54 protein-coding genes (2 of these 54 cut by a window edge) are annotated in these 57,125 nt (G+C 58.4%); 23 read left to right on the forward strand and 31 right to left on the reverse strand.

Going from position 1 to position 57,125, the window contains the following annotated elements; genetic code table 11:
* From OHL16_RS18835 to OHL16_RS18855, 5 genes are all read right to left on the reverse strand, one after another.
* Window positions 1–203 carry the start of an NAD+ synthase gene (locus tag OHL16_RS18835; protein ID WP_263368751.1) on the reverse strand. 1,465 nt of this gene lie to the left of the window's left edge, so 203 of the gene's 1,668 nt are visible here — the first part of the coding sequence; it begins with the start codon at window positions 201–203; its stop codon lies beyond the left edge, outside the window.
* 15 nt (window positions 204–218) lie between these two features.
* Entirely contained in the window at window positions 219–1,730 is a 1,512-nt protein-coding gene (locus OHL16_RS18840) for a sugar transferase (protein ID WP_263368752.1), read from the reverse strand.
* A gap of 323 nt (window positions 1,731–2,053) precedes the next feature.
* Complete coding sequence (locus OHL16_RS18845) at window positions 2,054–2,866, reverse strand: ABC transporter ATP-binding protein (RefSeq protein WP_263368805.1); 813 nt, start codon at window positions 2,864–2,866, stop codon at window positions 2,054–2,056.
* Window positions 2,867–3,103: 237 nt separating this feature from the next.
* Window positions 3,104–3,829 (reverse strand): molybdenum cofactor guanylyltransferase, encoded by a 726-nt coding sequence (gene mobA / locus OHL16_RS18850; protein WP_263368753.1) that lies wholly within the window; start codon window positions 3,827–3,829, stop codon window positions 3,104–3,106.
* Entirely contained in the window at window positions 3,829–5,229 is a 1,401-nt protein-coding gene (locus OHL16_RS18855) for a dipeptidase (protein ID WP_263368754.1), read from the reverse strand. The genes mobA and OHL16_RS18855 overlap by 1 nt, the downstream gene beginning before the upstream one ends.
* Window positions 5,230–5,392: 163 nt before the next feature.
* Here OHL16_RS18855 and OHL16_RS18860 point away from each other — a divergent pair, with 163 nt between their 5' ends.
* From OHL16_RS18860 to OHL16_RS18875, 4 genes are all read left to right on the forward strand, one after another.
* A complete protein-coding gene (locus tag OHL16_RS18860; RefSeq protein WP_263368755.1) occupies window positions 5,393–5,797 on the forward strand; it encodes a cupin domain-containing protein in 405 nt (134 codons plus the stop codon).
* An 18-nt stretch (window positions 5,798–5,815) separates the two neighbouring features.
* Entirely contained in the window at window positions 5,816–6,160 is a 345-nt protein-coding gene (locus OHL16_RS18865; protein ID WP_263368756.1) for a DUF488 domain-containing protein, read from the forward strand.
* A gap of 75 nt (window positions 6,161–6,235) precedes the next feature.
* A complete protein-coding gene (locus OHL16_RS18870) occupies window positions 6,236–7,033 on the forward strand; it encodes a class I SAM-dependent methyltransferase (RefSeq protein ID WP_263368757.1) in 798 nt (265 codons plus the stop codon).
* Between the two features lie 177 nt (window positions 7,034–7,210).
* Window positions 7,211–8,026: a hypothetical protein gene (locus tag OHL16_RS18875; protein WP_263368758.1), complete on the forward strand. Its 816-nt coding sequence runs from the start codon at window positions 7,211–7,213 to the stop codon at window positions 8,024–8,026.
* Here the strand turns inward: OHL16_RS18875 and OHL16_RS18880 are convergent, their stop codons facing one another.
* Window positions 8,027–8,497: a MarR family winged helix-turn-helix transcriptional regulator gene (locus OHL16_RS18880; protein ID WP_263368759.1), complete on the reverse strand. Its 471-nt coding sequence runs from the start codon at window positions 8,495–8,497 to the stop codon at window positions 8,027–8,029. It lies immediately after the preceding gene.
* Window positions 8,498–8,538: 41 nt separating this feature from the next.
* Between OHL16_RS18880 and OHL16_RS18885 the strand changes: the two genes are divergently transcribed.
* Window positions 8,539–10,149 (forward strand): DHA2 family efflux MFS transporter permease subunit, encoded by a 1,611-nt coding sequence (locus OHL16_RS18885; RefSeq protein WP_263368760.1) that lies wholly within the window; start codon window positions 8,539–8,541, stop codon window positions 10,147–10,149.
* Between the two features lie 33 nt (window positions 10,150–10,182).
* Here OHL16_RS18885 and OHL16_RS18890 read toward each other — a convergent pair whose 3' ends face one another.
* On the reverse strand, window positions 10,183–11,556 hold the full coding sequence (locus OHL16_RS18890) for an APC family permease (protein WP_263368761.1): 1,374 nt from the start codon (window positions 11,554–11,556) through the stop codon (window positions 10,183–10,185).
* Between the two features lie 225 nt (window positions 11,557–11,781).
* Between OHL16_RS18890 and secA the strand changes: the two genes are divergently transcribed.
* Window positions 11,782–14,781 carry a preprotein translocase subunit SecA gene (gene secA, locus OHL16_RS18895; protein ID WP_263368762.1) on the forward strand — a complete coding sequence of 1,000 codons (3,000 nt, stop codon included), beginning with the start codon at window positions 11,782–11,784 and terminating at the stop codon, window positions 14,779–14,781.
* A gap of 43 nt (window positions 14,782–14,824) precedes the next feature.
* On the opposite strand, the gene OHL16_RS18900 is transcribed toward secA, so the two are convergent.
* Genes OHL16_RS18900 through OHL16_RS18910 form a run of 3 tightly spaced genes read right to left on the reverse strand, consistent with a single transcriptional unit; the run spans window position 14,825 to window position 18,797 of the window.
* Window positions 14,825–15,373: a hypothetical protein gene (locus OHL16_RS18900; RefSeq protein ID WP_263368763.1), complete on the reverse strand. Its 549-nt coding sequence runs from the start codon at window positions 15,371–15,373 to the stop codon at window positions 14,825–14,827.
* A 17-nt stretch (window positions 15,374–15,390) separates the two neighbouring features.
* Entirely contained in the window at window positions 15,391–17,334 is a 1,944-nt protein-coding gene (locus OHL16_RS18905; RefSeq protein WP_263368764.1) for a sensor histidine kinase, read from the reverse strand.
* Between the two features lie 2 nt (window positions 17,335–17,336).
* Complete coding sequence (locus OHL16_RS18910; RefSeq protein WP_263368765.1) at window positions 17,337–18,797, reverse strand: sigma-54-dependent transcriptional regulator; 1,461 nt, start codon at window positions 18,795–18,797, stop codon at window positions 17,337–17,339.
* A gap of 227 nt (window positions 18,798–19,024) precedes the next feature.
* Here OHL16_RS18910 and OHL16_RS18915 point away from each other — a divergent pair, with 227 nt between their 5' ends.
* The 3 genes from OHL16_RS18915 to OHL16_RS18925 all read left to right on the forward strand — a co-directional run bounded on the left by OHL16_RS18915 (window position 19,025) and on the right by OHL16_RS18925 (window position 21,955).
* The gene (locus OHL16_RS18915; RefSeq protein ID WP_263368766.1) at window positions 19,025–19,351 is read left to right on the forward strand and encodes a rhodanese-like domain-containing protein; all 327 of its coding nucleotides are present in this window, start codon (window positions 19,025–19,027) and stop codon (window positions 19,349–19,351) included.
* A gap of 259 nt (window positions 19,352–19,610) precedes the next feature.
* Window positions 19,611–20,249 (forward strand): TetR/AcrR family transcriptional regulator, encoded by a 639-nt coding sequence (locus OHL16_RS18920; RefSeq protein WP_263368767.1) that lies wholly within the window; start codon window positions 19,611–19,613, stop codon window positions 20,247–20,249.
* A 71-nt stretch (window positions 20,250–20,320) separates the two neighbouring features.
* Window positions 20,321–21,955: a DHA2 family efflux MFS transporter permease subunit gene (locus OHL16_RS18925; RefSeq protein WP_263368768.1), complete on the forward strand. Its 1,635-nt coding sequence runs from the start codon at window positions 20,321–20,323 to the stop codon at window positions 21,953–21,955.
* 132 nt (window positions 21,956–22,087) lie between these two features.
* Here the strand turns inward: OHL16_RS18925 and OHL16_RS18930 are convergent, their stop codons facing one another.
* Both OHL16_RS18930 and OHL16_RS18935 read right to left on the reverse strand, forming a co-directional pair.
* A complete protein-coding gene (locus OHL16_RS18930) occupies window positions 22,088–23,083 on the reverse strand; it encodes a tyrosine-type recombinase/integrase (protein ID WP_263368769.1) in 996 nt (331 codons plus the stop codon).
* Between the two features lie 9 nt (window positions 23,084–23,092).
* The gene (locus OHL16_RS18935; RefSeq protein ID WP_263368770.1) at window positions 23,093–24,028 is read right to left on the reverse strand and encodes a site-specific tyrosine recombinase; all 936 of its coding nucleotides are present in this window, start codon (window positions 24,026–24,028) and stop codon (window positions 23,093–23,095) included.
* A gap of 155 nt (window positions 24,029–24,183) precedes the next feature.
* On the opposite strand from OHL16_RS18935, the gene OHL16_RS18940 reads away from it, so the two are divergent.
* Window positions 24,184–25,446 carry a POTRA domain-containing protein gene (locus OHL16_RS18940; protein WP_263368771.1) on the forward strand — a complete coding sequence of 421 codons (1,263 nt, stop codon included), beginning with the start codon at window positions 24,184–24,186 and terminating at the stop codon, window positions 25,444–25,446.
* Window positions 25,447–25,551: 105 nt separating this feature from the next.
* A complete protein-coding gene (gene ffh, locus OHL16_RS18945) occupies window positions 25,552–26,937 on the forward strand; it encodes a signal recognition particle protein (RefSeq protein WP_263368772.1) in 1,386 nt (461 codons plus the stop codon).
* Between the two features lie 132 nt (window positions 26,938–27,069).
* Here the strand turns inward: ffh and OHL16_RS18950 are convergent, their stop codons facing one another.
* Entirely contained in the window at window positions 27,070–27,594 is a 525-nt protein-coding gene (locus OHL16_RS18950) for a GIY-YIG nuclease family protein (protein ID WP_263368773.1), read from the reverse strand.
* Between the two features lie 224 nt (window positions 27,595–27,818).
* Here OHL16_RS18950 and OHL16_RS18955 point away from each other — a divergent pair, with 224 nt between their 5' ends.
* From OHL16_RS18955 to OHL16_RS18965, 3 genes are all read left to right on the forward strand, one after another.
* Window positions 27,819–28,418, forward strand: coding sequence for a PH domain-containing protein (locus OHL16_RS18955; RefSeq protein WP_263368774.1), 600 nt, complete (start codon window positions 27,819–27,821; stop codon window positions 28,416–28,418).
* 152 nt (window positions 28,419–28,570) lie between these two features.
* Complete coding sequence (locus tag OHL16_RS18960; protein ID WP_263368775.1) at window positions 28,571–29,017, forward strand: restriction endonuclease; 447 nt, start codon at window positions 28,571–28,573, stop codon at window positions 29,015–29,017.
* A gap of 20 nt (window positions 29,018–29,037) precedes the next feature.
* Window positions 29,038–29,298, forward strand: coding sequence for a hypothetical protein (locus tag OHL16_RS18965; protein WP_263368776.1), 261 nt, complete (start codon window positions 29,038–29,040; stop codon window positions 29,296–29,298).
* Between the two features lie 157 nt (window positions 29,299–29,455).
* Here OHL16_RS18965 and OHL16_RS18970 read toward each other — a convergent pair whose 3' ends face one another.
* The 8 genes from OHL16_RS18970 to OHL16_RS19005 all read right to left on the reverse strand — a co-directional run bounded on the left by OHL16_RS18970 (window position 29,456) and on the right by OHL16_RS19005 (window position 37,263).
* Entirely contained in the window at window positions 29,456–30,028 is a 573-nt protein-coding gene (locus tag OHL16_RS18970; protein ID WP_263368777.1) for a dihydrofolate reductase family protein, read from the reverse strand.
* 220 nt (window positions 30,029–30,248) lie between these two features.
* Window positions 30,249–30,716: a carboxypeptidase regulatory-like domain-containing protein gene (locus OHL16_RS18975; RefSeq protein WP_263368778.1), complete on the reverse strand. Its 468-nt coding sequence runs from the start codon at window positions 30,714–30,716 to the stop codon at window positions 30,249–30,251.
* 193 nt (window positions 30,717–30,909) lie between these two features.
* Window positions 30,910–31,668 carry a hypothetical protein gene (locus tag OHL16_RS18980; RefSeq protein ID WP_263368779.1) on the reverse strand — a complete coding sequence of 253 codons (759 nt, stop codon included), beginning with the start codon at window positions 31,666–31,668 and terminating at the stop codon, window positions 30,910–30,912.
* A gap of 236 nt (window positions 31,669–31,904) precedes the next feature.
* The gene (locus OHL16_RS18985) at window positions 31,905–33,263 is read right to left on the reverse strand and encodes a DUF7482 domain-containing protein (protein ID WP_263368780.1); all 1,359 of its coding nucleotides are present in this window, start codon (window positions 33,261–33,263) and stop codon (window positions 31,905–31,907) included.
* Window positions 33,264–34,547: 1,284 nt separating this feature from the next.
* Window positions 34,548–35,621 carry an IS5 family transposase gene (locus OHL16_RS18990; protein ID WP_263368781.1) on the reverse strand — a complete coding sequence of 358 codons (1,074 nt, stop codon included), beginning with the start codon at window positions 35,619–35,621 and terminating at the stop codon, window positions 34,548–34,550.
* A 294-nt stretch (window positions 35,622–35,915) separates the two neighbouring features.
* Window positions 35,916–36,209, reverse strand: a complete 294-nt coding sequence (locus OHL16_RS18995; protein ID WP_263368782.1) for a hypothetical protein — start codon at window positions 36,207–36,209, stop codon at window positions 35,916–35,918.
* Between the two features lie 74 nt (window positions 36,210–36,283).
* A complete protein-coding gene (locus tag OHL16_RS19000) occupies window positions 36,284–36,544 on the reverse strand; it encodes a hypothetical protein (RefSeq protein WP_263368783.1) in 261 nt (86 codons plus the stop codon).
* An 8-nt stretch (window positions 36,545–36,552) separates the two neighbouring features.
* Window positions 36,553–37,263 carry a hypothetical protein gene (locus OHL16_RS19005; RefSeq protein WP_263368784.1) on the reverse strand — a complete coding sequence of 237 codons (711 nt, stop codon included), beginning with the start codon at window positions 37,261–37,263 and terminating at the stop codon, window positions 36,553–36,555.
* Window positions 37,264–37,818: 555 nt separating this feature from the next.
* On the opposite strand from OHL16_RS19005, the gene OHL16_RS19010 reads away from it, so the two are divergent.
* Window positions 37,819–38,196 (forward strand): hypothetical protein, encoded by a 378-nt coding sequence (locus OHL16_RS19010; protein ID WP_263368785.1) that lies wholly within the window; start codon window positions 37,819–37,821, stop codon window positions 38,194–38,196.
* Window positions 38,197–38,406: 210 nt separating this feature from the next.
* Here the strand turns inward: OHL16_RS19010 and OHL16_RS19015 are convergent, their stop codons facing one another.
* Window positions 38,407–39,300, reverse strand: coding sequence for an OmpA family protein (locus OHL16_RS19015; protein ID WP_263368806.1), 894 nt, complete (start codon window positions 39,298–39,300; stop codon window positions 38,407–38,409).
* Window positions 39,301–39,709: 409 nt separating this feature from the next.
* Between OHL16_RS19015 and OHL16_RS19020 the strand changes: the two genes are divergently transcribed.
* Both OHL16_RS19020 and OHL16_RS20425 read left to right on the forward strand, forming a co-directional pair.
* Complete coding sequence (locus tag OHL16_RS19020) at window positions 39,710–40,129, forward strand: group III truncated hemoglobin (protein WP_263368786.1); 420 nt, start codon at window positions 39,710–39,712, stop codon at window positions 40,127–40,129.
* An 83-nt stretch (window positions 40,130–40,212) separates the two neighbouring features.
* Window positions 40,213–40,827: a J domain-containing protein gene (locus OHL16_RS20425; RefSeq protein WP_396127227.1), complete on the forward strand. Its 615-nt coding sequence runs from the start codon at window positions 40,213–40,215 to the stop codon at window positions 40,825–40,827.
* 60 nt (window positions 40,828–40,887) lie between these two features.
* Here OHL16_RS20425 and OHL16_RS19025 read toward each other — a convergent pair whose 3' ends face one another.
* The gene (locus OHL16_RS19025; protein ID WP_263368787.1) at window positions 40,888–43,239 is read right to left on the reverse strand and encodes a putative bifunctional diguanylate cyclase/phosphodiesterase; all 2,352 of its coding nucleotides are present in this window, start codon (window positions 43,237–43,239) and stop codon (window positions 40,888–40,890) included.
* A 428-nt stretch (window positions 43,240–43,667) separates the two neighbouring features.
* On the opposite strand from OHL16_RS19025, the gene OHL16_RS19030 reads away from it, so the two are divergent.
* Window positions 43,668–44,351 carry a PEP-CTERM sorting domain-containing protein gene (locus OHL16_RS19030; protein WP_263368788.1) on the forward strand — a complete coding sequence of 228 codons (684 nt, stop codon included), beginning with the start codon at window positions 43,668–43,670 and terminating at the stop codon, window positions 44,349–44,351.
* 25 nt (window positions 44,352–44,376) lie between these two features.
* Here the strand turns inward: OHL16_RS19030 and OHL16_RS19035 are convergent, their stop codons facing one another.
* The gene (locus OHL16_RS19035) at window positions 44,377–44,769 is read right to left on the reverse strand and encodes a GNAT family N-acetyltransferase (RefSeq protein WP_263368807.1); all 393 of its coding nucleotides are present in this window, start codon (window positions 44,767–44,769) and stop codon (window positions 44,377–44,379) included.
* On the opposite strand from OHL16_RS19035, the gene OHL16_RS19040 reads away from it, so the two are divergent.
* From OHL16_RS19040 to OHL16_RS19050, 3 genes are all read left to right on the forward strand, one after another.
* Complete coding sequence (locus OHL16_RS19040) at window positions 44,768–45,577, forward strand: dienelactone hydrolase family protein (protein ID WP_263368789.1); 810 nt, start codon at window positions 44,768–44,770, stop codon at window positions 45,575–45,577. The genes OHL16_RS19035 and OHL16_RS19040 overlap by 2 nt on opposite strands.
* A 27-nt stretch (window positions 45,578–45,604) precedes the next feature.
* Window positions 45,605–46,282, forward strand: coding sequence for a peroxiredoxin-like family protein (locus OHL16_RS19045; RefSeq protein WP_263368790.1), 678 nt, complete (start codon window positions 45,605–45,607; stop codon window positions 46,280–46,282).
* 424 nt (window positions 46,283–46,706) lie between these two features.
* On the forward strand, window positions 46,707–46,892 hold the full coding sequence (locus OHL16_RS19050; protein WP_263368791.1) for a hypothetical protein: 186 nt from the start codon (window positions 46,707–46,709) through the stop codon (window positions 46,890–46,892).
* A gap of 483 nt (window positions 46,893–47,375) precedes the next feature.
* On the opposite strand, the gene OHL16_RS19055 is transcribed toward OHL16_RS19050, so the two are convergent.
* The 7 genes from OHL16_RS19055 to OHL16_RS19085 all read right to left on the reverse strand — a co-directional run bounded on the left by OHL16_RS19055 (window position 47,376) and on the right by OHL16_RS19085 (window position 53,448).
* Complete coding sequence (locus tag OHL16_RS19055; RefSeq protein WP_263368792.1) at window positions 47,376–47,597, reverse strand: P-loop NTPase family protein; 222 nt, start codon at window positions 47,595–47,597, stop codon at window positions 47,376–47,378.
* Between the two features lie 10 nt (window positions 47,598–47,607).
* Window positions 47,608–48,450, reverse strand: coding sequence for a tyrosine-protein kinase domain-containing protein (locus OHL16_RS19060; RefSeq protein WP_263368793.1), 843 nt, complete (start codon window positions 48,448–48,450; stop codon window positions 47,608–47,610).
* 39 nt (window positions 48,451–48,489) lie between these two features.
* Window positions 48,490–48,864, reverse strand: a complete 375-nt coding sequence (locus OHL16_RS19065) for a hypothetical protein (RefSeq protein WP_263368794.1) — start codon at window positions 48,862–48,864, stop codon at window positions 48,490–48,492.
* Window positions 48,865–48,893: 29 nt separating this feature from the next.
* On the reverse strand, window positions 48,894–49,631 hold the full coding sequence (locus OHL16_RS19070) for a Wzz/FepE/Etk N-terminal domain-containing protein (RefSeq protein WP_317891100.1): 738 nt from the start codon (window positions 49,629–49,631) through the stop codon (window positions 48,894–48,896).
* Window positions 49,622–50,197 (reverse strand): transcription termination/antitermination protein NusG, encoded by a 576-nt coding sequence (gene nusG, locus OHL16_RS19075; RefSeq protein WP_263368796.1) that lies wholly within the window; start codon window positions 50,195–50,197, stop codon window positions 49,622–49,624. Before nusG ends, OHL16_RS19070 begins: the two co-directional genes overlap by 10 nt.
* A gap of 1,201 nt (window positions 50,198–51,398) precedes the next feature.
* Entirely contained in the window at window positions 51,399–52,064 is a 666-nt protein-coding gene (locus OHL16_RS19080; RefSeq protein WP_263368797.1) for a response regulator, read from the reverse strand.
* The gene (locus OHL16_RS19085; RefSeq protein WP_263368798.1) at window positions 52,054–53,448 is read right to left on the reverse strand and encodes an ATP-binding protein; all 1,395 of its coding nucleotides are present in this window, start codon (window positions 53,446–53,448) and stop codon (window positions 52,054–52,056) included. The genes OHL16_RS19080 and OHL16_RS19085 overlap by 11 nt, the downstream gene beginning before the upstream one ends.
* A 448-nt stretch (window positions 53,449–53,896) precedes the next feature.
* On the opposite strand from OHL16_RS19085, the gene OHL16_RS19090 reads away from it, so the two are divergent.
* Both OHL16_RS19090 and OHL16_RS19095 read left to right on the forward strand, forming a co-directional pair.
* On the forward strand, window positions 53,897–54,868 hold the full coding sequence (locus tag OHL16_RS19090) for an efflux RND transporter periplasmic adaptor subunit (protein WP_263368799.1): 972 nt from the start codon (window positions 53,897–53,899) through the stop codon (window positions 54,866–54,868).
* Window positions 54,865–57,125, forward strand: partial view of an efflux RND transporter permease subunit gene (locus OHL16_RS19095; protein ID WP_263368800.1) — the 5' portion only. 877 nt of this gene lie beyond the right edge of the window; only the first 2,261 of its 3,138 coding nucleotides appear in the window; it begins with the start codon at window positions 54,865–54,867; the stop codon falls past the right edge of the window. Before OHL16_RS19090 ends, OHL16_RS19095 begins: the two co-directional genes overlap by 4 nt.

Genomic DNA, 57,125 nt, shown 5'->3' on the forward strand with positions numbered 1-57,125 from the left:
TCGGCCACCGTGTGCCCAGCCTTGGCGACAAATGTGCTCTTTTCGAGAAAGTCTGCGGGAGGATATCCGCAAACTGCGAGCTCAGGAAACACGACGAGGTCGGCTCCCAGCTCAGCCCCACGAGCGGCGTATTCAAGAATCCTGTCTCTATTTCCGGCGAAGTCCCCCACCGTCGGGTTGATCTGCGCTAGCGCTATCTTCACCCACCTAGTCTATCGCTAGGTGCCTGTGCCGCCCAACACCACACTCACTGTCCGGGCCAGAATCTTCATGTCGAGCCACAGGCTCCAGTTATCCACATAAGCCGTATCGAGCGAGATGTAGCTGTCGAACGAGGGATCCTGCCGCGCCTCAACCTGCCACAGCCCCGTAATCCCCGGCAGCACATCTAACCGGCGAAGGTGGGAGAGATCGTACTGCTCAACTTCGTTGGCCATCGGAGGGCGCGGCCCAACCAGGCTCATATCTCCCAGCAGCACGTTGTAAAACTGCGGCAGCTCGTCCAGAGAGTACTTGCGAAGCAGGCGCCCGATACGGGTAATCCTTGGATCGTTGGCAATCTTGAACAGGACGCCGTCGCGCTCGTTCATATGCTCCAGTTGCGACTTCAAAACGTCGGCGTTCTGCACCATCGTCCGGAACTTGAAGCAGCAGAAGGTCCTGCCTTTGCGCCCGATGCGCTGGGCACGATAGAAGATCGGCCCCTTCGATTCCAGACGGATCACAGTCGCAATGGCCAGCATCACAGGCGACAGAATGATCAGAGCCAGGGTCGAGAACGTGATGTCGAGAGCACGCTTGACCAAAAACGAACCGATGGGAAATTCACGGCGATGAAGCGGAATCGTCGGGAACTGCCCGATGTATTCGACCGGCGCATTCCACGCCAGACCGTCGTAGAGGTCTGGTACGACTCGCACGTCGATGCCCGCCGTGCGCGCCTCCTCCACCATACCGATGACGAGCTTCTTGTCACCCGGAACCGAGAAGAATATCTCATCGACAAATAGCGACCTTGCCAACGAAAGGCAGTTGCGCACATCGCCGATCACGTCCGCATCGCCCGACTCGGCTTCCCGCTCCGTCAACGCAACGAACCCTTTGAAGCGGAATCCAAGATGGTGCAGTGAGTCCAGATGATTGCGCAGAGCTTGCGCGACACGTCCCGCCCCAACAATGAGGACATTGCGTGTCTCGATGCCCGCACGGCAGCGGCGATAGTAGGTGGCTCGCCATACGCCTCTGCGAACGCACAGCAGCACCGTCGAAAATACAACCATCAACGCAACGACAGCACGTGAGATATCTGTGCCATTTGACAGATACAACGTCCCGCAGAGCAGTAAGCCCGCCGTAAGCGACGCCTGGATCGTCATCCGCTGCTCGTGGAGTCCGCCGCGATTCTGTATGGGACCATACAACCCATAGGAACGCGTGAAGAAGCACACACACACGGCAAACCATGCAAAGTAGAACATCAGGAGGTGAGGTGACGTGTGGATCAGGTGCGGAACAGCATAGAGAGCAGGGACCGCGCCCGGCATCATCTCATGGAGCCAGAGAGCCAGAATACCTGCTACCAACACCGTGAGCATGTCCAGCGACGCCCACACCAGGCTAGTCACCGAGGGGCGTCTAAAGATGCCAAAACGAGTTGAGTAGGTGCGGGTCTGGGCCGCCCGCCTTCTGCCAGAGATTATGACCTGCTGTAGATAGTCCGGTGTCGCCATCGCGAACGCCTCTCAACCAATTTTTCCCAGGGACTCAATGATTAGTACGATGCATGCAACCTGCTCAGCAGTCGCTCCCAATCAAAAGAAAACAGCTACAGCAGTGAAAACAGGGGCTATCAATCGAATTCTTATCGCTTTATTCCCGAAAGGCATGGCCCGAGGTTCCAATTGCAGAATACGTGCCCGAGCACGGCATGACAACCATTCAACTCACAAATTCACCTAAGAGGAAGCTAATTGATCCACTACGGCACATGCCTGTGAATTTGCAACGAATTCGATACAACTTTGGTGGCATCAACAGCACTGTTTCCGCCAAATCAGGCTGGCATCACGAGTTCGTCAAGTGCGAGAAACTCCTGCAGGACAGGGTCGACGCTCTTCTCCATCTCTTCCATCGTCCCGAAGAAATGTGCCCTTCCCTGGTGCAGAAACACAACCCTGTCCGCGAGCTTCTTGGCTAACCGCATATCGTGGGTTACGACAATGCTGGTGAGGTGGAGTTGCCGCTTCAACCGCTCAATCAGGTCTCCTAACAGGTGCGCCATCAAGGGATCGACCATGGTCGTGGGCTCATCGTAAAGCACGGCCTCCGGCTGAGCCGCCAGGGCCCGGGCAATGGCCACTGAGCGCTTCATCCCTGTCGATAAATCCGACGGCAGTAGGTCCTCCATCCCGGCAACGCCAACCATCTCAAGGAGCCCCTTGACCACTTGCAGGATCTGGTCTTCGGCCAGTTCCCCACGTTCGCGAAGGGGAAAGGCCACGTTCTCACCCACCGTGATCGAGTCAAACAGCGCACCATTCTGGAAAACCATCGTCACCTTGCGCCGAACGGCCTGCATCTCCCGATCGCTGAAACCGCAGATGTCCTCACCGGCTACCCGGATTCTTCCTTTATCCGCTCTCAGAAAACCCATGAGCATCTGCAGCGAGACAGACTTGCCAACGCCGCTTCGTCCCAAAATGCACAGCGTCTCCCCGGGCAGAACACAGAAGCTCACATCTTCGAGCACCACAACCCGGCCAAACGACTTATAAACGTGCTCAAAGGAAATATAGGGCCCGGGCCTGTTCCTAACGTCCGGCACGGCTTCGGCGGCGGCCTCATTCTGCTGGGCCGCCTGATCCATAAACTCCCCAACCGCGGGCGCGACATCGGCCGACACATCCGCAGTCAGCAGCGTATTTGCATCGCCGGCACCATTGGCGGGGCGCGTCGCGTCGACTTTCTCCGCGACATCAGGCTTTCTGTTTTGGTGCGGATCCTGGGGTTCTTTAGCCGCTTGGTTTGGCTCGGCCATCTTCGGTCCTCGTCATTACCTATTTTCCGTCTATTCTCACAAGACATCGCAAACAAGCGCAACGCGCTAAGTATCCAGTGCATCCAAACGTTGCTTCGCTTCCGCAAACTCCTCCGGCGTATTCAGGTTCGCAAACCAGAGATGCTTCGCCGCCTGCTGAACCTCTGTCGGAGTCCACCACGATTCGCGCTCGCCTGCTCCTGGTGTGATCGAAAACATCCCTCGCTCACCCCACGGCAGATTGAGCAGTACCCTGCCCAGAGGAACTCCCTGTTGCCCGGCCAACTCTTTGGCTGCCCCCTCAAGCACAGGTAACAACGTGTACTTTCTTTCCTCAGCGGCACGGTATACGTAAGGACCAACCTCCCGGTGCAGCAGGCATAGGGCAGGCTGCGGCACGTCATCTACGGTAAACATAGCTACCCGCGCACCTCTGCTAGCATCGGCAACGACCATTCTCACCCACTGATCAAGGAAGGAGGAAGGCAGAAATGGCATATCCACCGGCATGAATAGCAACCAGTCACGCCGGGAATGCGCAAACGCCGTCTCGATGCCGCCTAAAGGCCCAACCCCTTCGCGCAGGTCGGGCACCATGGGGGCGTAGATGTCCAGCTCAGGCCTGTTGCCAAGAATGTGCACGTCCGTGCATATCCGCCGCAGCTTTACGACCGCGTGCAGCACCAACGGCTTGCCCGCGAACTCCAGCAGAGCCTTGTCGCAGCCCATGCGCGAGCTCTTGCCCCCGGCCAGCACATACCCGTCAATCTCCGACGGAACCCGCCAGACCATCACGCTCCCACATTGCCGAAGAATCGAACGATCGACTCGATCCCACGATGAAAGTTTGCCAGATTGAACTTCTCATTCGGTGCATGAAGATTGTCGTCCGGCAGCCCAAAGCCCATCATCACTGTCGGAATCTTCAGCTCGCGCACAAAGTCGCCCACAATGGGGATCGACCCGCCGCCACGCACATAGACCGTATCTTTGCCGAAAACCTCGCGCATCGCTCCGGTCGAAGCCTTCACGAACTGGTTGTCCGTGCTCACAACGATAGGGTCGCCCGAATGGATCATCCGCACCTCGACCTCCACCCCCTTGGGCACGATCGACTCCACGTACGCCTTATACTTTGCAAAGCTTTCCGCCGGAGTCATATCCGGAACCAGCCGCATGCTCACCTTCGCCAGCGCCCGCGCGGGAATCACCGTCTTCGCACCTGCGCCGATGAATCCGCCTGGCATTCCATGCACGTCCAGCGTCGGCCTCGCCCATGTGCGCTCCAGCACGCTATATCCTGGCTCGCCGGTCAGCTCCTTCGAACCCACCTCTGTCCGCCGGTAGTGTTCCTCATCGAACGGCAGGGCCTTCCACGCCTTCAACTCGTCCGCTGTCGGCTTCTCGACCTTGTCGTAGAACCCTGGAATCAGAATCTTCCCTTCCGGGTCCTTCAGCTTCGCAATAATCTGCGCCAGTGCAACAAACGGGTTCGGCGCCGCTCCGCCATACATCCCCGAGTGCAGGTCGGTCCGCGCACCCCGTACCTCAATCTCCGTGTAGATCATTCCGCGCAGCCCGACGCACAACGTCGGCATCTCCGGCGCAAACATCTCCGTATCGCTCACTAGGGCAACATCGGCCCTCAACTGATCCCCATGCTTGCGAACGAACTGGGCAATCCCCTCGCCACCCACCTCTTCTTCGCCCTCGACGATCACCCGGACATTCACCGGCAGCCGCCCATTGCACGCAGCAAACAGCGACTCAAGCGCCTTCACATGCATCCACATCTGCCCCTTGTCATCGACGGCGCCGCGCGCATAAAGGTTCCCATTGCGCTCCGTCGGCTCAAACGGCGGCGACTTCCACTCATCGAGCGGCTCGGCCGGCTGCACGTCGTAGTGCCCGTAGCAGAGCACCGTGGGAGCCGCAGCCCCTGCACGGAGCCAGTCCGCATACACCAGCGGATGCCCGCCCGGATGCTCCACCGAGGCCGTCTCAATCAGCCGAACATTCTCCATGCCAATCCGCTTCAGCTCTGCGGCAACAAACTCCGCCGCTCGCCTCACATCGCCCGCATGCTCAGGCAGGGTTGACACAGACGGGATTCGCAGCAGCGCCTTCAGCTCTTCCACAAAGCGCGCTTCATTTTTCCTCGCAAACTCAACCGCCGCTGCTATCTCCGCCATCGCAATCCACTCCTGAAAATCGACTCATTCCGCTCGCCCATCCGAAGATCACGAGCCACATCAAAGTATATGCAACTCCACGGCTGAGGCTCTCCCTCAGCGCTAAAGTCGCCTCCGATGTCGGGTTAGGGATATCATGTTGCGCGGTTAAGGAGCTTCGACAATGACGACCTCAAACGATGGCACTATGATCGACGACTTCGCCCAATTCGATCTCATGCGCGAGATCGCCGACTCCGAAAAGAAAAAACCGTGGCAATCTGGCCACTATGCCAAGACTCTCTTCAAAAAGTCAGACTTCAGAACACTACTCATTACGATGGAAAAGTCCTCGAAGATGAAAGAACACCACGCCGACGGCACTCTCTCGGTGCAGGTGCTCAAGGGACAGATTCGTTTCACCGCGCAGGGGAAGAGTCACGAGCTACCGGCAGGCAGTCTCGTCACCCTGGGGGCATCCATCAAGCACGAGGTAGAAGCAGCCCAGGACTCCGCATTCCTGCTCACCATCTCCTGGCCCACTTCCCAGGCGCTCCGCGCAATGGAGCACCGCGGTTACGGCACCTAGCAGCAGCATACGACCGGGATGAAACTAAAGATCAAGCGCGTGTACGATGAGCCCGCCGAGGACGACGGAACCCGAATTCTTGTTGACCGGCTCTGGCCACGAGGCCTCTCGAAAGAAAAGGCCCGCGTGGATCTGTGGCTCAAGGACGTTGCTCCAAGCAATGAACTTCGAAAGTGGTTTGCTCACGATCCAGCCAAATGGACTGAATTCAAGAGCCGTTACCACGCCGAGCTTAAGCACAACGGCGGACCGTTAGCGACCTTGCAACAGGCCATAGCGGGAGGCACAGTCACACTGCTCTATGGCGCAAAGGACCAGCAGCACAACGAGGCCGTCGTCCTTCAGCATCTTCTGAGCCGCTAGGCCATCCCCTTATCCATCCGAAAGAAAATCCTTATCTTCCTCGCCTGCCTGGCCCCATGAGGAGACAATCAACACATGACAAACCAATCTCCTGTACAGGCACCCGCCGGCCAGATATGGAACGCCCAGGCCTACGCCGCCAGCGGACGCTTCGTCGCCACCCTGGCCGCCGACGTCGTCGCGCTCCTCGCCCCCCAAGCCGGAGAGCGCATTCTCGACCTCGGTTGCGGAGACGGCGCCCTGACAGAGCAGATCGCCGCGACAGGGGCTCTCGTTACCGGTGTCGACAACTCATCCGCCATGCTCGCCGCCGCTCGCGAGCGTCACCTCCACGTCGAGCAGTGCAGCATCGACGCGCTTCCCTTCCAGCAGGAGTTCGATGCTGTCTTCTCCAACGCCGCGCTTCACTGGCTTCCAGCTCCAAAGCATCCCGCCGCGCTCGCCTGCATTCACCGCGCGCTACTCCCCGGCGGCCGCTTCGTCGCCGAGATGGGCGGCCAGGGCAACATTGCCGCCATCCGCACCGCGCTACGGGCCGTTCTCGCGCCCTTCGCCATCGACGCCGAAGCCCACAGCGAATCCTTCTATCCTGCGCCGGCCGTCTACCGTCGCATGCTCGAGGCGGCCGGATTCACGGTTCAGTCCATCGACCTCATTCCGCGTCCCACGCCGCTCCCCGCAGGCCCCGATGGAGCCGACCCTATGGCCACCTGGCTCAACACCTTCCGTAACGGTGTCCTCGACCGCCTTGCTCCCGCAGATCGAACCGCTGCCATCGAGCGGACCGTCAGCCTGCTCAAGCCCATCCTGTACGATAGAGACGGCAACTGGACAGCCGACTACGTCCGTCTCCGCTTTCAGGCCACAAAATAAATGGCTCTTTTTAAGTTTTACAACCGCATGCAAACAAATGCGCATCACATGGGTCCTACTGGATAAGTGGAGAAAGGAGCGCGCTCTCGGAGCTATTTCTTTCTTTTTGAATCATGAATGCCTGGTGACAAATCTACTCATGGAGCGCGACTTCGTCTGCGGCTACTCTTTCTATCTATGGAAAATTCTTTCTCAAGGTCTGTTCTGTACGCCACTCTGTTCGTTTGTTGTTCGCTCTTCTGTACTACGGGCCACGCGCAAACCACCCCGACGTCTCTCCCCGACTCCCCCGATATCGTCGCGACGCTCAACGAGGATCCCCGCGGCTCCTCGTCATCCAGTCAAACATCGCAGCTTCAGACGAACAGCCAGGCCAGCTCAACCTCTGACCCACTGGCGGTCCAGCAGACCAAGCGCATCCTCTTCATCATCCCGAACTTCCGCGCCGTAAGCACATTCACCCAGCTACCGCCCCAAACAGTCAAGGAGAAGTTCGTCACCGCCAGCCAGGATTCCTTCGACTACTCAGGCATTATCTTCTCCGGCCTGCTTGCAGCCGAGGCGATGGCAACCAATCAGTATCCCGAGTTCCGCCAGGGCGCCGCTGGCTATGGCCGCTACTTCTGGCACACCTTTGTCGACCAGACAAGCGAGAACTACTTTGTGGAGTTCATCGTGCCCGCGATTGCGCACGAAGACACCCGTTACTACACTCTGGGACGTGGCGGCTTTCTCAAGCGCGCCGGCTACTCCCTCAGCCGCGTCGTCATCACCCGGAAAGACGACGGCACGCGGACGTTCAACGCGGGAGAAGTCATAGGTGCCGGAGCCGCTGCCGGTATCTCGAACCTTTACTACCCGTCAAAGGAGCGGACCTTCGGCAACACTGCTGGGAAATGGGGAACCAACGTCGGCCTGGATGCAGGCACCTTCCTCTTCAAGGAGTTTTGGCCCGACATCAATCGCACCGTCTTTCATTCCAAAGCCCGGTAACTACTGCGCCCGCGAAGTATCCCCTCCGATATTCTTCAGACACTGCTCCAATAACGAATTCAACCTCTCAATATCGCTTTCTGAGATCCCCTTCCACACCTTCTGCAGAAGATCCTCCGCCGACGCCTCCGCAGAAGCCATCAGGCACTCTCCGGCGGGAGTGGCCCGCGCCGTCACGATACGGTCGTTCACGGCATCTTTGCCGCGAACAATAAGCCCACGACTTTCCAGTTGCTTGATAAGTGCCTGCGCCGATTGCGGAGTCACATAACACTCTCGCGCGAGCTGCGCCCCGGAACTACCGGGCGAGGCTTGAATCGCGCGAAGCATCTGGAGTTGCGCTGTCGTCACGCCCTGCGGACGCAGAAGCTCATCCATCTGGCCACGGAGGTGAATCAAGATCCGCTTCATCAGCAGGATCGTGTGCCTGGACTGCTGCCTTCTGTCCTGTCTTTTCTCGTTGTGTGCCATTTGAGAATATCAGTCTCCTGATATTATATCAGGAGACTGATATGGCAGCGACCGCAACAGCCCCCGCGTTTACACCACCGGCATGGAAGCCGCATCACAATCCATGGCTGGTCGCGCTGACCGTTACTCTCGCTACCTTCATGGAGGTCCTTGATACCTCCATCGCCAACGTTGCGCTTCCGCACATGGCAGGCACGCTCGGAGCCAGCCAGGAAGAAGCCACCTGGGTCCTCACCAGCTACCTCGTCTCGAGTGCCATCGTGCTGCCTATCTCCGGATGGCTCTCCAACCGATACGGCCGCAAGCGCTTCTACATGACCTGCGTCGCGCTGTTCACCGTTTGCTCCCTGCTATGCGGCATCGCGCAGACGCTTCCCATGCTCGTCTTCGCGAGAATCCTGCAGGGAGCCGGCGGCGGCGGCCTTGCCCCCAGCGAGCAGGCTATTCTCGCCGACACCTTCCCCATCGAAAAGCGCGGGCAGGCCTTCGCCCTCTACGGAATGGCTGTCGTCGTCGCGCCCGCCATCGGCCCAACGCTCGGCGGCTGGATCACGGACAACTTCAACTGGCACTGGATCTTCTTCATCAACCTTCCCGTCGGGCTGCTCTCGCTCTACCTGAGCAACCGCATGGTCGAAGATCCTCCACACCTCAAGCTGCGTAGAGAGCAGGCCAAACACGAGAAGATCGACTTCATGGGCCTGGGACTCGTTGCCCTCGGCGTAGGTTGCCTCGAGTTCACCCTCGACAAGGGTCAGGAAAAGGATTGGTTTGGCGACCCGATGATCCGCCTTTTCGCAACTCTCGCCGTTGTCACCCTGATCGTCTTCGCGGTCTGGGAGTGGAACCACTCTGACCCCATCGTCGATCTGAAGCTCCTGAAGAACCGAAACTTCGGCACCGCCGTCTTCCTGCAACTCATCCTGGGAATGGTGCTCTTCGGCACCACCGTCCTCATCCCACAATACGTGCAGGTCCTCCTCGGCTACACCGCCGAGCGCGCCGGCATGGTCCTCTCTCCCGCCGGCTTCATGATGATGGTGATGATGTTCGTCGCTGGCCGAAGCCTGGGCAAGTTCGACCCCCGCATTATGGTCTGCCTCGGCTACATTGCCACGGCATGCGGCATCTACAACCTCACCCGGCTAGATCTCACGAGCAGCTTCGGAACAGTCACGTTCTGGCGCATGCTGCAGGTCATCGGACTTCCCTTCATATTCATTCCCATCAGCACGCTCAACTACGTCGGAGTTCCGTCGAGCAAATCCAATCAGATCTCCAGCCTGTCCAATTTCGCCCGCAATCTAGGCGGCAGTGCAGGCACCGCTCTGCTGACGACCTACCTCGCGCGCTCCTCGCAGGTCTACCAGACAACCCTCGCGGCGCATGCTGTTCCTGGCAGTGTCCCGTATCGGCTCTACATGAACCGCATACGAGAGATGCTCATCAACGGTGGCATGTCCGCCGCCTCTGCATCGCAGATGGCCATCGGCCATGCCTACCAGGAGATGCTTCGTCAGGCATCCATGCTTAGCTATCAGAATGCCTTCTGCATCCTCTCTGTCGTCATTTTCTGCCTGACGCCTCTTCCCTTCATCATGCGTCTGCCCAGCAAGGGAGCAAAACCTGATCCCGAAGCGATGGGACACTAGCATCCAGGCTCAAGTGCGCCCCGGCAAACCCGGTCACGCCGCCTCAGCAACACTCTTGCGCGCTTTGGCCCTGCCCCGGGAATATAGCAGCAAGCCGGAGCCAATCATCACCACCGTCCCCGCAACCAGCTTGCCCTCAAACAGCCACACATTGCTGACCTGTGACGTCGGCATCACGCTGCACACCAGGCAGAAGGCAGTTACCCCCAGGCCGGTGCCCGCGGCCGCTCTCCGCCCCGCCTTCCATGCGCTGATGAAGATATAGACATACGGGAGAAAGCCACCAATCAGAGTCAGCGAAACAATCTCCTGGTATGCCACCCGCATCGTGTCGCCCAACTGCGCCAGCAGAAGGAGCACCGACGACACCACTCCCAGAGTCAACAGCGCTACATGTGGCGTGTGCCACCGTGAATGAACGCGCCCGAACGCATCAGGCAGTAGCCGATCGGTTCCTGCGGCAAACGGCATCCTCGAAACGGCGGTTCCTATCCCGCCAAACGCGCCGAACGCATGGGTAAGCACCAACAAGCCGATTACAGCGGAAATCCACGGCGCACCAAACACCCGCGAGACTGCCTCCCCACCACTGGCGATGCCGCTGATCTCGCTGATCGCCTCCGGCCTCAACAGAACCAGCATCGCCAGTGTAGCTGCCGCATAAAAGACCACGGCAAACGCTGTAGCCAGCCATATGGCAGGCTTCACCGTCCGCTCGGGCGAACGGATTTCGGCGCTCATCATTCCGAAATACTCCGCCCCCGAAACTCCGTATGCAATCGCCGCCCAGAAGGTCGCCGTGCTCCAGTCCATCTTCGGAGCCAGATGAATCGGCGTAACGGAACCATGGCGGCTCCAGCTCACCGCGGCAGCCACGATCAGAATTGCTCCAAGCAGCGCGACCGCGATCGCTCCAAAGTTCTCCGTCCACTTGCCCGTCTTCAACCCAACGAGATTGCTGCCAAGGGCAATCCAGATCGCTGCAAGCGATCCGCAGATGATAAACGCGCGGTTGTCGGCAAGGTGCGCATAGGCCGGGCCGAACGTGTAAGCAGTCGAGCTCAGGTAGAAGACCGCCGCTCCCGGAAACCAGAACGCCATCCCCACCCAGTACACCCAGAACGCGAGAAAGCCGTGCGCGGGCCCAAAGTCATTCCGAGTCCAGGAGTACAGCCCCCCCGGCTCGGGATACTTCGTCATCAAGGCAGCGACCGCCACCGCGAGCGGAGCGCCGAGGAGCAAACCAGCCAGTAGCCACAACGTCACGCTTCCAGGCCCCGCATGCGCCGCAGCCGGAATCCATCGCGGCCCTGCGATGCAGACAATCCCGAACAGCGTCAGATCGCGAACACTGAGTTCGCGCCGCAGACCGCACCCTGAATCGATATCCTTGACGCTGGTCGCCATAGCTGAGCTTTCCCAGAGTGGCCACGACGGTATCACAAACCAATCGGATAACCCAAGCGTTTTGTTCGCACTCTCCAGCCGGGAGCAACTTTGAAGCACTCTTCGCCCAGTGCGCGGCAAATCCGTTGTCTTACCCACTGCTCTTCACACCCTCACCACACCATCGTGACGCAGACCGTTTACACTAGATAGTGAGTCGAATTGCGCCCACGAAGGACACCGGTTTTGATCAACACAGTCATAGCGAAAGTCTTTGGAACCAGCAACGAGCGCGCCGTAAAGCGCCTGATGCCCATCGTCGCCGAGATCAACGCCCTCGAGCCCACCATCCAAGCCCTCTCCGACGACCAACTCCGCGCCAAGACCGCTGAGTTCCGCCAGCGCATCGACGACGCCCGCGCCAAATTCGACCTCACCGACCGTTCGCCCGAGAACCTTGACGCAATCAACGCCGCCGAGAAGGAGGCCCTCGACGAGATCCTCCCCGAGGCCTTCGCCGTCGTCCGCGAAGCTGGCAAGCGTTCCGTCGGCATGCGCCACTTCGACGTACAGCTCATCGGAGGCATAGTTCTCCATTCCGGCAAGATCTCCGAGATGAAGACCGGCGAAGGTAAGACCCTCGTCGCCACGCTTCCCTGCTACCTCAACGCCCTCGCCGGCCGCGGCGTCCACGTCGTCACAGTCAACGACTACCTCGCCAAGCGCGACGCCGAGTGGATGGGCAAGATCTACGGCTTCCTCGGCCTCACCGTCGGCGTCATCGTCCACGACCTCGACGACGCCCAGCGCCGCGCCGCCTACGGCTCAGACATCACCTACGGCACCAACAACGAGTTCGGCTTCGACTACCTGCGCGACAACATGAAGTTCGAGCTCGCCGACCAGGTCCAGCGCGGCCACTACTACTGCATCGTCGACGAAGTCGACTCCATCCTCATCGACGAGGCCCGCACCCCGCTCATCATCTCCGGCCCCACCGACCAGACCACCGACAAGTACGTCCGCGTCAACGTCATCATTCCGGAGCTGGAGAAGGGTGAGCTCATCGAAACCGTCGAGACCAAAATCTGGACAGGCGATTACGTCGTCGATGAAAAGACCCGCTCCATCACCATTACCGACGAGGGATGGGAGAAGATCGAAAAGCTGCTCGGCATAGGCAACATCGCCGACCCCGAGAACTGGGACCTCAAGCACCACGTCGAAGTGGCCGTCAAAGCTCACTCTCTCTACAAGCGCGACGTCGAGTACGTCGTCAAGGACGGCGAGGTCATCATCGTCGACGAGTTCACCGGCCGCCTCATGCCCGGCCGCCGCTGGTCGGATGGACTCCATCAGGCCGTCGAGGCGAAGGAAGGCGTCGCCGTCCGCAAGGAAGACCAGACCCTCGCGACCATCACCTTCCAGAACTACTTCCGCATGTACAAAAAACTAAGCGGAATGACAGGCACTGCAGAAACAGAAGCAGCCGAGTTCGACAAGATCTACAAGCTCGACATCGTCGTTATTCCGACCAACCGGAAGATGCTCCGCATCGAGAACTCGGACGTCGTCTACCGCACCGCGAAGGAGAAGTACTTCGCCGTCGCCGACGAGATCGCCCGCCTGCACGAAGAGCGTCAGCCGGCTCTCGTCGGAACCACGAGCATCGAGAAGTCTGAGCTTCTCTCTGAGATCCTCAAGCGCAAGGGCGTCCGCCACGTCGTCCTCAACGCCAAGTTCCACGAGAAGGAAGCGGAGATCGTGGCCCAGGCAGGCCGCCTCGGAATGGTCACCATTGCGACCAACATGGCAGGCCGTGGAACCGACATCCTGCTCGGCGGCAACCCTGACTTCCTCGCCCGCCAGGAAATGGTTCGCAAGAATCTGGCCCGCGCCGTCTCCGCAGCCGAAGGAGCCATCTCGCCCGTCGCTGGGCCCGGCATGTTCCGTTTCTACTACCAGGGGCAGGAGTTCGAGTCGACACTTGAAGCCTGGGACACCACCCTCGCTGCTCATTCTGCTGCAGCGCAGAAGGAGCACGAGGCCGTCGTCGCCGCCGGAGGCCTCCACATCATCGGCACCGAGCGCCACGAGTCCCGCCGCGTCGACAACCAGCTTCGCGGACGCGCCGGCCGTCAGGGCGACCCCGGAGCCAGCCGCTTCTATCTCTCGCTCGAAGATGACCTCATGCGCATCTTCGCTCGCGAGTGGGTCTCTACCCTTCTCCAGCGCCTCGGCATGGAAGAGGGCGTGCCCATCGAGAGCCGCATGATTACCAACCGCATCGAGAAGGCCCAGAAAGCCGTCGAGACGCAGAACTTTGAGTCCCGCAAACACGTCCTCGAGTACGACGACGTCATGAACAAACAGCGTGAGGCCGTCTACGGTCTCCGCCGCCAGCTCATGGAAGGCGTCGACCAGAAGCAGCTCATCACCGACGACTACCTCTCGACCATCCTCTCCAACGTGCTCGACGAGAACGCCCCCGAGAAGGCCCACCCCGACGAGTGGAAGACCGAACCGCTCTTCTCGCAGCTCTATGACCTCTTCGGCGCCCACCTCGAAAACGAGATCAACATCACCCATGTCAACCGTCACGAACTAGGCGAGACCATCTTCGAGAAGCTTCGCGCCCGTTACGACGTTAAGGAGCAGATCCTCGGCGCCCCAACCATGCGCTACCACGAGCGCGTGGTCATGCTTTCGGTCCTCGACGGCCTCTGGAAAGACCACCTCCTTCAGATGGACCACCTCAAGGAGGGCATCGGCCTCCGTGGCTACGCTCAGCAAGACCCGCTCGTCGCCTACAAGAAGGAGTCCTTCGAGATGTTCGAGGGCATGATGCTCCGCTTCCAGGAGGACACCGCTCGCCATCTCTTCCGCATGCAGATCATCGGCCCAGACGGCACGCCTATCGAAAGCCTCGATCAGCTTCCGCGCCTGACAGCAAGCCCACCGCCCAACGCGCCGTTGCTGCCACCACACCCCGTTCAGGAGGCGGAACAGCCACAACATCCGCCAATCCCCATCCACACACGCTCGCCCTCGACTACCATCGACGCCCTTGAGCGCGAGTTTCAGAAGAAGAAGCAGCGCGAACTTCAGCACGCCCACGCCGCAGGCGGCGATGCCTCAACCGACGGGTCAGCTCCACGCCGGGCCGGCGAAAAGATCGGGCGCAACGATGAGTGCTACTGCGGCTCAGGCAAGAAATATAAGAAGTGCCACGGAGCCAACGCTTAGACTCCCCTCGCTTCCACCGATAACGGCCGGCGCAAGCAGGCCGTTATTGCTGCTCCAGGTCGTCCAGCAACAGCTTTGCCTTCGTTGCCAGCGTCTTGGCGCCTTCGATATCGCCTGAGGTCAATGCGTCCTGTGCCTGCTTCTGGAAGTTCTTTATCTTGCTGATCTGCGTCTTCTGAGCTTCGGCGGTCTGCGACGGCAGCCCGTTCAGCCGCTTCTCGATCGCGGCGATCATCTCTGCGGCCTCCTGCTGCGATCTCGGGCTCGAGTCCCCACCCGTCGAGAGCGAGCCGATCGCCGATACCTCTTGCTGCGGCTCCGACTCAGCCGGAGCCGCAGGAACTGGAACCGCAGCCACAATCTTCGGCCTCTTTCGTTCCCGTCGCGGGTGAGCCCCAGCCGCCGCAATAGGCATCGGTGGCAGCTTGACCTCAGGCGGCTCAATCATCGGCTGATTCTCCGGCCGCGGAACATCCGCCAGCTCTACCGGTGCAAGGATCTGGGGCAGCGGGGCTAGATGCGTCTTATGCCTGCAGCCGCTCAGGACACACGTCAATCCTGCACTCAGCAGTGTCACTCCCAGCCTTCGCATTCCGTAGCTCTGCCGAATCAAACCCGCTCCCCCATTCCCTTCCTGTTGCCACCAGCATCAACGGCCTTGCGAACATCAGCCACCACCGCACCTGCCACGATCGGCAGCCGAACCGCAAATGTCGTTCCACGATTCGGGGACTGCGGATCGGCATTCGACCGCACGTCCAAAGCTCCGCCGTGCAACTGCAGGATGCGGTAGGTCATTGCCAGGCCGATCCCGCTGCCCTTCGGCTTGGTTGTGAAGTACAACTCGAAGATACGCGGTAACACCTCGGTTGGTATACCCACTCCCTCGTCCTGCACCTCGGCCACGGCAAACTGGTGGTCGCGATACAACACAACCCGCATCGCACCTCCGTCCGGCATCGCCTGCATTCCATTCAACAGCAGGTTCAGCAGCGCCTGCCGGATCAGCTCTCCATCCACCCGCACCATCAGCGGCTCGGGCGGAGCCTCCACCGTCACGGTAACGCCGTTCTCCTGCATCTCCGCCGCCGTCAGCTCCATTACAGTTCCCATCACGTGACGCAGATCCTGCTCTCGCAGCTTCACCTCCATTGGGCGGGAGAAGTCGGCAAGAGTCTGCACAACCCGGTCGAGCCGCTGCATCTCGCCCGTCAGAATGTCCACATGTCGCTGCGCTCCGTTAAAGGACTCGCTGCCCCCGGCCGCCAGCTTGCTACGCAGCAACTCAAGATGCACCACCATTGCGTTGATCGGGTTCTTTACCTCATGCCCAACGCCAGCGGTCAGACGTCCAATCGCCGCCAGCCTGCGCGCGACTTCGAGCTCCTGCCCAATCTGCATCGCCGACTCCGTGTCCCGCAGCGTCAGCAATGTCCCCATATTGCTCCCGCCCATCCCATCGTCGATCCGATCGAGCGATATCTGCACCTGCCGGCCATCTTCGAGCGTCACGTTCTCGACAATCGTCGCTTCACCACCTGCCACCGCATCGAGAACCGCCGCTCCCAGCGCCGTCTGCTTATCGAATATCTCCTCCAGTTGCCTGCCCACCAACACACCCTCTGGCCGGTTCAAAAAGTAGGCCACCGCATCGGAGACCATCACCGCCCGATGATCCGCGGTAAACAGCAGGATTCCATCCCGCAGCGTATCCAGCACCTGGTTCAGATTCGCCTGCAGCGCGGTATATCCCGCCTCCTTCGTTCGCATCTGCTCGCCCAGCAAGTCGATCGACCTCGCTGCCCGCACCATCGCGTCTCCGCTCCCCAGCATCCGATTGTCTGGAGCCGATGCTTCACCTGCCGGCATCGTCAGCATCTCAAGCTTTCTCGAGATCTCCTCAATGGGACGTAGCGCCAGGTTCGCCAGTAGCGCCGCGGCTATCATCGCTGCCAGGGCCGCGAGCAGAGCGAAGACCAGTGCGGCCTGAAGCCACGGTTCGTAGGAGTTCCGTAGAAAGGTCGACCGCGCCCCCACATGCACGATCAAAAACGTCTCATTATTCCTGTCCAGTGACTGCGACGTGTCCAGCACCTGCGGCTTGCCGAAGACCTGTCTTGCCTGGGCCGCAACGCTACCATAGCGCAGGGCTTCAAGATTCACCCTGCGGCCTGCTGGCTGGCCTATCTCATCCGGGTCCGTACTCACCAGCGTCACGCCGCGAGCGTCCGTCACGCTGACATCCTGCACGATCGGCGAGTAGCGCACGATCCCATTCATCACATCGGTCAGCGCCTCCGAATTCTGCAGGGCATCCTTGACCGCAGCCTCCAGAGCCTCATCGCTCCGGTTGGATGGAGGATTCGCGCGCAGCCCCGTCTCCAGAGCCTGCCGCGTGATCAGCAGAACCTCCCGCGCCAGAACGTCATTGGCAGCTGCCGTCTGTTCGATCCTCTGGCGCAGCAGCTCGCCCACGAAGAGCGCCGACAACACCAGCACGATCGCGAACGTCAGACCGGTCGCCGCCAGCACCAGCTTCGTCTTAAGGCGCATCGCTATTCCACCGACGAAGTAGCGTTCGAGTATTCCTTCAACTTATTCTGCAGCGTCTTCGAGCTGATCCCCAGAATCTCGGCCGCCTTGGTCTTATTGTTATGCGTCGCCATCAGTGTCTTCAGAATCAACTGCCGCTCCGCCTCATCGACGGTCGTGCCCACCTCGACCCTAACCGTATTCTGGTCTTCAAGATACCGCTGCACGTCGCTCGACCCGCCAGCCTCCGCGCCTGGCTCCAACGCCACCGCAGATCGTCCGCTCCTCGTCAGCGCCGGAGCGAACCCCGGCTCCCCAAAGTTCGGCGGCAGGTACTCGACACCTAACATCCCTGTACCCGCCATGATCGTCGCCCGCTCGATCGTGTTGCGCAGCTCGCGCACATTCCCCGGCCACGAATAAGCTTCCAGACGCTTCAGCAGCGAGTCCTTCATGCCCGTCACGCTGCAGTTGTGGCGCTCATTCATATCCGCGATCATCTTCTCTGCGATCCCCGCGATGTCCGAGACGTGCTCCCGCAGCGGCGGCATCTGAATATTGAAGACGTTCAGCCGGTAGTAAAGATCGCCGCGCAGATCGCCCACGGCCACGGCCTCCTCCGGATCGCGATTCGTCGCGGCAATCACGCGGACATCCACCGGAGTCTCCACCTTGCTTCCCAGCCGGCGCAGCTTCCTGTCCTCCAGTACGCGCAACAGCTTGGCCTGCGTTGCAGCCGGCATCTCGCCGATCTCATCCAGCAGCAGCGTGCCTCCTTCGGCGAGCTCGAAGCATCCCGCCCTGCGCTCCAGCGCGCCCGTAAACGCTCCCTTCTCATGCCCGAAGATCTCGCTCTCAATCAGCGTCTCAGGAATCGCAGCGCAGTTCACCGCCACAAATGGCTGACTGTGCCGCGAACTCAGCTCATGCAGCGCGCGAGCCACCAGTTCTTTGCCAGTGCCGCTCTCGCCCGTCACCAGAACGCTCACGTTCGACGGAGCAATGCGCTCGATCAGCGAGAAGATCGGCTTCATCTGCGGCGACGTTCCCACCAGCGGCCCCATCCTGCCCGTGTCCCGCAACTTGCGGCGCGTGGCCTCGAGATCGACATCGGTATCGGCGTCATGCTGCTGGCTTGCATTCTGCAAAATCGTCTTCAGGCGCACCGGGTCCACCGGCTTGGGGAGGTAGTCATACGCCCCAGTCCGCATCGCCTCCACCGCCGACTCAATCGATCCCTGCGCCGTCAGCATCACCACCGCGATCCGCTGCGGCAACTCTGCAAGCCGCTCCAGCAGCTCCATCCCATCCATCCGCGGCATCTTCAGGTCAGTCACGACGATCGCCGGCGCCCACGCGACAGCCTTCTCCAGCCCCTCCAGGCCGTCTGCGGCGCACTCCGCCTTATAGCCCCAACTCTCGATCAACTCCGTCAGACCGGTGCGTGCATGCAGCTCATCTTCCACAATCAAAACTTTTTCCAAATCCCTCTCCCGCGCGCATGCCTGATTTTCCCAGTGAATGCTTTGGATGCACCTAACCCTTAAGTTTACTGCTAACTGGAACACTGTTCGCCACTCTTTCTGGACGTTCCCGGCCACTCCACCACCAGGAACACCCATTCGCTTCCGCAACCCATCTAAGCGGCTTCTTTCCCCCACTTACGAGCTCCGCGCGCGCAAAATTCCAGGTTTGTTTATCCTCAATCTGTATGCTCAACCCCGAAATCAGCGCACAGGACTTCATCGAACAGCGCCGCCAGCCCAATCCACCCCTTCTTTTGGACGTCCGCGAACCATGGGAGTTCCAGACGGCCAGCCTGCCCGATTCCCTGCTGATGCCCATGGGCGACATTCCCTCGCGCGCCCACCAGGAGCTCGACCCCGACCAGCCCATCGTCGTTCTCTGCCATCACGGCATGCGCTCCCTCAACGTCACTATGTGGCTCCGTAACCAGGGCTTCGAGCACGTCCAGTCCCTCGCAGGAGGCATCGACAACTGGTCCCGCACCATCGACCCCACCGTACCGCGCTACTAGCCCGCATCGACGCACAGACCTTGCATAAGTGTTTGATTCTTAACTAGAAGTGTCATCCTGAGCGGAGCCTATGGCGGTCTCATCGCCATAGGCGTAGTCGAAGGACCTGCGGTTCGCCCGCAGCGCCCAAAATTCCCAGGGGAACGCGACACTCCACCGGCGAATATTCGATACTCCCTGGCGCAATCCTGCAACCTTTCGGCCCCGGTGCTAGTCTAAAAAGCGACCGGCCGGTTTCAACTTCGACCGCGGTAAGTCCATGAGCAAAGGCGAAGCAACCCGGCAGCGGATCATTGAAATCGCCGCCCCTCTATTCAACCAGCGCGGCTACAAGGGTTGCTCCCTCCACGCCATCATGGAGGCCACCGGCCTCGAAAAGGGCGGCATCTATCGCCACTTTGGGAGCAAAGAAGAGCTCGCCGCCGAAGCCTTCGACTTCGCCTGGAACACGACCTTCGCTCTCCGCACCAACGGCCTCGACGCGATCCCAAATCACGTAGACCGTCTCAAGGAGCATGTCTCGCGCTACGCCTATCGCTCCGGCATCCCTGGCGGCTGCCCGCTTCTCAATACCGCCGTCGACGCCGACGACGGCAATCCCGTCCTGCGCGAGCGTGTCCGCAAGGCTCTCCGCGGCTGGCAAAACGCGCTCCGCAGCGTCCTCGAGGACGGCATCGCCAAGGGAACGGTGAACCCGGAGATCGATCCGGCAGAGGTCGCCAACCATATCATCACAAGCATCGAAGGCGGAATCGTCATCGCTCGTCTTGAGCGCAGCGACAACGCCCTCCGAGACGCCCGCGCACGTCTCGACCGATACCTCGAGCTCAAGGTACGAAAGTCCCCATCCGCCGAATCGCCATCCTCCGGAACCCACCCTCCACCAGCACTTCCCTAAAAAATTAAAGAGACCTTCCGGTTCCTTTTTAGTTTCGTCGCATCGAAAGAAGAGACCGAAAGGTTTCTTCTATGGCAACTGCGACTCTTACGCAAGAACAGGTTCAACTGTCTCCGCCAAAACCGGTTCGCGCCGCCAGGGTCGTCAACCCGTGGGTCGTGGCCCTCACAGTTACGTTGGCCACCTTTATGGAGCTGCTCGACACCTCCATCGCCAACGTCTCCCTGCCCTACATCGCCGGTGGCCTCGGCCGCTCCTACGACGAGGTCACCTGGATCCTCACTACCTACCTCGTCGCCAACGCCGTCGTCCTCCCAATGTCCGCCTGGCTCAGCCGCGTCTTCGGCCGCAAGACCTACTACATGGCCTGCGTCGCCCTCTTCACCATTACGTCGTTCTTCTGCGGCATCGCGCCCAGCCTCAACATCATGCTCCTCTCCCGCGTCCTGCAGGGCATCGGCGGCGGCGGTCTCGCTCCGGTTGAGCAGGCCATCCTCGTCGACACCTTCCCGCCCGCCAAACGCGCCTCGGCCTTCGCCCTCTACACTGTAGCCATCGTCACCGCGCCCGCAATCGGCCCCGTCCTCGGAGGCTGGATCACCGACAACTACAACTGGCGCTGGGTCTTCCTCATCAACATCCCCATCGGCATCCTCTCCCTCTTCCTCACCAACCGCTTTGTTTCGGACCCGCCCTCCTACGCGGAAGAGCGCAAGACCGTCCGCCGCGACGGCAAACTTCGCGTTGACGGCATCGGCATCGCACTCATCGGCCTCGGCTCCGCCGCTCTCGAAGTCCTTCTCGACCGCGGACAGATCGACGACTGGTTCGGCTCCTCCTTCATCACCTGGATGTTCGTCATCGGCGTCACCTGCCTCACCGTCGCCGTCTTCTGGGAGCTGCACCACTCCGACCCCGTCATCGACTTCCGCATGCTCAAGGTCCGCAACTTCGCCATCGCCAACCTCTTCTACTTCGTCTTTGGCTTCGGTCTCTTTGCGTCGACGACCATGATTCCGCAACTCCTCCAGTCCCTCTACGGCTACCGCGCTATTGACGCCGGCCTCGTCCTCGGACCCGGCGCCTTCGTCATCACCGTTCTCGCTCCGGTTGGAGCACAGCTCGTACAGCGGAGCATCATCCATCCCCGCATCCTGCTCTTCGGAGCCGTCCTGGTCGTCGGGATTTCGTTCCTCCACTACAGCCACTTCAACCTCGACACCGATTACAACCATTACGCCCTCGCACGCGCATTACAGGGCCTCGGCTACGCATTCTTCTTCGTACCGCTCTCCGTCATCGCCTACTCGCAGCTCAGCCCGGGCCAGAACAACAAGGCCTCCTCCCTCACTAACTTCTTCCGCAACTGGGGCGGCAGCTTCGGGATCGCTTTCATCACTACCGTCAGCGAGCGCCGCCAGAACTTCCACCAGTCCACCGTGGGCTCAAACCTGAACGGCTCCTCGCACTACCTGCAACAGTCCGTCCAGCAGACCGCCGCCTACCTCCAGGCCCACGGCTTCTCTCACGCAGACGCTCTCAAAGCCTCCTACGCCCGCTACTACGAGCAGCTACATGCTCAGACCCAACTACTGGCTTTTATGGACTGCTTCCACCTTATCGGCGTCATCACCCTCATCGCCGCCCCTCTGGTCCTGGTCACCAGGTACTTCAAAGTCGGCGGAAAAGCCGGTCCCGCACACTGATTTGTTCGCGGCCACTGTTCTCTTCACGATCAGAGCCTCGTCGTTCCGCTCTTCTTGCTCTGATTCCCGTCTTCCTTGTTGTCATTCCGCAGCGCAGCGGAGGAATCTGCTTTTCCTCAGCGCTTGGCCGCCTCACTTCGCTCTCGGATGCGTCTCGTCGTACACCTTCTGCACCTGACCCACCGTCAATTGCGTATACCGCTGCGTCGTAGAAAGCCGCTCGTGCCCCAGCATCTCCTGGATCGCCCGTAGGTCCGCTCCCTCCTCCAACATGTGCGTCCCAAACGCATGCCGCAACGTATGCGGATGCACATCCGCCGCCAGTCCACGACTCAGCGCAATCGCCTTCACAATTCTCCCCACGCTCCGCGTCGTCAGCCGGCAATCGCCACGCAGCCGCAGGTTCGTCAGCAGCGGCCCCTCATGCACCATCACTCCCTTGCCCGCCGCCATCAGCTTCGCTTCGCGCTGCGACAGATAATCTCTCAGCGCAGCCGCAGCCTCATCCCCTAGCGGCACCAGACGCTCTTTTTTCCCTTTGCCTCTCACCAGAATCGCGTCATCGCCCCACTTCACGCTCCCTACATCCAGCCCAACCAGCTCTGAGTTCCGAATCCCGCATCCATAAAGCAGCTCGAAGATCACGCGATCCCGCTCCGGCCACGCGGCCACTTCAGCCTCGTGGCCTTCGGTCTTCGCGCCTCCGCTCTTCTTCTCCCTTCCCGCTGGCCCCTCCAGCGAATCGAGCACGCGATTCACCTCCTCCACACTCGGCACCCGAGGCAGATGCTTCGGCAACTTAGGCGTGCTCACCAGCAGCGCCGGATTCTGCGGGACCTTCCCATCCTTCGCCAGCCACTTGAACCAGCTCCTCACCGCCGCCAGCGCCCGAGCCGCACTCGCCTTCGTCAAGCCCCGCTCATACAGGAGCCCAAGATAAGCGCGAATATGCAAATGCTCGACCGCACGGATCGACCCACCCTTCCCCAGCGTCTCCTCCAGATAGCCAGCAAAGTTCCGCACCTCACGCGCGTACGCCCGCACCGTATGCTCCGACGCTCCGCGCTCATTCGCAAGCATCGCGAGAAACCTCTCCGCCAATTCGGAAAACTCACTCGTCTGGTGCATTCCTGGCCCCTAGGCGCTCTTCCCTGCCTTCTTCCCTCGCGGATGATGCATCCGATGCACCTGCTTCAACCGCCCTAGCGCCACGTGCGTGTAGACCTGCGTCGTCGCAATGTCCGCATGCCCCAGTAACACCTGCACGCTTCTCAGGTCCGCTCCATGCTCCACCATGTGCGTCGCGCAGCTATGCCGCAGCTTATGCGGGCTCGCATGACGATTCGTCGACCGAACCATCTCCCACACCCACTGCCGCGTCAGCGGCTTTCCCCGCACCGAAAGAAACAGCGCGCCAGATCTCCCGGCTTTCAGCAGCAACTCAGGCCGCCCCATCTTCAGATACCGCTCCAGCGACTCGACCGCGCTGCGTCCCAGCGGAACTATCCTCTCCTTGTCGCCCTTGCCCCTCACCTGCACCCGCGCTACATCCAGGTGAACATCCTCCTCGCGTAGCGCGCAGATCTCTCCCACCCGCAGTCCGCCGCCATATAGCAGCTCCAGAATCGCGTGATCTCGCAACGCCAGCCCGTCCGCATCCGCACTTCGCGCCGCGACGCCCGTCCTCTCCAGCATCTCGCCGACCTCGCCCTCGGCCAGGCTCTTCGGCAACACCTTCCAGCTCGCCGGACTCTCGATATTCACCGTAGGATCGCGGTCGATCTTCTTATCCATCAGAAGCCAGCGATAAAACCCACGCAAACAGCTAAGCTTCCGCGCAATCGATCGTGACTCGACCCCATGCCCGCGCAACCCCTCCATAAACCCACTCACATCCTGCTGAGTAGCCCCAACCAGCAACCCATCGCGCCCCTCAACATGCTCGGCAAACTGCTCTAAATCCCGCTGATACGCCTCACAACTCGCCGGCCTCAAACCCTTCTCCACTCGCAGATAAGTCACATACTCCCGCACAACCCGCACATTCCCCGTAGTCTGTGACTCCTGCTGCATTTCACGATTATCTCTGCCTAACCCCCTCAAAATCTCCACATCGACCACCGAGTACCCACCTCGGTAGCATCACTATGATTACTTCCCAATCCCAGGCAACCCGTACACAGATTTACCTTTGCCGTTCACGCCCTCTTGGATATCATTCGACTCGCATGCGCCTCTTGAAAGTCTTTCTGCCCTCAACTCTTCTCTCGTTGCTCTTTTGCTCAACCATCCTCTCCGCACAATCCATCGTCCTGCCAAAATCGATCTCCTTCTCTGGTGATCCCACCTACTCTCAAACCGAGTTGCTCACCTTCACAGGCCTCAAACCCGGAGCCAGCTCAACCATCGCCGAGGTCCAGGCAGCTGCACAGAAACTCAACGACACCGGCCTCTTCAGCGACATCCACTTCGAATCCAACGCGCACGGCCTCGTCTTCTCGCTCAAACCGATGCCAAACATGCTGCCCGCCCGCTTTACCAACTTTGTTTGGTGGACGCCCGATGAGCTCAACACCGCTCTCAAATTCCGTGTCCCGCTGTACGAGGGCTCCATCCCGCAAGCAGGCAACATGCAGGACACTGTCTGCGCCGCACTCAAAGCAATGCTCGCCGAAAAAGGCGTCACAGCAACAGTAGTCGCCCTGGCTAGCTCCGACCAACCCAACTCCCCACCCACAGCGGTGTCGTTCGCCATCGACTCGCCCGAAATCCACGTCCGCACCCTCACCTTCGCGTCCGCGTCACCAGCTATGCAGACGAAGTTCGAAAAGGTCGTCAAAGACGCCACCAGCCAGCCCTACGACCAGTTCGCCACAAACAGCGCTATCGACTCGCAAGTCCGCAATATCTATCGCAACGAAGGCTACCTAGACGCCGTCATCACCACCATCACCCACTCTGCGCCTCAAATTTCAAACGACGCCATCAACCTCGACCTCACCGCGACCATCAACGAAGGAGAGCCCTACCGCATCTCGCAGCTCACATGGCCTGGCTCAGAGATCGTCAGCACAGACGACTTAAACAAAAAATCCAAGCTTCACCCCGAAGAGCTCGCCTCCGAAATCGCCCTTAAGCAAACCCTCCAGATTCTTTACCGCGCCTACTACGCCAAGGGCTTCCAGGACGCGAAGGTCCAGGCATCGTCAACAAAAGACGCCGCCACCCACCACGTCGCCTACACCATCCGCGTCATTCCCGGCGAGCAGTACCGTCTCCACGCCATCAACGTCGTCGGCCTCACCGACCAGCAACGCAAAGACTTCGACGCCGCCTGGCCTCACCGACCAGCAACGCAAAGACTTCGACGCCGCCTGGCACATGAACCCCGGCGACTTCTACGACGTCGACTACCTTCAATCCTTCCTTATGAAAAACAACGCCATCCAGTCTCTACGCGGCTACTCCGCCACTTACAAAGCCTCCTCTGACCCCAACACCCACCTCGTTGACCTCGTTCTCACCTTCGTCAAGGGAGGCACACTCGTCACCGTCACCAACTAACCCCTCCTCCGCGCTGATAAACTTAAAAGAGCATGTTCGAGAATCTCTCCGAAAAACTCCAGCGCTCCTTTAAGAACCTCCGCGGCCAGGGCACCATCACCGAGGAGAACATCTCCGACGCTCTGCGCGAGATCCGCCTCGCCCTCCTCGAATCCGACGTGAACCTCGCCGTCGTCAACGAGCTCGTCGAGCACATCCGCACCCGCGCCATGGGAACCCAGGTGACAACCGCGTTGTCACCCTCAGAGCAGATCGTCAAGATCGTCCACGACGAGCTCGTCAACGTCCTCGGCCGCGACACCGCCCGCTTCCAAAAAGCCTCGCAGCCCCCGTCGGTCATCCTCATGGCCGGCCTCCAGGGCTCCGGCAAAACGACCACCTCCGGCAAGCTAGCCCAGTGGCTCAAGAAGGCCGGCCACCGCCCCATGCTCGTCTCGGTGGACGTCTACCGCCCCGCCGCGCGCGAACAGCTCGCCATCGTCGCGCGCTCCATCAACGCCAATCTCTACGAAGGCAAGATCACCGAAGCCGACCCCGGCAGCGACGCCGTCCTCCGCCTCTCCAAGGAAGCAAAGCGCGAGGCCGCCAACTTCGGCTGCGACATGCTCATCGTCGACACCGCCGGCCGCAACCACATCGACGCCGAGCTCATGGACGAGATGGCCGCCCTCAAAAAGCTCCTCTCCCCCTCCGAGATCCTCTTCGTCGCCGACGCCATGACCGGCCAGGACGCCGTCAACTCCGCCAAGGCCTTCAACGACCGCCTCGCCATCACCGGAGCCATCCTCACCAAGATGGACGGCGACGCCCGCGGCGGCGCTGCCCTCTCCATCCGCCACGTCACCGGAGCCCCCATCAAGTTCCTCGGAACCGGCGAAAAGCCCGACGCCTTCGAGCCCTTCCACCCCGACCGCATCGTCTCCCGCATCATGGGCCACGGCGACATCGCCACCCTCCTCGAGCGCGCCGAAGAGCGCCTTGACCGCGGCAAAGCCGAGCAGTTCGCCAAAAAGGCCCTCTCCGGCGACGGCTTCTCCCTCGAAGACTTCCGCGACCAGCTCCGTCAGATCAAAAAGATGGGCTCCATGAAGTCCATCCTCAAGATGCTCCCCTCCGTCGGCCCATTCGCTGGCATGTCGCAGGCCATCGACAACGTCGACGAGGGCCAGTTCACCCGCGTCGAATCCATCATCAACTCGATGACCAAAAAGGAGCGCGCCGACCACGAGATCATCAACGGCAGCCGCCGCAAGCGCATAGCCCACGGCTCAGGAACCACGGTGCAGGAAGTCAACAACCTCCTCCGCCAGTACGCCCAGATGCGCAAGATGTTCAAGACCATGGGCTCAGGCGGAGGCATCAAGGCCCAGCAACGCCTGATGAGCCAAATGCAAGGCCGCCCAAAATTCGGACGATAGTCATTGCTTATCGACCCTTCCTTTTCTTAACCCACCCAAACCGTGTCATCCTGAGCGAAGCAGCTCGCGCATGTTGCGAGCTGCGTAGTCGAAGGACCTGCGGTTGCATTTGCTCTTGCAGTTGCCTCTAACTCAAGAAGCATCCCCAAACATCTTGACCGGCGTACCCCACTCCTCGCTCAAATCCACCCAAGCCGGATTCTCCCGCTCGATCAACCAAATCTTCTTAGCCCGGGACCATCCCTTCAGTTGCTTCTCCCGAGCGATCGCTCGATGAACATCGGAATACCGCTCAAGCCAAACCAAACGATTGCAGTTGTACTTCTTCGAGTACCCCTCAAATCGACCTTCCTTGTGCTGCTGAACCCGAATCTCAATCTCGCTCGTCATCCCCACATAAAAGTTATGACTTCGGCTAGCCACAATGTAGGTGTAGTAAATCCTCTCCCTCATCAAGCCAGCATATAGAACAAACACCTCCCCAGTTCCATCAATAGTTCCGTCAATCCCCGAAGCCACCCAAACCGTGTCATCCTGAGCGAAGCGGCTCGCGCACTTTGCGAGCAGCGCAGTCGAAGGACCTGCGGTTGCCGTTGCTTTTTCGTAGGCCAGCCACACAGAAGTGTCATCCTGAGCGAAGCAGTCCACGGGCTTCATGGTGGACTGCGCAGTCGAAGGACCTGCGGTTGCTTTTGCGGTTGCTACAGAATCAGGCGGAAGCATCAAGATGCAGCAACGCCTAATGTCCCAAATGCAAGGTCGCCAGCGCTTCGGGAGATAGTGTTTGACTAGTCAAACTTAGCAGATCAGCTGACACTTATTTGGTATTCGACCGATCTATATCCATCTATTATGATTTCTACTTCGAAAGGATCAAATCGATGGACGCAGATAACAAGCCTTGCCCGGTCTGCGGAGAAACGATCAAGATCGTGGCGATCAAATGCCGCTTCTGCAACACTGATCTAGCCGTATTCTCCGCGATGAAAGAATTTGAAATAGAACAACCACTGTTTACTGGCCATCCAGCGGTCATTTACAGCGTCGGCCAAATCGTTCCATTCCTGGTCCTGATCGTCATTGCAGTTGCAATCGCGTACAGCATAGGTTCTACACGCACCATCTTATATGTGCTGATTGGCTTTCCGGTCGCATGCGCCATCGTTTATCTCCGTTACTACCTGAGAAGCTTGAGCATTCACTACACAATCACCACGCAGCGAATCAAGTTGGAGCGTGGGCTGCTTTCCAAGGTTCAGGAGAGTCTGGAGTTGTTTCGGATCGACCACCTGGAGTTACGAAAACCTATTGGAAAGCGGTTGCTCCGCCAAGCCTCTCTGCACCTGTTCTCTTCAGATAAAGAGTTCGAAAACTTTTTTATCTACGCCATCCCGGATCTGGAAAACCTGGCAAACACTTTGCGCGAATGCCAGCTTCGCGAACGCACTAGGCGCGGCTTAACAACATTCGTTAGCGCTTAGGCGACGATGGGCTCAGGCGGAGGCATCAAGATGCAGCTACGCCTCACGTCCCAAATGCAAGGACGACAAAATTCGGCCGGTAGTCGCTATTTTGCTTTCATTTAGCCCTATTTTGCTTTCATTTAGCCCTTAGAGAGAAGCAGAATCTAAGTATGACCTCCTTTGATTCCTTGACTCCAACGCAATTCGAAGAGCTGGCCTATGACCTTCTTCACACCATGGACTTTGTCAATATTGATTGGCGAAAAGGAACAGGGCTACTTAGCAGTCCATCAGATAGTGGACGCGATATTGTATGTGACCATCTCCGGATGGAACCCGACGGAAGCCAGCACTTTGAACGTTGGTTTGTCGATTGCAAACATTACCGAAAAGGCGTTCCCCCGAAAGAACTACAAAATTTGCTTGCTTGGGCTGAAGCCGAACGTCCAGACGTCGCTCTATTTGTGGTTTCAAACTATCTAAGTAATCCAGCTAAAGACTATTTGGAGACTTTCAAAAGGAATAACCGGCCCGCATTCAAAATCAGAGTCTGGGAGAAACCGCAACTTACTCGAATGCTCGCCAAAAAACTAGTCTTCAACGAAAATTCAATCTGACTACGGCCTCAATTCGAGATGTGAAAAAGATACTTAAAGCCGAAGAAGAGTTCTATTTAAAGGTCTGGTACGGTCGAAAAGGGACAGCAGAATTTTATCGATCCAATGGCGCTCCAGAAGAAATTGTACAGGGAATGCTTAAGGCGAAAAAAGAAGTTGAGGAACGATTTGGTAAAGAGAACCTCGGTCCGTGGAACGACTTTGAATGGGGCATGCTGAGTGGCAAGTTATCAGCGCTTCGTTGGGTCCTAGGGGATGACTGGGACATGCTTGATACCTAGTAGTACAGAGTTCGAATATGAACGGGCGGGTGGACTGGGTGGCCCACATCTGATCAAACCTGCACAATTGGGTGCCCCATATCTGGCGGGCCTCATCGCCAGATGTGGGACATTCGCGCGAAAGCGCGAACCGCTTCCCGGGGTGTTTCAGCTTCCGTCACCCACCAGAGGCCGAGTACAACAGCTCAACAAAGCCGTTCTTATAACCCACCACGTTCTTCAAACTCCACCTCTCCTCCCTCACCGAACCATCGAACAATCGCAGCCCTTCACCCAACAACACAGGCGCGATCATCAACCTGATCTCGTCCACCAACCCAAGTTCGAGAAAACGCTGGCACAACATCGCCCCGCCCACCAGCCAGATATTCCGATATCGAGGCTTGAGCCTCTCATCAACCAACACCTTGAGATCGCCCGAATAGAATTCGACGCTCTCCCTCGCCGGTGGCCATTCTCTGCCGGTCACCACGACCACCGGAGTATCGCCATACGGCCAGCCCAGCTCAAGCGCGTGTTCATACGTGCGGGAACCCATCACATAACAGTCGATCGTTTTAACGAAGGCCGCAGCCTCCTCTTCCGAGATGGAAACCCCGGCCTCGTAGACGCCTCCAGGGCCATCCAGCCAGCCAACACTGTTGTCCTTCTTCGCGATGAAACCATCCAGACTGGAAACCACGTGCAAAGTTACACTTTGTCCTTTAGCATCTCCTTCGCTGCCTGACATCGTTCCTCCTCGGCCTAGATGACCCACATCCGACCAAACCTACCACAGCCAGATGCCCATGGGCCGGGTGGGACGGGTGGCCCACATCTGACCGCACCACCACAAATCGGGTGCCACATTCATGCGGCCTCATCGCATGAGTGGGAATTCGGCGCGTGGCCCATGCGCATAAATGAGTTCTTGGCGCGGTAAGTGCGAACCTGTTATTGAGCAAAGCATCTTACTTGACGAGTATGATATCCGCCGTAGTTCCCGCTACTGGAGGAGTAAACGTCTCTTCGACGGGCTTGTATCCATCAGCTTCGACTCTTACTCGAACCGGGTCGCCAGGTTTCGATCGGACGTATAAGTGAAATACACCGTGACTGTCGGTCGTTGTAGGCGCAGCCGCTCTGGCAGCTGAAACATGCGCTCCATAGAGAGGCTTCATATCCGGACCGAGAACATACGCAAAAATGTGTTGCGTATTCAACTCTGAGGTCTGGCCAAGTGAAAACCCGAAGGACAACAGTCCGGCGAATAATGCAAACCACACCACGATCCTGAGTTTTTCATTAGCCTTCCCAAAGAACTTGAGGGTTATTCCAGAGAAAAGCAGGACTAAGAAACCGAACATACCAAGTTGGGATTTCACGGCTATCGCAAAGATTTCGGCAACAGCTTTGAGTTCTGGGGCAGAAAAAGTCACGCGGTGAGTACTCCAGTTGAGTTGGTTTGATTGCGTCAGAGCAATGTACTACACCGTCGAACCAATGCAAGAGAGAATTTCAGTACTCGAGTCTGACCAGCTTGGCGGGTGGCCCACATCTCAAGTGACGCCACAAAATCGGGTTGCCCTACACCTCGATTCTGAGATGTGGGTTCGCGCAAACCGCGAACCGTCACACGCCAAGAGTCTCTTTACAAGTCGAGAGCCACCACCCAGGCGCGCCGCGCCAGAGATAGATCGCCAGGTTCTGCCCAATCACCAACGCTGGGATCGCATACAAATAAATCTTGTGCACACGTCGATCCACAAGAAGGTCGCGCGCGACGCCAAGCAGCATCACCGCATCCACGCAAACAAAGAAGAGACTGTGGTTGAACAGATAATCGAAGCGGCCGAAAGCTGCATCGAGCAGGCCGCACGTGGCCAGCACCAGGAAGCGCCGGTGCAAGTCCGGCTTGCCGCGCCATACGATCGCAAGCCCAACCAGCGTGCCGAACGCCGCCATGTCGAAAAACGGCACGCTGAGAAATGCGGGATCGGGCTGATGAAGCTGCAAAGCATCGAACCGCCCCATCACCACGGCAATCACCGACCCCAGCGTGACCATCATGGCCCCAAGAACAGCCCCAAACCATCCCAGCGTCCGGTGCACACGCACCTTCCGCACGCGCACCAGCGCTGATTGCAGGATAAAGAAAACCACCCACCCGGAAAATGCAGCACCGTGAATCCACAAGAGCACCGGCCTCGGCGGAGCGGCATGAATCAGAAAGCGGTCGACCGTCCTGCTGAAACCGGCCACCACAATGCCTGCCACAACCAGCGAAAGGAAGAAGTAGAAGTAGCGATCCACCAGGCCGCCTCGGCCGATGATCTGTGAAAGTCTCCGTGAAACCGGGTGCGCAACCGCGGACTGACTGGCTGGGGCCATCAGACCCTCCAAATGCTTACCTCAGGTCGAGGGGAGGAAGTGCGCATGAGAGGCCTGAAGAAGTTGAGATACTCTATCACGGTCGGGTGGCCCCACACATGAAATAGAGCTGATACTTTGGGTGCCCCATTCATGCAGTCTCACCGCATGAGTGGGACATACATAGTCAGTCGTTAAAACAAAAGCTGGCCGCAATCGCATGAATTGCGGCCAGACAAATGCAGCACAACAGTCGCTTAATCGAGCCGCTGAACGATGGGGCAGTTGATCGAGAAGCCTGAGCTACCGAACTTCGCTCCCCCTGGTCCAGTGATCAAACCATCGTCCACGAACGTGAGAATCTGGAACTCCTCACGAAGTTGACCGCGAAAGTTCCTGTTGATCGCGTCGCTGGTCCACTCATACAGTTGAGCGTCCCACGCCGGGCTGTAATCAAGCGCAATCGTCGGTACGCCGCCCAGAACATTGTTGGGACGATGGCCATCGGCAAGATCCGCCGAGAGACCCTGACGTAATGGATTGTCGCAACCTCCAGACTCTGGACCATTGGTAGCAATGAAGATGCGCTCAACCGGGCTGGCGAAACTGTCGTCGTGGCCCAGTACCAGATTGTTCATCAGTGGAGCATACGTGTTGTGCTCGATCGAAGCTGCGATCTGGTTGCTGGCATCCATCGAGAGGTACCAGACTGGTCGGCCAAAGCTAAAGCCGTTGATCAGGTTCAAGGTGACAGTCATGTTGATGGGATCAATGGCGACCACCTGATCATGAACCTTCGAGTAGTCGACATTCCCCGTCGGGAAGTTAATCTGGCTTGCATCAACGTCGAAGGCGACGATGGGTGCATTGTAGATAACACCGCCGGCATTGGTAATGGTGACGTACGGACTATAGTTCTTGTCTCCAATTGCACCAGGCTGGAACGAAACGGGAGGGAACTCCTGGCCTGCAGGTCCGGGCACAACGTTGCGTTGCGCCGAAAAATCCACGGTCCCCGCGTCGAACACAATGTTGCCATTGCTGTCCAGATTGCCTGTTCTCGCAGCATTCGCCGCGAAGCCCAGCTTCGCAGAAAAGTTCAGCCCCAGCTCTTGAGCGACCGCCTGATTCGAGACATCGGTCAGGATGTACCACACGTTCTTTTTTGTTCCCTTAAGAGTTCCCTTATACAGGGGAATCGTGATCGTGCCATGTGTAGCGTCCACCGCCCCCGTATTCAGCAACTGCACAGGGCCAACAAGGCTGGGATTCGTCGTTGAAGGAGAAGGCCCAAAGTACGAAAGTCCAACACTTGAGCCCACGGACGGAGGCGCAGGAAACAGATTGCAACCAGGCCCAGGGCCAACAGGGCCCGGCCCGGGGCCCTGATCGGAATTAAATCCCGAAGACACGCCTGCGGTTGAGACCGCGCTGCCCGTCGTTGAAACTGACGTTGCGGTGGCGCGCTTAACCTTCGCATGTATCGCCAACGTTTCAGCGGACAACTGCGGCTGGGCAGGCGCGGGAGCCTGAGCGAACATGCTGAAAGCGTTTCCCGCAAGGAGAGCGCTGACGGCGAGGAGTTTAGGGGAGGCGTAGAAGGGGGTCGCTGACACTCTTCCAGTTGCATTACGATGTCTGCTTGACAGACGGGGCACTACGAACATTTGAGGCACCTCAAAGATGAAGGACGAACGCCTAAGGTCGAAAAAAAGAAAGCGACGTCCCTCTGTCCCGATTTGCGAACACCAGGTCAGTCACTGACACTTTTTCTCCTTTTGCGCACACGTCTGATTGCAGACAACGCTTGTCGGTCACAGGTATCGAAAATAAAATTTCGATGGACGTCGATGTATCAATCAATAGACATCACGGAGAACAGGAAGGACGGGCAGGACGAGTGGCCAACATCTGACCGAGTTACTACAATCGGGTGCCCCATATCTGGCGGCCTCATCGCCAGATGTGGGCCATTCGGGCGGGTGGCCCATATATCAAATCTCTCCGACAAATATGTGCTCCATTCACGCGGTCGTATCGCATGAGAGCAAATCAATTTTGAGGTCCCCGTGACTGACTGTTGCTCTCGATTTGTGACAGTGCGGACATTCTCGCCCGCTCGCTTTGTTTAGATGCTTTGAGAACACGAAGACTCCGCTGCATGAAGGGCATCGAATCGCTGCATTATTTCCGTACTCGTCCAAGACATTTGGGTTATCGATTCGTAGATGCATGCCGGGATTCTAGCTTTTTTCGCAGGCAACGAATATTAGGTCGTCAGAAATTCCCACAGGCAAATTATTCAAAACGGGACGAGAAACCGATGTTATTCTCCCAGCGAAGCTAGATGCATACTAAAGGACACCGGATGAAGAAAAGGAAAGCGCGAACCACCGTGATCGTCACACAGGCTTCAACAGTCGAACTGACAAAAAGAAGTAGTAGTAACTCACTCCAATTTGAGGTGCGTAGTGGCAAACAGCTCCTCGGCACCCTGATTATGGGCCGTGGAAGTGTACAGTGGTGGCCAAAAGGAAATTCGACAAACGACTACAAAATGTCCTGGAAAAAGTTCGCCAATCTTCTTGAGGAGAAGACGAACTAAACCAACAGATTCACCCAGATCCAACAGTGGGTGGGGCTGGGTGGCCCACATCTGACCAAACCTGCCACAGTTGCGTGCCCCATACCTGGCGGCTTCATCGCCAGATGTGGGCATTCGAGCGAGAGCGCGAACCGCCTTGCTTAAGGGCACGGCTTCAGAGGCTGCGGAAAAACGGACTGATTTTTGGATGTGATTGGATGTGTCCCGTTTTTTGGTGCCGATTGAAGTCGTGGCCTCATGGATTTTGTCTTCCGGAGGGCGTTTTCCCGCCTCCAGAGACACGTATCCCTCGGTACTACACTGCGAGTAGCATCTGCATCCTCCTTAGGTTGTGCGCGGCGGAGACGATCTGGACCAGCCAGTTGACGCGGGGGAGACCGCGCAGCTTGACCTGGCGCAGCGCGCGGTCCAGCTTGGCCCAGGCGAAGACCTTCTCCACCAGCTTGCGCTTCTGCTGGCTGAGCCGGAAGCCGTCGCTCGAGCGTTCGGCTGTGGTGAGGGAGTTGGGCCACTTCGGATTGGGTGCGTACTCCGCAACGTGCGGCACCACGCGCCGGGCGCGTAACTGCGCGACGAACGACTCGTGCTGATAGCTCTTGTCGGCGCCCAGCGTGATCTCCGTCGCCATCTTCGTTCGTTGCCGGTCGCGGTCGATCATCCTGAGCGCAGCCTCGCGCTCGGCGGTGGTGCTGGACTGCGTGGCCAGCGCCTGGACCACCAGACCGTTGCGGTTCTCCGTCAGCACATGGCCCAGATAACTTGGCACCACCGCCCCGGAGGAACTCTTGCGGTACAGCCGTGCCTCCCGATCGGTGGTGGACTCATGGGTGTCGCGCAGCAGCTTGCGACCGCGTGCTCCCGTGCCGCGATCGGGCGGGTCCTGCTTCTCGCGGAAGCTGCGCCGGCTCACCCAGGCCTGGATCAGCGTGCCGTCCACGGTGAAGTGTTCTTCGCTCAACAGCCGGTGGGCATGCGCCTGTTCGACGATGGCCAGCAGCAGCCGCTCCGCCACCTCACCCTTCATCAACCGCTCCCGATTCTTGGTGAACACGGTCACATCCCAGATGGCGTCGTCCATGTTCAGGCCCACGAACCAGCGGAACAGCAGGTTATAGTCCAGTTGTTCCATCAACTGCCGCTCGCTCCGCACCGAGTACAGCGCCTGCAGCAGCAGCGCACGCACCAACTTCTCCGGAGCGATCGATGGACGCCCACCAGCCGCATACAGCGTGTCCAAGTGCGCCGACAACTCAGCCAGCGCCTCGTCCGTCATCCCCCGGATCGCCCGCAACGGATGGTCCGCCGGTACGCGCTGCTCCGCACTGATATAGCTGAATACTGCCCCTTGCTGTAGATCGTCCCCTCGCATCTCCTCTTCTTATCAAATCTCTCTGTTTAAAACTCAATGAGTTTTTCAACAGCCTCGAAAGCCGTGCCGTAACCGCGCCTCGGACGAGGCGCCTCCGCTCTGCCGAAGGCCGTCGCGAAGTCCGAAGGACGAAGCGACCAGATATCGCCTTCCCCTCCCAGCCGGCCGAATCATCCATGGGCGGGTGGCCCATACATCAATACCAACACATTGAGTGCCCCATTCATGCGGTTTCATCGCATGAGTGGGGCATTCGCGCAAAGCGCGAACCGCCTTGCTTAAGGGCCCCGGCAGTCACACGCCAAGAGTCTCTTTACAAGTCGAGAGCCACCACCCAGGCGCGCCGCGCCAGAGATAGATCGCCAGGTTCTGCCCAATCACCAACGCTGGGATTGCATACAAATAAATCTTGTGCACACGCCGATCCACAAGAAGGTCGCGCGCGACGCAAAGCAGCATCACCGCATCCACGCAAACAAAGAAGAGACTGTGGTTGAACAGATAATCGAAGCGGCCGAAAGCTGCATCGGGCAGGCCGCACGTGGCCAGCCCAGGAAGCGCCGGTGCATCTCCGGCTTGCCACGCCATACGATCGCAAGCCCAACCAGCGTGCCGAACGCCGCCATGTCGAAAAACGGCACGCTGAGAAATGCGGGATCGGGCTAATGAAGCTGCAAAGCATCGAACCGCCCCATCACCACGGCAATCACCGCTCCCAGAGTGACCAGCACTGGCCTCGGCGGAGCGGCATGAAACAGATTCTGATCGGCTGTCCTGCTGAAACCGGCCACTACAATTCCTGCCACAACCAGCGAAAGGAAGAAGTAGAAGTAGCGATCCACCAGGCCGCCTCGGCCAAGGATCCGCGATACGGGACGCGCAACCACTGTCTGCCCTATATCTCGACTCTGAGATGTGGGCATTCGAGGCGTCACTTCATCTCCTCCATCGTCCCATCCGACCACCTCGTCACCGGAACAAAGAACGTAGTCACCGGCTCGGGGTCCCCTTGCGCGGCGAAGACCGGCGAGCCCTTGAGGTTCGCGCCCCAGCTCGCCGCCCCCGTGGGCGGAAGGAAGAACATCAGGTGCGGATGCCAATGGCCATCCGTGTCGTTCAGGTAGCCCTGCTTCGACATCATGTAGCACATCGACCCCGGGTCCGGCGCCCCGAAGACCTTCTTCGCCACCGCCTCCTTCATCCGCTCCTCCACCTGGTCCTTCGTCAGCCCGGCCAGCACCAACTCCGTCCGCTTCAGGTACGCCGGCAGCACCGACCGCGCCGCGACGGCATTGAAGCAGTGCGGCGCACGCACCTTCGGGTTCCAGAACTGCGGGTCGTCGAAATTGGCCGCCCACATGCGCACGACCAGGCATACGAAGCCATTCGTCCCCTTCGCCGCCGTCTCGTAGCCGTGCTCCCCGAGCACCAGCACCTCCGCCTCGCGGCTCACGGACTCAGGCCCCGCGCTGCGCGCCAGCGCGGCCTCCTCCGCCGCGCTCGCCATACGGTACTGCGGGACCGGGGCCATCGCCGGATAAGGCGCCTTCGCTTCCTGCGCCCACCCCACCCCAGCCGCACCGAGAAGAGCCACACCATACACCACGCCAGATACCATCGCTCCAATCGTCCGATTCGTCATCTAGCCTCCTTGAAAAAGTCGCTTCACCTGCCTCAGTTGCCATTCCCAAATGTGAACACCGTTCACATGCTAGGACGGGTGGCCCACATCTGACCATCTAGCCACCAATCGGATGCCCCATATCTCGATTCTGAGAGGTGGGCATTCGCGCGAAAACCGGGTCCCCGGCCAGCTTGCTGGCTGGGGTCGGAAAGCGCGAACCGCTTCAGGCACAGCGGGACTTCAGCCATACGTCCCGCGGCCATCCATAGAGCTTCATGGAGGTCCCCCGAAATTCCTGTCAAGCCCTCAACCCTGTGCAAAACCCTCCTCTAACTTCCCATCCGAAACAATCCAAATCACTTCCCGCCCAAAAACAAATCTCTACAAACTGGCAGTTTCCCTATCCCGATTCTCTATAATAGAAATAGGTACAATAAAGAAGCCCCGGCACACGCGCCGGGGCTTCTTGTTTTAACCCGGCAAACCAGGGGATCTGGCAGCACAATTGCGCCCGAGGTCCAGACCTAAATTCGCTATTTTGAAGATTTTGCACAAAAACAAGGGGGTACACCCATGAACGAAGCCACCATCAACGACGATCAGCCGAACAACGACTTCCAGTGCCACCACATCTTCCCCGACGGCTTCCGCTGCGGCAGCCCGCGCATGCGCGACGAGCAGTTCTGTTACTTCCACCACGACTCCCGCCGCCCAGTCGTCCGTCCACACGAGCGCCTCGCGCGCCGCAGCACCTTCTCTCTCTTCACCCCCACCAGCCACGACGCCATCCAGGAGTCCCTCGGCGAGCTCCTCATCCGTATCGCCGCCAACGACATCGACCCGCGCCGCGCCGGCCTGCTCCTCTACTGCCTCCAGATCGCCTCCGCCAACCTGCGCGTCGCCCAGAAGACGCAGCAAACCCAGACTCCACCCGAACCCGACAGCAATTGATTCCCCTTGACGAAAGCCCGGTCCAGGCCGGGCTCTTTCATTTGCGGGTGCCCCAAATCTCAACAGCAAACCACGCCTCTCTCAGAGCGTCGTGAGGTTACGCTTGGCAACCAGCTTGAGTTGCAACATCGAGACCATGCCAGATGCAGCTCCGGATAAAAGCCGGTATAAATCCCACATCTGGCGAAGCGATCCTCGACCGAATGGTCCCTATGAACCGGCAATACCCTTGTTGACCAGGACCTTAACCTCAACGCGACGGTTTTCGGCTCGCCCGGCCTTGGTTTCGTTCGGTGCCGCTGCCCCGTATTCTCCCATAGCGCCCGGCGCCACGATATGCCGAATCGGTACGCCGCCCTGCTGCTGCAACACAGTGATGACAGCTTTAGCGCGGTCCCCGCTCAGTTTCGTGTTCACCGCAGCGCTGCCGGTCGAGTCGGCATAACCCGTCACCTCGATGATGTATCCGGTCATGCCCTTTGCCGTTGCCGCCAACTGTTTGAGTTGGTCCACGTCCGCCTTCGAGATCTGGCTGCTACCGGTTGCGAACTTCACGGTTGCGTTGGCCTTCACGTCGTAATCAGCCAGCGTAGTAAAGCGCTGCGAGTTCGCCTGGATATCACTCATATTCTGATCGATGCTCTGTTTATGGGCCGCGATCTGCTGCTGATTGGTTTCGATATCTGCTGTGTTGGCCGCGATGTTCTCCTTGTTTGCCCCGATAGCCTTCTGGTGCTCCAGCAGCTCCTTCTCGTGTTCAAGAACCTGATCTGAGGTAGGCTGCAAACCGGCCTCGATCATCTGGGCCGATTCGAGGTCATCGCCGTCGACGGTGATCTTCTTCGCCAGGACCCGGCCCTCGGTATCTCTCGTTCCATCGACTGAGATTTTAAGTCCCGGCATCAGCACTGACATGGTCAATTCCGTCCTGCCCCAGCCGAACAGGCCCCTCTTATCTACAACTCTCGTGTCGTCCGCCAGAACCACAGTGAACTTCGACTGTGAGCCGTTCACGATTAACGTCTCTCCAGTGCGTCCACTGATAATTCCTTTGAAGTTGTCGCCAAAAGCCGCTACCGAAGAAAGCAGGAATAAGGTGGTCATGCCTGCCACTATCACTTTCCGATTGCAATTCATACTCGCCTCTCTTCCTTTTCTCGTTATTCGTTATTGAATTCCCAGATGAAGTCTCCGCCGAGCGACATTACTGTCACTGTAAGAACTGTTCAGGATATGCTTAATCCCGAGTTGACGCAGCGCAATTAGGGAAATCCCTAGGTGGGAAAACGGTTGCATCGGGCGGGCGCGTGGCGGGTGACCCACATATGAAAAAACCGATATCCCAATCGATCGGTGTTAACGAGGACGGGCAGGTGACCCATACTTAAAATGGCACCGATACACTGGGTGCCCCATTCATGCAGTCTCATCGCATGAGTGGGCATTCGCGCGAAAGCGCGAACCACAATCTTCCCCTGCTCCCAAAAGCTAAACTGAGATAGAGGAGCAACTCATGGAATCAAAGATCACCGAATCCGAAATCAGCAATCTCGTAGACACCTTCTATACCAAGGTTCGTCTCGACCCCGACATCGGCCCCATCTTCAACGCCATCATCGACGACTGGCCCCACCACCTCGCCTTGCTCAAAGACTTCTGGTCCACCGTCCTCCTCACCACCGGCCGCTACAAAGGCGACCCCATGATGAAGCACCTTCAACTCCCCCTCGATCCCCCGCACTTCGAGCGCTGGCTCGCCCTCTTCGCCGAGACCGCAAACGAAGTCCTCCCGCCCACCCACGCCGCCAACGTCGTCGACAAATCACACCGCATAGCCAAAAACTTCAAGGCCGGCATCGCCCACCGAGTCTCTACTTCTAAGACTTTGCACCAAATTGGTAGGGACGGGGCTAAGAATGAGATGGATGTGTAAAATCCACCTGCACAGACATCTCAACCTCCACGCGCCGGAGCGACCGTGCTAGCCAGCGAAGCATTCGAAGTCCTTGGTCTGGAATCTACGCCACCCCCACCCAGGTCAAGGAGACCTATCGGGACCTCGTCAAGGTGTGGCACCCCGACCGCTTCGACAGCGACCCTCGCCTCAGAAAGAGGGCGGAGGACCAACTCGCAAGGCTCAACGAAGCCTACAGCACCCTCCAGGACTACAGTCCGCCGGAGACCCTGGGTGCTCCCCCTCAACCAGACCGCGCCGGTTCATCACCACATCAGGCGCAGACCCGGCCTCCCTATCGTGCCTCCTTTCCACGTCTTGTCCTCGGCCCGTTTCTCTACCCCTTGCTCGGACTCTTCCTCGTTCTTCTGATCGGGTATCCCACCCTGCGGTATCTGATCGCGCACACTTCAACTCCCCCGCCTGCAACCTCCCAGCCGCGACCTCTCGCCGCTCCTGCCGTCGTACAGCCACCCGCCGACGTTCCAGAACTCATCAGCAACCATCCTGCGACGTCCGATCGCAGACACACGACCATCGAGTCGATATGCTCTCGCAAGAAGCGTTCAGGGGGGCCGGCCGCATACGTTCGCTGCCTCGAACAGCACCTTGATCAACAGGAGAAATCCGCCTCCCCAGCCCCGAGCCGCTCCCCTCTCAATGAGGGTGGCCCTTGACTCGATGACCTCCGCGATCGGAGCCGACACTGCAGGATCAACTTCCAGGAACGGAAGGCCTCATCCTCTTGAGCCCCCCGCCTCAACCACCATCGGCTCCCAAGCAAATCCGCCCGCCAGCTTCAGCAGAACCGCCTCCACCTCATCCGCCGGCAATGGCCGCGAGATGAGAAACCCTTGGACCTCATGGCATCCCCGTTCCTGCAGGTGCCTCGCCTGCTCGGCGGTCTCCACTCCCTCGGCGATCACGCGCACCTGCATCAGCCTGGCCATTCCAAGGATCGCCTCAGCGAGCTTCGCCTGCCCGTTGCCCGTTCCGATCTCGCGCACAAACATTCGATCGATCTTGATCTTGTCAATGGGGTACCGCACGAGATATGCCAAAGCTGAGTAGCCGATTCCAAAGTCATCCAGCGCGATCAAAACCCCCAGCCGCTTCAGCGCCTCGAAGTTCTCCAGCGTCTGCGGAGTAGGCGTCAGCAGCGTGCGTTCCGTAATCTCAAGCTGGATCGTCTTTGGAGGCAATCCTGCCTTCGCCAGCCATCGCTGCAGCTTGAACACAAAGTCCGGAAGCTGCAGTTGCTTCGACGCGACATTCACGCCAATCGCAATCTCCCCCACCCCTGAGGAGCGCCACCGCGTCGCCTGCTCAATCGCGCTGCGCAGCACCCAGTCCCCAATCTCCACGATCAGCTCGGACTCCTCCGCGACCGAGATAAACTCGTCCGGAGACACCGCGCCTCCCTCCGGATGCCATCGCAGCAGAGCCTCCACTCCGCTCGCCTTCCGCGTCTCCAGGTCCACCAGCGGCTGAAACACCAGCCGGAACTCGTCCCGCGAGATTGCCATGCGCAGCGCATTCTCCTGCTGCACCCGCCGCAGCAGTCCCTCGCGCATCCCTTCCTCGAAGATCTTCGTGCTGTGCACTCCCTGCCTCTTGGCGGCTGTCAAGGCGATGTCGGCCTCCTGCAACGACACCTGCCACGGCGTCTCCGGCCCACCCAGAAAGCTTATGCCAACGCTCACCATCGCCGTGTGCTGATGCCCCAGAAACGACACCGGCGCCTCCATCGCACGATGGATCGCCTTCGCATACGACTCGGCCTCCTCGATCCCTCCCTCCAGAATGACGAGCACCGAAAATTCGTCGCCCTCAAACCGCGCCAGCGTCTCTGCCTCGTGCAGCACAAGCTGAATTCTCCGTACGACCTCAACCAGAAAGCAGTCGCCTGCCAGCCGCCCGTACGTATCGTTCACCGTCTTGAAGGAGTTGATGTCGATGAGAAAGATCCCTGCAACAGAGTTCAACGGGCGCTCTGCCATTCCGTGATGGACCTTCCGCAAAACCTCTTCAAACTGCATCCGGTTCGGCAGTCGTGTCAGCCGGTCGTAATACGCCAGGAACCGGACCTCTGCCTCTGCCTGGCGCTGCTCCGACACATCGCGAACAATCGAGTTCATGCTCAACTGTCCCGTGGCCTCGTCGACCAGGATGTCGTGGTGCCACTCGCAATACAGCACCGTTCCACTCTTTGTTACGTTCGCGCATGTCGAGAACTTTGCCTCGTGCGTTGACAAGACCCTCTCCCACTCCACCCTGGTCTGAGTCCGCTCATTCGGCGCAGCAATAAGGTCGAAGATGCTGCACCCTATCGCCTCCCCGCCCGCGTAGCCGAACAAGGCCTCTGCGGCGGGGTTCCATCCAGTCACGCGAAAATCCGAGTCCACCTTGATTCGCGCCAGTGTCGATCGCTCAAACAACCGGCGGTCTTCCCCCAGCAGCCTAAGCTCCCACGAGTGCATCGCGGCCACGCTGCGCCAACTCTTCAACACCCCTGCCACCAGAATCGCGAACCCAAACCCAAGCTCGATGCGAAGCGGCGTATTCGGTTTGCTCGCAAAGGGCCCCTGAACGCTATACAGCAACCAGTGAGCTGCCCGCAGCCATACAAAGATCGAAGCCAAACGATCCAGAGCAGTGGCCAGAATCAACTGATAGCCCAGCGCGATGCAACCGCATGCGCCCATTGCTGCGTTGATCCGCAAACTGGAGTCAAAGTTCCCCGTCAGAACCAGCCCCACTGACAGACTCGCTGGTATAAGCCAAATGGTCCAGTGAAACTGACGTTTCGGATCTACCTCTCCGAAATCCTCTGCGGCCAGGTAAAACAGGCAGCCGCTCGATGCAGAAAGCAACGTCACCAGTAGCTGCGTTGAAACCGTTGGAAGCAATCCTTCGTGGATCCACGCAAAGGCACATAACAGCGCGGCCGTCCCCGAAAACTCAGCCAGTCCGAGCAGGAGGAAGAATCTCTGCCTGGTGCCCTTCCACCAAATCGCCAGCAGAGCCGTCACTAGAAGAGCATGTGGAAGCGTCGTTGATGTCGCAGCACGAAACAGGTCAGTCCTCACTCCGTGAAGCTCTCCTGTTCGTCAAGTATCTTCGCCAACTCGCTCCCCATAGAGTCCCACACCATATCAGGCCGGGCTGCTCCTCCGATACCAAGCAAACGCAATGATTAGGTGCGAACCATTCTCCACAGAATGCGGCCCTCCCGAAAGAAAAATCCGCCCCGGCCTTTGAAGAAGGCGGCGTCACTTGGACACCGGTGAACACAGACGGCGGGCATCCAAGGGGAATAAACGTCAGTCGCAAGAGGTAGGGCATGCGCTCATCCGGTCGTTGATCCTCGTCGGAGGTCAGAATCTATCTGCCTTTTCGCCAATAGGTTAGAGGTTTGGGCAGCCCAAATGTTGTATCAGGCGGCTTAACACTTCCGAGCTACAGTCAGCGCCGCGAAGGCCTTCTAAGATCGAGGTTCAGACTTTGAGGAGTCCTCATGCTTCCCTGCTGCCGCCATACCTCGATCACAGTGCTGATTCCTGCCATCTTTCTCATCTTCTCGACCGCAGCGTCCCGCCCAGCGCTGGCTGACAGCTTCACGATCACAACTGTCTCCTACTCGCAGAGAGCGAGTTTCCTCGGCATCGACTCCACCGGCGACTTCGTCCTCAACGTCACCAACACCGTCTCCCACACAAATCCCACCTGCGACGGAGTCGCGGTCTCGCCCAACACGCAGTGCTTTGAAACCTTCTACGTCGGCCAGGTCAACCCAGTCTTTTCCACCACCGCCCCCGACTTGATCCTCGACAACGGGACCGCTTGCACCACCAGCCCGGGCGGCGACTACGACATCTACTCCGGCCGCTGCAACAACGGCCACGAGATCTTCGGCGGCATGGACGACAGCAGCCGTGGAGTGTGGTCCGGCTCCGGCGACAGCTTTTCTCTCCTTAGTAGCGGCTCCTACGACGGCGGCTTCATCAACAGCAACGGCGACTCCGTCTACATTGACGGGCTCGACAACAAGCTCATCTACGCGGACGACAAGACCACCGACCCCAACCCCATCCCCGAGCCCGCAAGCTGGCTACTCCTGGGGACCGGCGGTCTCTTCTTGCTCGGCGCTCTGCGTCGCAAGGTGAACCGCAGCTACAGCTACTGGACGTGGACACGATAGCCGGCTTCTGCAACGCGTTCACCTACTAAAGCTCCTTCACCATCCGCACCACCTCAATCTCCAGCCCACTCCCCACCGGCACTGCAGTCCTACCCACTGCCTCATAGCCCTTTAGGGCATACAACGCCACGCCCGTCAACGTGCTTCCCATCTCCAGCCGCCGAAAGCCCTCCTTCGCCGCAGCCTCTTCCGCTGCTTCCAGAATCAGGCTCCCCAGCCCTCTGCGAGCAAACTTCGGATGCACAAAGATCGCCCGTATCTTCGCCGCGTCCGCAACGCCACAATCGACGGCACATCTGATTCCGTCGCTGCCCGCAGTACGAAGCTCATACCGACAGTCTATGCATCCGATCTCCAACCCTGCAAAGCGCACCGCCTTCTTGCCCGCGAAGCCGAGCCAGATTAGACTTCCCCCCATGCGACGCACTCTGCCACTTCTCCTCGCTCTGCTCCTCGCCCTTCCCTCCGCTGCCAACGCGCAGGATTGGGCGAAGACCCGCCTTGACGCCTCTTCTCGCCACCGCGAGTACGTCACTCTCAAGCACGGCGGCCGCTCCCTCCAGGCTTTCGTCGTCTACCCTGAGGTAAGCCGCAAGGTACCCACCGTCATCCTCATCCACGAAATCTTCGGTCTTAGTGATTGGGCTAAAGAGATGGCCGACGAACTCGCCGCTGCCGGCTACATCGTCGTCGCTCCTGATCTTCTCTCTGGCTTCGGCCCCAACGGCGGCAACTCCGACTCCTTCACCAACATGGACGCCACCACCCAGGCCGTCTCCGGCCTCGACCCGGCAACCGTCCTCGCTGACCTCGACGCCGCCGCCGACTATGCGAAAAAGATTCCCGCCGCCAATGGCAAGCTCGCCGTCGCGGGCTTCTGCTGGGGAGGCGGAAAGTCCTTCGCCTTCGCCACGCATCGCCACGACCTCTCTGCAGCCTTCGTCTTCTACGGGCCGCCCCCGTCTGATGTCTCCACCATCACCGCTCCCGTCTACGGCTTCTACGCCGGCAACGACGCCCGCATTGGAGCCACCGTCCCTGGAACCGTCACTGCCATGAAGGCCGCCCACAAGACCTACGAACCAATCACCTATGGCGACGCCGGCCACGGCTTCATGCGCGCCGGCGAAGACCCCTCGAACACCAACCCCGCCAACAAAAAGGCCCGCGACGAAGGCCTCGCCCGTCTCACTCGTCTGCTCGGTCAGATTCCCCCAGTTCCCTAAGCCCTGAGCGATAATGGAGAGGTGGCAATGACACAAGGCACCTCTCTTCAGGACCAGCTCGATCAGATCACCCAGAATACCCGCAAGCTCGTCCAGGCCGAGCGCCTCGCCGTCTCCGAGCAGGCAACCGCCGAACTCTTTGCCTCCGGAATCGAAGACCGTGTCCTGAAGTCCGGAGCTACTGCTCCCTCTTTTTCTCTACCAGACGCCAGCGGCAAGGTCGTCCACTCCTCTGACCTGCTCGCTCTCGGCCCTCTCGTCGTCAGCTTCTTCCGCGGCCGCTGGTGTCCCTACTGCGTCACCGAACTCGAAGCCTGGCGAGATCTCTACCCCGAGCTTCGCAGCCGCAACGTACTCTTCGTCGCCATCTCGCCGCAGACTCCACGCCAGAATGCCTTCACCGTCGAGCAGCACGCGCTGCCCTTCCCCCTGCTCGCCGACTCCGGGTGTGAACTCGCCGCGCGATTCGGACTCGCCTACAGCGTCGCTCCTCCGCAGCGCCGCTATTACCAGTCCATCCTCATCAACATTCCCTTCAACAACGCCGGCCTCAGCTATCACACCGCCACCGAAGCAAGCTGGCGCCTCCCTCTCCCCGGAGTCTTCGTCATTCGCCCGGACTCCACCCTCGCCTTCGCCCAGGCCAACGCCGACTTCCGCGTGCGCCCTGAGCCTGCGGACGTACTCGCCGCCCTTGATCGCTAGGCTGCATCAACCAACGTCGGCACCCTCAGTGTCGGCTGAGCTCCGTTCATCTCTGCAGAAACCACAGTAGTCTGATGGCCTGCTTGATCGTTCGGAAACGTGAGACATCCCCGATCTCTACCCCCTATGAGAGAGAGTCCGGGTTGACTCCATGTGCGCACCGCGACTCATGATCCTCCAATTCCCTCGCTCATCCGCATAGCAAACTCCTCGTTCTCATGTAGGCCCGCATGAGTGCCGATCAATCTGCCAGGAAGCCAAGGAGACCGCTAAAGATCGCGTGACTCGCCATCCGCTTCCGGATCGGAGATGTCACGTGGATCTTTGCGATCATCAGCCTGGGTGTGTCCTGGTAGCACGATCCGGGGAAGCCCGGGCAGCAGCTTGCGGCCTAAGATCGCTCCTATTGGACTTGGGAGTTCTGATGGGCCTCGCTGCTCTCGCGGGATGTGGAGCTGGAATCAACCCATTTTCCCTCGCGGTCAGCCCCGGCAAGGTAGAGCTTCAGCAGGGTGGCAGTCAACAGCTCGTGGCCAGCAAAAGCGTGGCGTTTCATGGAGCCTTAGCGGCGGGAGCGATGCTGCGGGAGAGATTTCGCTGGGAAGCGTAAGTGCCACTGGTCTCTACACAGCACCCGCTGGACCTTTGGCAACGACATTAGTGAAGGTAATCGCGACCAGTATTGGCTATCCCAACGAGACTTCCAGCGCAACGGTCACGGTAGCGCCATGCATTGCTCAAGTGGCGCCAGCAAATGTGACGGTGGTGGCGGGAGCCACGCAGTTTTTTAAAGCGAGCACATGCGGCGGCGCAATTAGTCCGAACCGGCAATGGACAGTGAATGGGACGGTTGGCGGCAGTTTGATCTCTGGCACGATCTCGACGGATGGCATCTATACTGCGCCGAGGATCCCCCGGACCAAGAATGGCTCGTGCCCCAGTCACCGACGTGACCACGGTGGTGTCTGGCAGACCATTGACTCCCGACGGGCTCGTCGGTTGGGGTACAGCTTCGGTCACTCTAGAGGTTTGAGGGGTCTGCGCCAGGAGCGACATGGAACAGAATATCAAGAGCAGCAGATAGGAGATTGTTCTATACCGGTACATTGCCGTACTCCGTCTCCTGCTCATTGAACTGTTGATCAGACTTGGAGTTCGCATCAGCACGGAAGCCGCCTGCACTCATGTCCGTGACGACCGCGCCCCTCAGATTCGCACCAACGCCATTGAGAATCTCGATCACGGAGCTGATATTGTTGCGGCGACCTTGCCCCGCGCGCACAACCAGGACCACCGTATCGACCATTGTGGACAAGATGACCGAATCACTGAGGCCCGATCACCTGGGGCGCATCGACGATTACGTGGTCATACTCCTCGCTCCATTGCGCGACCAACTCGCGCATTCTCGGGGAATCGAAGAGGTCGGGTGGATTGAATCGCCCATCGCCGGCCGGAAGAACGTAAAGACCCGGCAACTGAGGCTGAGGAAGACAATATGAACGATGATCCTCTCCGGAGAGCGCGGCAGAGAGCCCTCCAGTACCAGGAGAGTTGAACGTGCGGCTGAGACTTCTTCGACGCAGGTCGGCATCTACAAGAAGCACACGTCGATTCATCTGAGCGAAGACAACTGCGAGATTGGCGCTGGCGGCCGTCTTCCCTTCCCGGGATAAGGGACTGGTGATCAGGACCACCTTCGGCGAGACTCCAGAACCTGCATGGATCAGTGCGGTTCGAAGAGACCTGTAAGCGTCTGCGGTTGGACTTTCCGGCCGATCCAGCGCTTCAAGTCCCTTCAGCTTGTTCGTGTCACCAGGAGACGAGGACTTGCCGAACACTCTCTTGTCCGTCAGACGGGGGATGATCCCGGCGCCGGCCAACGGACAGAGTTCCGCCACAACGTTCATCGTCGCGATCCTGGTATCGGAACCCTCCAACAAGCCACACAGCGCCAACCCGAACAGGGAACTTATTACGATTCCCCCGAGAAGGTTAAGAGCCGCGTGAGGCTCAGCCTTCTGAACAGGAACGGCAGCTGGATCGATGACTGTCACATCAGGTCCGTTGATGCCGGCAAAAATTCCGCCTGTCATCAGCCTTTTCACCACTTGCTTGTACAACTCATTGCTGGCTTCTACATCTCTGCTTAGCAGAGCCGCCTGCACGCCCGCCTCGTTGGACGCGTACAGGAGTTGCTTCTGGTGTTAGACTTCGGTCCGCAGAAGTTGCTCGTTCTTCACTCCGGCTTCATACAAGTTCTTGAGTTTGGCGACGGTGTGCTCCAGCTCAAATTTTGTCGCCTCTTGCGCCTTAGCCAGTTGCTCCCTCGCCTGAATGACTTTGGGATAAGCATCGCCAAACTTGGCTTCGAGTTGCGCGTACTGGTTTTGGAGTGCGACTTCTTCCGAGTGAAGCACCTGGAGTGTGCTCCCCTGCGCGCCGTCAACCAGAGCCTCTGGGTCACCTTTTAGCGCGGTGCGATAGAGGGCCTCCTGCACGATGCGCTCGCTCTGTGCGGCGACCAGCTGCTGGTTGAGCCCGTACAGTTGTGTAAGGAGAAGATTGGCTCCCCCATCCATGCCGGTGGCGCCGGTTCGCGCCTGATATTTCAGCAGTTTATCTTGCGCAGCCTCAGCATCTTTTTCACCGCATCAAGTTGGCCAGCAAGCCATCCCGAACTCTTCATGGCCGATTGGTACTTCGATTGAAAGTTGCGTTCGACGTAAAGTGCCGCCATGGTATTAACAACCTGTGTCGCGAGTTCTCGAGACCTGCAGCGGAAACGGATTTCGATGATCTCGGTGCGAGGAACAGCCTGTACGTGCAGGCGCTTACGAAACTCATCCAGCAGCATCTGCCGGCACTCCGTACTGATCTCATCGATCGACTGGTTCGTCGTCGACTTGCAGACCGGGGAGCCGATGACAAAGGGCTGCGGTACCGTCTCCTGCCGTTGATCGAGTCTCAGAGTCTTGATTACTTCCCACGCGAGCGAGTCGGTCTGCAGAATGCTGACCTGTGTCTGCAGCATGGTGGCGTCGGCGACCCCGGCGGCCTCAGCCAGGGCCTCAACACCCGCACCTTGAGACGATTCGATGTCAACCGTGAGCCGCCCAACGGCCTCGTACCTCGTCGGCAGGGATACGGAGACGATGAGGGCACCGAGAATTCCTAAAGCTACACAGATAAAGAATGGTACTCTGCGGCGGGCCAAGATCTGCCAGAGTTCAGAGATCGTGATCTCATCTTTCGATCGGATTGCAGTTGCAGATCCGGGGTTAGGACCTCTACGACGTGGGGTCGTCCCATTCTCCTTGTTATTCCTGGACTGAAAATTCACACCCACTCCAAGCTGCTGGCCTGGTTCGTCCTCGAGACCGCGTCCGTATCCGCTGAATTGTCCCCGAGGAGATCAAGATCATCGGCACTTACGCGAACCGAAATGCTCTGGTTAATTGACTTAACGGTGAGCACCACGCGCACGCCGCCATCGACCCGTGAAACAATGCCCTTCCACCCGGCCAAAGCGCCGGTGCGAATTCGCGCAAGCTGACCTATCTTGACGTAGGGATGGGGTTCCACATGGCCTGGAATCAAACCGACCCGCAGCGCTTCTATCTCAGCGTCGGGAAGAGGCAGGGCTCCAAGTTTATTACCTACGATCGAGTACACCATCGGCACGTCAAGAACCCTGAAGCTCTCCGTTCGCGCAAACCGCGCGAAGACATATCCTGCGAAAAGCGGAAGCTCCACCTTCGCAGTTCTCCGATTTTTCCATCTCTTCGTGACCGTGTACAAGGGAAGGAATGTCTCGATCTCTTTCATCTGCAAATGCTTTTCTACTTTCTTCTCGTTATTTGAAGCAGTAAATAATGCGAACCAATGCTTTGACAATCCTTGCAGGTCTTCCATGGCTAGCTACACTTTCTGGCCTCTGCTGCCATGAGCAGCAGGATGCGATGCTTCACTTCCAGGTGAAGATATCCTCCCCCCCTGCAATACAAGGCTCAAACAAGAGACGATAACTGATTAGCTATTTGCCATCAAAAACTAGCATCCATGCGAACAGATAATGAACGACCGATTGCGAAAATCCGATTCCGACTAACCGAAGTGGTGAGACTAGAGCTTCGCCATCCCCACTTAGCAGTGAGTCTTTGTCTTGCATTCGAGCAGCATGCCATACCCACCTCGACCAGAAGGGCAGATTTCGATCCGGCATCCTGCAAGTAAGATCGATGTAGTGTGCAGAATTATCTAACGTCGATCACATGTGTAATACAAGCCGAAATGTTCGTTGACTTATTAATTGATTGAGCATTAACTCGTCGACCGGATCGGATGAAGCTTCGCCATCCCCCTTAGCAGTGAGTCTTTGTCTTATATTCGAAGCGGGCGGATTTTGACCCCGATCCCTGCACGGAAGGTCGATGTGGTGCAGAATTATCTAACGTCAAGCACGTATGTAATACAACCCGAAATGTTCGGTTGACTCATGAATTGATTGGGCGTTAACACGTCGACCGGATCGGATGAAGCTTCGCCATCCTCACTTAGCAGTGAGCCTTTGTCTTACATTGAAGCAGGTGGATTTTGCTCCGGAACCCTGCAAGGGGATCGATGTGGTGTGCAGAATTATCTAACGTCGCGCACGTATGTAATACAACCAGAAATGTTCGTTTGACTTATGAATTGTTTCGGCGTTAACACGTCGACCGCTGGGACGAAGCTTCGCCATCCCCGCTCAGCAGCATTTCCACCTCTGTCCATAGTCATGCCTTCGGGACCATTGAATCCAGTGCTAGCTTCCTGATGGTGGGCGAAGTATAGGGATGATGCCTTTCACCGCCAGGGCAAAGCGCGACCTTCGCCTTCATCGTTACGCCGGTCTTCGGCTTCAACTCGAGGTGACCTTCTCGCGTGGAACGCTTTCCTCAGAAACAACTTGCAGCATTGCACCGGTAAGCGTGACACCCGGCTCAGGTCTCACTACCGCCACTGCAGCGCGACAGGTGTCCAGCAACGTAGTGCAGTCCGGACTCTCCAGTGAGGGGCACTTGGCCGTATACTTTCTGATTTCCTATATGTCACCCAGAGAGCTTGCTTGTATGCCCTATCCACGTGCGATTCCGTAGAGGGTTGGGTTTTCGAGCGCTACCCGTACTAACTGGCTTCTGCTGCGAACTCCCGTTTTATTGAAGAGCTGCTGAAGGATCGCCTTTACGTACGGTTCCGAGATATCTAATTTTGCCGCAATCTCCTTGTTGCTCAATCCTTCAAAGACCCCCTGCAAGACCTCTCTTTGGCGATCATTGAGTGTTCTGCTGGAGTCCTTCTGTAGGGAGGTGCTGGTTATGTTTGCAACCATACTTCCCATGAGGCGAGGGTCCAACCACGCTTCCCCGTTCATCACCCTATGGATAGCGGTCACCAGGTCTTCAGGCGGGCTGTGCTTCAAAAAAATTCCGGAGATCCCCAGCTCGAAGACACGGACGATATCCGGCTGATTCAGCCCGGCAGTTACGAGCAAAATGTGGACCTTTAAGTTTCGTGAGTGGACCTGGGCTAAAAAGTCGAGCGCGGTCTTCTCTCCCAGATCAAAGTCCAAAAGAATCATGTCGACCTGCATACGCGAAAGTTGATTGAGAACATCAGAAGTCGAAGAAACATCGCCAGCGATCTCGAAAGCATCCACCGCTTCGAGCAGGCGCCGCAGGCTTTCACGAAACAGAGTGTGGTCGTCGATTAGCAGAATCCTGATTGTGCGGTTAGCTTTCATCTGTCCCCTCGTTGCTGGCTGCAAGCTCAACGACAAACATCGCGCCGTCGGCGGTAGATTCGTAACGCAGGTCGCCGCCGAATGAGCGTAACAGCGCTCTCGATAGATACAGACCAAGGCCAACGCGGTCGGATTGTGTCTGAAAGGGACGGAAGAGAAGCTCAGGAACCTTGACGCCAGGTCCGTTGTCGGCGACCGCAATAAAGACAGTCGAATCCTGAGCCCAGGACTTCATCGAAATTTTGCGCAGCGCCTGGTCTTCCAGTGCGGCTTCGCTATTTCTTGTGAGATTGAGAAAGACTTGCATGAGGCTCTGGCGATCGGCCCACACCGTCGGCAGATCGGCTTGTATCTCCCAGCTAACCTCTATCTCCCGTTCTCGCAGAGGAGATCCGACGATGATTCGAAGCTCCTCCATAAAAGATTGCAGATTGAGCCTGACTGGCCGCTCAGCAGCCTGCCTCAGATCCAAGGCCGCGACTCTTTCCAAAGCAGTGACCAGGGTTCCTAAAGCCTCGAAGTCTTTGTTCTCCTTGAGAGAGTCATTCCTGGCGAGGTTTTGATGCACGACTGCGATTGCACCGCAGACATTGCGGACTTCGTGCGATACCGCACCTGCAATAATTCGAGAGCCAGAAAGAAGCTGATGCAGGTTCGCCTCTTCGCGATCGCGAAGGTCTTGTGAAGCATCAACAACCATGGCCGCAAGGCGAGCTCCGGCGCTGGTGAGATAGGTGGAAAACCAGACCTCGGCGAGAAAGGATTCTCCGTCATTCCTCTGTCCGCGGCACTGCATGACGGTTCGGAAAGACGGTTGTCCTCCGCGGAAGGCCGGGACCTTGGTGAGAATCGGCAGATACGCGCCAAGAGACTTTCCTTCAAGGGTTCCTGATTGCATAGCGAACATTCTTTCAGCGGCATCGTTCGCCAAGAGAATCAGCCCAGCAGCATCAATTGTGAGAATCGCGATGGGGCTGCTCGCGACGAGAACGAGCAGTTGCTCCTCGGCATCGCGCCGCGCGCTAACTTCGCGTTCCAGAGCTTCGAGATGAAGTGCCGTCCTCTTTCTGTTTGCGAAGACTTCCTGGACAAACAACCCAGAGCCGCTGAAGGCGGCGAAATACAAGGCGTCTCTAGGGATACTAGTCAGGCCTGTCCATGCGAAGCTATCGAAGGTTTCCGCCAGCACCGTGCACAGTGCGCCCAGAAGGACTACCTGAAAACGCGTCAATACAACAGCGCCTAAGGCAACAGGTAGCAAATACAACATTCCGAGAGGAATATTTGCACTAATGCGCCAATCAACAAACGCGATGGCCGCCACGAGAAGTAGAACTCGCGCCAATGCGGTTGTGCGGCTGCCACTGGTAAAGGAAAGAGCCATTGGCGATTCGTGACCTGTCTCTCTTCAGCCTACGACAAATCAATGACCGGCAGATATACTATCGAAAGATAGTGCGTTGGGTGGCCGAACGATAGCCGGTCTTTGCACATTCTTTGCGACTTCCGAACTAAGATTAAGTTCAGACAACAGTGTGAGATGTAGCCGGAGGCATTTGTATAGAACTGCCGCCGTTTCGCGTAGACCTCGTGGATGAGAGACGGCTGGATTGTCCGCTTCGCTGTCTCGGCTGCCTCTTCAAGACCGAGGCATTTGCATGCAGAATGGCATCATCCGAGTAATCATCCTGTCCGTAGTGTGCGCAGCTTCGCTTGCTGGGTGCAAAAAAGGGGCAAAGAACGAAGAGGCCGAAGCTCCTCCGAAGGCAGTCGTTGAAGACTCAGGCGATCCGCAGCAGTTTCGCGTTGACAATGCAGGTCAGATTGCTCTTGTGACTGCGGGCGAGCACGCTTCAACTTCAGCATTGAACGTGACCGGCACCGTTGCGGCGGACATCTCCAGAACAATTCCGGTGGTCTCGCTAGCGAATGGTCGGGTAGTCGGTGTGCATGCCCGGCTTGGCGATTATGTTCGCAAGGGGCAATTGCTGCTTGAAGTACAGAGCACGGACATCTCAGGCGCGTTTGATCAATATCTCAAGGCATCAAACGACGAGCGGCTGGCTAACACCCAGCTCGAGCGAGCCAAGCTTCTCTACGACAGAGGAGCACTTTCCAAGTCTCAGCTTGATATCGTTGAGAACAGCGAGCTCGACGCCAAAACGGATCTCGTTGCCGCAGAACAGCAGTTGCGTGTTCTCGGCGTCGATAAGACAAATCCCTCCGCTGCTGTAAAGATCTACTCTCCGGCGACGGGCGTCATTATTTCGCAGAACGTAACGGATGCAAGTGCGGCTGGAGTCAGCCTTTCAGGTTCCTCGACTGCGTTTACCATCGCTGATCTGTCTCATGTCTGGGTTATCTGCGACGTCTACGAGAACGATCTTGCAACTCTCCGGCTGGGTCAATCAGCTGAAATCCACCTCAATGCATATCCTGGCCGCACACTCAAGGGAACTGTCTCGGATATCGGCGCTGTTCTTGACCCTAGCATACGCACCGCAAAAGTAAGGATTCAAGTTGAGAACCCCAGCATGCTGATGCGAATCGGCATGTTCGCGTCCGTCGTGCTCTATGGGCAGCGTCCGGAGATGCATGCGTCTCTACCGGCCACCGCCATACTTCACCTGCAGGATCGCGATTGGGTATTTGCTCCGGCGGGCGACAACCAGTTCCGTCGTATTCAAGTCCGGACAGGAATGACGTTGCCAAACGGGCAACAGGAGATCCTGGCGGGTTTGCAGCCCGGCCAACAGGTTGTCGCACAGGCACTATCGGTGCAGAATTCGGTGGCTCAGCGATGATTGCTGGCCTGGTTGATTTTGCGCTTAACAATCGATGGCTGGTGCTTGGAGCAGCTATATTGCTCTTTGGCTGGGGTATTATTTCTTTTCACAACCTTCCGGTTGAAGCGTATCCGGACGTTGCCAATAACTATGTCCAGGTGATTACGCAGTGGCCAGGCCGAGCCGCTGAAGAAGTTGAGCAACAGGTCACTGTTCCGATTGAGATCCAGATGGCGGGTATCCCTCACCTTGTTCATCTGCGCTCGACTACTCTCGCTGGCCTGTCGAGCCTCACGTTGATCTTCGATGATGATTCGATCAACGATTGGAATCGAGAAAAAGTTCTTGAGCGTCTTTCACAGGTCACACTCCCCGCCGGGCTACAGCCGCAGATTGGAACTGACTTTAGCCCGGTGGGGCAAATCATGTTCTTCCGGCTGACTAGCACCAACCCGGTTTACGGGAATACGGAACTTAAATCGTTGGAAGATTGGACGATTGAGAAGCAATTTAAGTCCGTTCCTGGTGTAGTCGACGTTTCAAGCTTCGGGGGTATGACGAAAAATTATCAGGTCAATGTCGATCCAGAGAAGCTGGTCTCTTATGGGTTAAGCATTGGACAGATAGAACAAGCGCTTGCAAATAACAATATCAATGCGGGCGGCAGCTTCATTGAGCAGGGCCAGCAGCAGATCAATGTCCGCGAAGTAGGCCTAGTCAGAAATCTTTACGACATTGAGAACATCGTCATCCGTGCGCAGAATGGCACGCCCATTCGCATTCGAGATGTCGCAACTGTGGTTCAGGGGCACCAGATCCGTCTCGGTCAGATGGGTTATGCCCTGCATCGCTCCGACGGCAAGATCATCGACGATACCGACACGGTCGATGGCATTGTTTTGCTACAAAAGGGTGCGGATGAAGATCCAACTCTCGAAGCCGTTCACGAAAAGATCAAGGAACTGAATGATCGGATTCTGCCGAAGGGAGTCAGGGTTGCTCCTTATCTCGACCGTAGCGATCTGGTTCACTACACGACACACACGGTCCTCCATAACCTGTCGGAAGGGATCATCCTTGTCGTAATCGTGCTGTTCTTCTTTCTTGGCAATGTGCGAGGCGCGCTGATCGTCTCGCTGACGATCCCTTTCGCACTTTTGTTTGCCTCGATCTGCCTCGATCTACGGCATATTCCCGCAAATCTGCTCTCCCTAGGCGCTCTTGATTTTGGCATGGTCGTCGACGGCGCAGTCGTCATCGTGGAAAATATCGTGCGCCATCTTAATCGTCCTAATCCAACGGGGCGCACGACGCTGGAGCGAATTCGCGAAGCCACGCACGAAGTTCAAAGGCCCGTCTTCTACGCAATTGGAATCATCATCGCTGCGTACCTGCCCATCTTTACCTTGCAGGCCGTCGAGGGCCGGCTCTTCAAGCCGATGGCCTGGACCGTTGCCTTTGCCCTGCTGGGAGCGCTGCTGTTCTCGATGCTGCTTGCTCCTGTGCTTTCCAGCTTCTTCTTTCGCAAAGGGGCAACAGAGTGGCACAACCCCTTTATGGGCTGGCTTACCAAACATTATCGTGTCGCCGCAGGCTGGGCGATCTCACATCGGTTTGCAACATTCAGCTTTGCCGTCGGAGTTCTTGCCCTCTCAGCCTTCCTTCTTTTCAGCGGAGTGCTCGGTTCTGAGTTCCTCCCGCATCTGGATGAAGGCGCGATCTGGGTGCGCGGCACGCTTGCTCCCAGTGAAGGGCCGACGGACGGAGTCGCCACCATGAATAAGGCCCGCGTCATCCTCGCGTCCTTTCCGGAGGTGACCCAGGTTGCAAGCCAGGTAGGCCGGCCTGACGACGGCACAGACACGACTGGATTCTTCAACACAGAGTACTTCGTTGACTTGAAGCCGAAGGAGGAGTGGCGTCCGGTCTTCCACAAGGACAAGGATGAGCTCACGGCGGCGATGAATCGCGAGTTGGAAAAGATGCCCGGGGTCATCTGGAACTTCTCCCAGCCCATCTCCGACAACGTTGAAGAGGCGGTGAGCGGAGTCAAAGGAGAGCTAGCTGTCAAAGTATACGGCGACGACCTTAAGACACTCGAAGCACTCGGGGACCAGATCGTCGGCATCATGGGTACGGTGAAGGGAGTCCAGGACCTAGGACTGTTCCGCGTGATTGGACAACCTAATCTTAACTTCACGGTCGACCGCCAGGCCGCGGCACGCTGGGGCATCAATGTCTCCGATGTGCAGGACGCGATTCAGACTGCGGTCGG

The sequence above is a fragment of the Edaphobacter bradus genome (genome assembly GCF_025685645.1).
GTDB lineage: Bacteria > Acidobacteriota > Terriglobia > Terriglobales > Acidobacteriaceae > Edaphobacter > Edaphobacter bradus.

What these genes read in the sequence shown, in the direction of transcription:
- OHL16_RS18900 (WP_263368763.1), bottom strand. Translation starts at nt 15,373, where the DNA reads ATGCGAAGGCTGGGAGTGACACTGCTGAGTGCAGGATTGACGTGTGTC.
- OHL16_RS18870 (WP_263368757.1), top strand. Translation starts at nt 6,236, where the DNA reads ATGACAAACCAATCTCCTGTACAGGCACCCGCCGGCCAGATATGGAAC.
- nusG (WP_263368796.1), bottom strand. Translation starts at nt 50,197, where the DNA reads ATGGAAGACCTGCAAGGATTGTCAAAGCATTGGTTCGCATTATTTACT.
- OHL16_RS18840 (WP_263368752.1), bottom strand. Translation starts at nt 1,730, where the DNA reads ATGGCGACACCGGACTATCTACAGCAGGTCATAATCTCTGGCAGAAGG.
- ffh (WP_263368772.1), top strand. Translation starts at nt 25,552, where the DNA reads ATGTTCGAGAATCTCTCCGAAAAACTCCAGCGCTCCTTTAAGAACCTC.
- OHL16_RS19030 (WP_263368788.1), top strand. Translation starts at nt 43,668, where the DNA reads ATGCTTCCCTGCTGCCGCCATACCTCGATCACAGTGCTGATTCCTGCC.
- OHL16_RS19020 (WP_263368786.1), top strand. Translation starts at nt 39,710, where the DNA reads ATGGAATCAAAGATCACCGAATCCGAAATCAGCAATCTCGTAGACACC.
- OHL16_RS18845 (WP_263368805.1), bottom strand. Translation starts at nt 2,866, where the DNA reads ATGGATCAGGCGGCCCAGCAGAATGAGGCCGCCGCCGAAGCCGTGCCG.
- OHL16_RS19010 (WP_263368785.1), top strand. Translation starts at nt 37,819, where the DNA reads ATGAACGAAGCCACCATCAACGACGATCAGCCGAACAACGACTTCCAG.
- OHL16_RS18980 (WP_263368779.1), bottom strand. Translation starts at nt 31,668, where the DNA reads ATGGCCCCAGCCAGTCAGTCCGCGGTTGCGCACCCGGTTTCACGGAGA.
- OHL16_RS18865 (WP_263368756.1), top strand. Translation starts at nt 5,816, where the DNA reads ATGAAACTAAAGATCAAGCGCGTGTACGATGAGCCCGCCGAGGACGAC.
- OHL16_RS18995 (WP_263368782.1), bottom strand. Translation starts at nt 36,209, where the DNA reads ATGGCGTGGCAAGCCGGAGATGCACCGGCGCTTCCTGGGCTGGCCACG.
- OHL16_RS19015 (WP_263368806.1), bottom strand. Translation starts at nt 39,300, where the DNA reads ATGACCACCTTATTCCTGCTTTCTTCGGTAGCGGCTTTTGGCGACAAC.
- OHL16_RS19005 (WP_263368784.1), bottom strand. Translation starts at nt 37,263, where the DNA reads ATGACGAATCGGACGATTGGAGCGATGGTATCTGGCGTGGTGTATGGT.
- OHL16_RS18955 (WP_263368774.1), top strand. Translation starts at nt 27,819, where the DNA reads ATGGACGCAGATAACAAGCCTTGCCCGGTCTGCGGAGAAACGATCAAG.
- OHL16_RS19045 (WP_263368790.1), top strand. Translation starts at nt 45,605, where the DNA reads ATGACACAAGGCACCTCTCTTCAGGACCAGCTCGATCAGATCACCCAG.
- OHL16_RS18935 (WP_263368770.1), bottom strand. Translation starts at nt 24,028, where the DNA reads ATGCAGCAGGAGTCACAGACTACGGGGAATGTGCGGGTTGTGCGGGAG.
- OHL16_RS18905 (WP_263368764.1), bottom strand. Translation starts at nt 17,334, where the DNA reads ATGCGCCTTAAGACGAAGCTGGTGCTGGCGGCGACCGGTCTGACGTTC.
- OHL16_RS19040 (WP_263368789.1), top strand. Translation starts at nt 44,768, where the DNA reads ATGCGACGCACTCTGCCACTTCTCCTCGCTCTGCTCCTCGCCCTTCCC.
- OHL16_RS19085 (WP_263368798.1), bottom strand. Translation starts at nt 53,448, where the DNA reads ATGGCTCTTTCCTTTACCAGTGGCAGCCGCACAACCGCATTGGCGCGA.
- OHL16_RS18960 (WP_263368775.1), top strand. Translation starts at nt 28,571, where the DNA reads ATGACCTCCTTTGATTCCTTGACTCCAACGCAATTCGAAGAGCTGGCC.
- OHL16_RS18940 (WP_263368771.1), top strand. Translation starts at nt 24,184, where the DNA reads ATGCGCCTCTTGAAAGTCTTTCTGCCCTCAACTCTTCTCTCGTTGCTC.
- OHL16_RS19080 (WP_263368797.1), bottom strand. Translation starts at nt 52,064, where the DNA reads ATGAAAGCTAACCGCACAATCAGGATTCTGCTAATCGACGACCACACT.
- OHL16_RS18855 (WP_263368754.1), bottom strand. Translation starts at nt 5,229, where the DNA reads ATGGCGGAGATAGCAGCGGCGGTTGAGTTTGCGAGGAAAAATGAAGCG.
- OHL16_RS18885 (WP_263368760.1), top strand. Translation starts at nt 8,539, where the DNA reads ATGGCAGCGACCGCAACAGCCCCCGCGTTTACACCACCGGCATGGAAG.
- OHL16_RS18875 (WP_263368758.1), top strand. Translation starts at nt 7,211, where the DNA reads ATGGAAAATTCTTTCTCAAGGTCTGTTCTGTACGCCACTCTGTTCGTT.
- OHL16_RS18930 (WP_263368769.1), bottom strand. Translation starts at nt 23,083, where the DNA reads ATGCACCAGACGAGTGAGTTTTCCGAATTGGCGGAGAGGTTTCTCGCG.
- OHL16_RS19000 (WP_263368783.1), bottom strand. Translation starts at nt 36,544, where the DNA reads ATGCCCACATCTCAGAGTCGAGATATAGGGCAGACAGTGGTTGCGCGT.
- OHL16_RS19065 (WP_263368794.1), bottom strand. Translation starts at nt 48,864, where the DNA reads ATGGATGGGGGAGCCAATCTTCTCCTTACACAACTGTACGGGCTCAAC.
- OHL16_RS18860 (WP_263368755.1), top strand. Translation starts at nt 5,393, where the DNA reads ATGACGACCTCAAACGATGGCACTATGATCGACGACTTCGCCCAATTC.
- OHL16_RS18990 (WP_263368781.1), bottom strand. Translation starts at nt 35,621, where the DNA reads ATGCGAGGGGACGATCTACAGCAAGGGGCAGTATTCAGCTATATCAGT.
- OHL16_RS18880 (WP_263368759.1), bottom strand. Translation starts at nt 8,497, where the DNA reads ATGGCACACAACGAGAAAAGACAGGACAGAAGGCAGCAGTCCAGGCAC.
- OHL16_RS19050 (WP_263368791.1), top strand. Translation starts at nt 46,707, where the DNA reads ATGGGCCTCGCTGCTCTCGCGGGATGTGGAGCTGGAATCAACCCATTT.
- OHL16_RS18915 (WP_263368766.1), top strand. Translation starts at nt 19,025, where the DNA reads ATGCTCAACCCCGAAATCAGCGCACAGGACTTCATCGAACAGCGCCGC.
- OHL16_RS18920 (WP_263368767.1), top strand. Translation starts at nt 19,611, where the DNA reads ATGAGCAAAGGCGAAGCAACCCGGCAGCGGATCATTGAAATCGCCGCC.
- OHL16_RS18890 (WP_263368761.1), bottom strand. Translation starts at nt 11,556, where the DNA reads ATGGCGACCAGCGTCAAGGATATCGATTCAGGGTGCGGTCTGCGGCGC.
- OHL16_RS18970 (WP_263368777.1), bottom strand. Translation starts at nt 30,028, where the DNA reads ATGTCAGGCAGCGAAGGAGATGCTAAAGGACAAAGTGTAACTTTGCAC.
- mobA (WP_263368753.1), bottom strand. Translation starts at nt 3,829, where the DNA reads ATGGTCTGGCGGGTTCCGTCGGAGATTGACGGGTATGTGCTGGCCGGG.
- OHL16_RS18950 (WP_263368773.1), bottom strand. Translation starts at nt 27,594, where the DNA reads ATGAAGCCCGTGGACTGCTTCGCTCAGGATGACACTTCTGTGTGGCTG.
- OHL16_RS18925 (WP_263368768.1), top strand. Translation starts at nt 20,321, where the DNA reads ATGGCAACTGCGACTCTTACGCAAGAACAGGTTCAACTGTCTCCGCCA.
- OHL16_RS19035 (WP_263368807.1), bottom strand. Translation starts at nt 44,769, where the DNA reads ATGGGGGGAAGTCTAATCTGGCTCGGCTTCGCGGGCAAGAAGGCGGTG.